The sequence below is a fragment of the Nocardiopsis sp. KDC1DS13DA1 genome (assembly GCF_055632325.1).
The window spans coordinates 56829-114109 of the sequence record NZ_JBVMUY010000030.1 but is presented as its reverse complement, the minus strand read 5'-3'; the positions used below and the strand labels follow the sequence as shown (position 1 = coordinate 114109).

General features: G+C 72.0%; 47 protein-coding genes and 3 tRNA genes (2 of these 50 cut by a window edge). 20 read left to right on the top strand and 30 right to left on the bottom strand.

Translation table 11 applies throughout. The features are described from left to right. Together kynU and ACTVAJ_RS19895 are read right to left on the bottom strand one after the other, a co-directional pair. Nucleotides 1-97: the start of a kynureninase gene (gene kynU, locus ACTVAJ_RS19900; RefSeq protein ID WP_470389703.1), read on the bottom strand. The gene continues 1142 nt to the left of window position 1, outside the view; 97 of the gene's 1239 nt are visible here — the first part of the coding sequence; it begins with the start codon at nt 95-97; the stop codon falls past the left edge of the window. A gap of 39 nt (nt 98-136) precedes the next feature. Continuing rightward, on the bottom strand, nt 137-1015 hold the full coding sequence (locus tag ACTVAJ_RS19895) for a tryptophan 2,3-dioxygenase (protein WP_470389702.1): 879 nt from the start codon (nt 1013-1015) through the stop codon (nt 137-139). A gap of 199 nt (nt 1016-1214) precedes the next feature. On the opposite strand from ACTVAJ_RS19895, the gene ACTVAJ_RS19890 reads away from it, so the two are divergent. Beyond that, entirely contained in the window at nt 1215-1682 is a 468-nt protein-coding gene (locus tag ACTVAJ_RS19890) for an Lrp/AsnC family transcriptional regulator (protein ID WP_470389701.1), read from the top strand. After that, on the top strand, nt 1679-1978 hold the full coding sequence (locus ACTVAJ_RS19885; protein ID WP_470389700.1) for a DUF4031 domain-containing protein: 300 nt from the start codon (nt 1679-1681) through the stop codon (nt 1976-1978). The genes ACTVAJ_RS19890 and ACTVAJ_RS19885 overlap by 4 nt, the downstream gene beginning before the upstream one ends. 37 nt (nt 1979-2015) lie before the next feature. On the opposite strand, the gene ACTVAJ_RS19880 is transcribed toward ACTVAJ_RS19885, so the two are convergent. The 3 genes from ACTVAJ_RS19880 to ACTVAJ_RS19870 all read right to left on the bottom strand — a co-directional run bounded on the left by ACTVAJ_RS19880 (nt 2016) and on the right by ACTVAJ_RS19870 (nt 5114). Next, nucleotides 2016-2714, bottom strand: a complete 699-nt coding sequence (locus ACTVAJ_RS19880; RefSeq protein WP_470389699.1) for an HD domain-containing protein — start codon at nt 2712-2714, stop codon at nt 2016-2018. A 52-nt stretch (nt 2715-2766) separates the two neighbouring features. Continuing rightward, nucleotides 2767-3429, bottom strand: a complete 663-nt coding sequence (locus tag ACTVAJ_RS19875; protein WP_470389698.1) for a response regulator — start codon at nt 3427-3429, stop codon at nt 2767-2769. A gap of 68 nt (nt 3430-3497) precedes the next feature. After that, a complete protein-coding gene (locus ACTVAJ_RS19870; RefSeq protein ID WP_470389697.1) occupies nt 3498-5114 on the bottom strand; it encodes a sensor histidine kinase in 1617 nt (538 codons plus the stop codon). Nucleotides 5115-5410: 296 nt separating this feature from the next. Here ACTVAJ_RS19870 and ACTVAJ_RS19865 point away from each other — a divergent pair, with 296 nt between their 5' ends. Together ACTVAJ_RS19865 and ACTVAJ_RS19860 are read left to right on the top strand one after the other, a co-directional pair. Beyond that, nucleotides 5411-6688, top strand: a complete 1278-nt coding sequence (locus ACTVAJ_RS19865) for an MFS transporter (RefSeq protein ID WP_470389696.1) — start codon at nt 5411-5413, stop codon at nt 6686-6688. 70 nt (nt 6689-6758) lie between these two features. Beyond that, a complete protein-coding gene (locus ACTVAJ_RS19860; protein ID WP_470389695.1) occupies nt 6759-7235 on the top strand; it encodes a VOC family protein in 477 nt (158 codons plus the stop codon). 23 nt (nt 7236-7258) lie between these two features. On the opposite strand, the gene ACTVAJ_RS19855 is transcribed toward ACTVAJ_RS19860, so the two are convergent. Next, a complete protein-coding gene (locus tag ACTVAJ_RS19855) occupies nt 7259-8029 on the bottom strand; it encodes a DeoR/GlpR family DNA-binding transcription regulator (RefSeq protein WP_470389694.1) in 771 nt (256 codons plus the stop codon). Between the two features lie 265 nt (nt 8030-8294). On the opposite strand from ACTVAJ_RS19855, the gene ACTVAJ_RS19850 reads away from it, so the two are divergent. Next, nucleotides 8295-9017 carry a glycerophosphodiester phosphodiesterase gene (locus tag ACTVAJ_RS19850; protein ID WP_470389693.1) on the top strand — a complete coding sequence of 241 codons (723 nt, stop codon included), beginning with the start codon at nt 8295-8297 and terminating at the stop codon, nt 9015-9017. A 650-nt stretch (nt 9018-9667) separates the two neighbouring features. After that, nucleotides 9668-10288: a TetR/AcrR family transcriptional regulator gene (locus tag ACTVAJ_RS19845; RefSeq protein ID WP_470389692.1), complete on the top strand. Its 621-nt coding sequence runs from the start codon at nt 9668-9670 to the stop codon at nt 10286-10288. 43 nt (nt 10289-10331) lie between these two features. On the opposite strand, the gene ACTVAJ_RS19840 is transcribed toward ACTVAJ_RS19845, so the two are convergent. After that, on the bottom strand, nt 10332-12266 hold the full coding sequence (locus ACTVAJ_RS19840) for a GDSL-type esterase/lipase family protein (RefSeq protein WP_470389691.1): 1935 nt from the start codon (nt 12264-12266) through the stop codon (nt 10332-10334). A gap of 695 nt (nt 12267-12961) precedes the next feature. Here ACTVAJ_RS19840 and ACTVAJ_RS19835 point away from each other — a divergent pair. Next, entirely contained in the window at nt 12962-13519 is a 558-nt protein-coding gene (locus tag ACTVAJ_RS19835) for a DUF4870 domain-containing protein (RefSeq protein ID WP_470389690.1), read from the top strand. 164 nt (nt 13520-13683) lie between these two features. Here ACTVAJ_RS19835 and ACTVAJ_RS19830 read toward each other — a convergent pair. Next, nucleotides 13684-13757: transfer RNA gene (locus tag ACTVAJ_RS19830), tRNA-Ile, on the bottom strand. A 263-nt stretch (nt 13758-14020) separates the two neighbouring features. Here ACTVAJ_RS19830 and ACTVAJ_RS19825 point away from each other — a divergent pair. Together ACTVAJ_RS19825 and ACTVAJ_RS19820 are read left to right on the top strand one after the other, a co-directional pair. Continuing rightward, nucleotides 14021-15013, top strand: a complete 993-nt coding sequence (locus tag ACTVAJ_RS19825) for a malate dehydrogenase (protein ID WP_470389689.1) — start codon at nt 14021-14023, stop codon at nt 15011-15013. Between the two features lie 144 nt (nt 15014-15157). Continuing rightward, nucleotides 15158-17650 (top strand): DEAD/DEAH box helicase, encoded by a 2493-nt coding sequence (locus ACTVAJ_RS19820; protein WP_470389792.1) that lies wholly within the window; start codon nt 15158-15160, stop codon nt 17648-17650. Between the two features lie 135 nt (nt 17651-17785). On the opposite strand, the gene ACTVAJ_RS19815 is transcribed toward ACTVAJ_RS19820, so the two are convergent. After that, nucleotides 17786-18268 carry a dCMP deaminase gene (locus tag ACTVAJ_RS19815; RefSeq protein WP_470389688.1) on the bottom strand — a complete coding sequence of 161 codons (483 nt, stop codon included), beginning with the start codon at nt 18266-18268 and terminating at the stop codon, nt 17786-17788. Further along, nucleotides 18265-18972 (bottom strand): RibD family protein, encoded by a 708-nt coding sequence (locus tag ACTVAJ_RS19810; RefSeq protein ID WP_470389687.1) that lies wholly within the window; start codon nt 18970-18972, stop codon nt 18265-18267. The genes ACTVAJ_RS19815 and ACTVAJ_RS19810 overlap by 4 nt, the downstream gene beginning before the upstream one ends. Before the next feature lie 584 nt (nt 18973-19556). On the opposite strand from ACTVAJ_RS19810, the gene ACTVAJ_RS19805 reads away from it, so the two are divergent. After that, nucleotides 19557-20444 carry an SAM-dependent methyltransferase gene (locus ACTVAJ_RS19805; RefSeq protein ID WP_470389686.1) on the top strand — a complete coding sequence of 296 codons (888 nt, stop codon included), beginning with the start codon at nt 19557-19559 and terminating at the stop codon, nt 20442-20444. Between the two features lie 122 nt (nt 20445-20566). On the opposite strand, the gene ACTVAJ_RS19800 is transcribed toward ACTVAJ_RS19805, so the two are convergent. Together ACTVAJ_RS19800 and ACTVAJ_RS19795 are read right to left on the bottom strand one after the other, a co-directional pair. Further along, nucleotides 20567-20639 (bottom strand) — tRNA-Asn (locus ACTVAJ_RS19800). Between the two features lie 475 nt (nt 20640-21114). Continuing rightward, nucleotides 21115-21187, bottom strand: a tRNA-Asn gene (locus ACTVAJ_RS19795). 168 nt (nt 21188-21355) lie between these two features. Between ACTVAJ_RS19795 and ACTVAJ_RS19790 the strand changes: the two genes are divergently transcribed. Beyond that, complete coding sequence (locus ACTVAJ_RS19790; RefSeq protein ID WP_470389685.1) at nt 21356-21694, top strand: hypothetical protein; 339 nt, start codon at nt 21356-21358, stop codon at nt 21692-21694. Then, nucleotides 21694-22212: a hypothetical protein gene (locus tag ACTVAJ_RS19785; RefSeq protein WP_470389684.1), complete on the top strand. Its 519-nt coding sequence runs from the start codon at nt 21694-21696 to the stop codon at nt 22210-22212. The genes ACTVAJ_RS19790 and ACTVAJ_RS19785 overlap by 1 nt, the downstream gene beginning before the upstream one ends. A 115-nt stretch (nt 22213-22327) precedes the next feature. Here the strand turns inward: ACTVAJ_RS19785 and ACTVAJ_RS19780 are convergent, their stop codons facing one another. The 4 genes from ACTVAJ_RS19780 to dnaG form a co-directional block, all read right to left on the bottom strand. After that, the gene (locus tag ACTVAJ_RS19780) at nt 22328-25288 is read right to left on the bottom strand and encodes an FAD-binding and (Fe-S)-binding domain-containing protein (RefSeq protein WP_470389683.1); all 2961 of its coding nucleotides are present in this window, start codon (nt 25286-25288) and stop codon (nt 22328-22330) included. Nucleotides 25289-25377: 89 nt separating this feature from the next. Beyond that, nucleotides 25378-26688: a glycoside hydrolase family 18 protein gene (locus ACTVAJ_RS19775; RefSeq protein ID WP_470389791.1), complete on the bottom strand. Its 1311-nt coding sequence runs from the start codon at nt 26686-26688 to the stop codon at nt 25378-25380. A 146-nt stretch (nt 26689-26834) separates the two neighbouring features. After that, nucleotides 26835-27920, bottom strand: coding sequence for an RNA polymerase sigma factor RpoD (rpoD, locus tag ACTVAJ_RS19770; RefSeq protein WP_470389682.1), 1086 nt, complete (start codon nt 27918-27920; stop codon nt 26835-26837). Nucleotides 27921-28024: 104 nt separating this feature from the next. Beyond that, nucleotides 28025-29911 carry a DNA primase gene (dnaG, locus tag ACTVAJ_RS19765; protein WP_470389681.1) on the bottom strand — a complete coding sequence of 629 codons (1887 nt, stop codon included), beginning with the start codon at nt 29909-29911 and terminating at the stop codon, nt 28025-28027. A gap of 234 nt (nt 29912-30145) precedes the next feature. Between dnaG and ACTVAJ_RS19760 the strand changes: the two genes are divergently transcribed. Both ACTVAJ_RS19760 and ACTVAJ_RS19755 read left to right on the top strand, forming a co-directional pair. Next, nucleotides 30146-31300 carry a hypothetical protein gene (locus ACTVAJ_RS19760; RefSeq protein ID WP_470389680.1) on the top strand — a complete coding sequence of 385 codons (1155 nt, stop codon included), beginning with the start codon at nt 30146-30148 and terminating at the stop codon, nt 31298-31300. Further along, nucleotides 31297-32880 (top strand): vWA domain-containing protein, encoded by a 1584-nt coding sequence (locus ACTVAJ_RS19755; RefSeq protein ID WP_470389679.1) that lies wholly within the window; start codon nt 31297-31299, stop codon nt 32878-32880. The genes ACTVAJ_RS19760 and ACTVAJ_RS19755 overlap by 4 nt, the downstream gene beginning before the upstream one ends. A gap of 348 nt (nt 32881-33228) precedes the next feature. On the opposite strand, the gene ACTVAJ_RS19750 is transcribed toward ACTVAJ_RS19755, so the two are convergent. The 4 genes from ACTVAJ_RS19750 to ppdK all read right to left on the bottom strand — a co-directional run bounded on the left by ACTVAJ_RS19750 (nt 33229) and on the right by ppdK (nt 40079). Next, on the bottom strand, nt 33229-34275 hold the full coding sequence (locus ACTVAJ_RS19750) for a LacI family DNA-binding transcriptional regulator (protein WP_470389678.1): 1047 nt from the start codon (nt 34273-34275) through the stop codon (nt 33229-33231). Nucleotides 34276-34439: 164 nt separating this feature from the next. Then, nucleotides 34440-35693 (bottom strand): deoxyguanosinetriphosphate triphosphohydrolase, encoded by a 1254-nt coding sequence (locus ACTVAJ_RS19745; protein WP_470389677.1) that lies wholly within the window; start codon nt 35691-35693, stop codon nt 34440-34442. Between the two features lie 52 nt (nt 35694-35745). Beyond that, nucleotides 35746-36945 carry a YdcF family protein gene (locus ACTVAJ_RS19740; protein ID WP_470389676.1) on the bottom strand — a complete coding sequence of 400 codons (1200 nt, stop codon included), beginning with the start codon at nt 36943-36945 and terminating at the stop codon, nt 35746-35748. Nucleotides 36946-37382: 437 nt separating this feature from the next. Continuing rightward, nucleotides 37383-40079: a pyruvate, phosphate dikinase gene (gene ppdK / locus ACTVAJ_RS19735; protein ID WP_470389675.1), complete on the bottom strand. Its 2697-nt coding sequence runs from the start codon at nt 40077-40079 to the stop codon at nt 37383-37385. A 467-nt stretch (nt 40080-40546) separates the two neighbouring features. Here ppdK and trhA point away from each other — a divergent pair, with 467 nt between their 5' ends. After that, a complete protein-coding gene (trhA, locus tag ACTVAJ_RS19730) occupies nt 40547-41266 on the top strand; it encodes a PAQR family membrane homeostasis protein TrhA (protein WP_470389790.1) in 720 nt (239 codons plus the stop codon). A gap of 404 nt (nt 41267-41670) precedes the next feature. On the opposite strand, the gene ACTVAJ_RS19725 is transcribed toward trhA, so the two are convergent. The 4 genes from ACTVAJ_RS19725 to ACTVAJ_RS19710 form a co-directional block, all read right to left on the bottom strand. Next, a complete protein-coding gene (locus tag ACTVAJ_RS19725) occupies nt 41671-43053 on the bottom strand; it encodes a permease prefix domain 1-containing protein (RefSeq protein WP_470389674.1) in 1383 nt (460 codons plus the stop codon). Beyond that, complete coding sequence (locus ACTVAJ_RS19720; protein WP_470389673.1) at nt 43053-43427, bottom strand: PadR family transcriptional regulator; 375 nt, start codon at nt 43425-43427, stop codon at nt 43053-43055. The genes ACTVAJ_RS19725 and ACTVAJ_RS19720 overlap by 1 nt, the downstream gene beginning before the upstream one ends. A 105-nt stretch (nt 43428-43532) precedes the next feature. After that, entirely contained in the window at nt 43533-44195 is a 663-nt protein-coding gene (locus ACTVAJ_RS19715) for a hypothetical protein (RefSeq protein WP_470389672.1), read from the bottom strand. A gap of 265 nt (nt 44196-44460) precedes the next feature. Beyond that, a complete protein-coding gene (locus ACTVAJ_RS19710; protein ID WP_470389671.1) occupies nt 44461-45021 on the bottom strand; it encodes a pyridoxamine 5'-phosphate oxidase family protein in 561 nt (186 codons plus the stop codon). Nucleotides 45022-45277: 256 nt separating this feature from the next. On the opposite strand from ACTVAJ_RS19710, the gene ACTVAJ_RS19705 reads away from it, so the two are divergent. Beyond that, the gene (locus tag ACTVAJ_RS19705; RefSeq protein ID WP_470389670.1) at nt 45278-47452 is read left to right on the top strand and encodes a serine/threonine-protein kinase; all 2175 of its coding nucleotides are present in this window, start codon (nt 45278-45280) and stop codon (nt 47450-47452) included. 90 nt (nt 47453-47542) lie between these two features. Here the strand turns inward: ACTVAJ_RS19705 and ACTVAJ_RS19700 are convergent, their stop codons facing one another. From ACTVAJ_RS19700 to ACTVAJ_RS19690, 3 genes are all read right to left on the bottom strand, one after another. Then, the gene (locus ACTVAJ_RS19700; RefSeq protein ID WP_470389669.1) at nt 47543-48931 is read right to left on the bottom strand and encodes a glycine--tRNA ligase; all 1389 of its coding nucleotides are present in this window, start codon (nt 48929-48931) and stop codon (nt 47543-47545) included. Nucleotides 48932-49115: 184 nt separating this feature from the next. Next, complete coding sequence (locus ACTVAJ_RS19695; protein WP_470389668.1) at nt 49116-49412, bottom strand: antibiotic biosynthesis monooxygenase family protein; 297 nt, start codon at nt 49410-49412, stop codon at nt 49116-49118. An 82-nt stretch (nt 49413-49494) separates the two neighbouring features. Beyond that, nucleotides 49495-53196 (bottom strand): CDP-glycerol glycerophosphotransferase family protein, encoded by a 3702-nt coding sequence (locus tag ACTVAJ_RS19690; protein WP_470389789.1) that lies wholly within the window; start codon nt 53194-53196, stop codon nt 49495-49497. Nucleotides 53197-53537: 341 nt separating this feature from the next. Here ACTVAJ_RS19690 and ACTVAJ_RS19685 point away from each other — a divergent pair, with 341 nt between their 5' ends. From ACTVAJ_RS19685 to ACTVAJ_RS19670, 4 genes are all read left to right on the top strand, one after another. Beyond that, a complete protein-coding gene (locus tag ACTVAJ_RS19685; protein ID WP_470389667.1) occupies nt 53538-53906 on the top strand; it encodes a DUF6703 family protein in 369 nt (122 codons plus the stop codon). Nucleotides 53907-54001: 95 nt separating this feature from the next. Beyond that, the gene (locus ACTVAJ_RS19680; RefSeq protein WP_470389666.1) at nt 54002-54853 is read left to right on the top strand and encodes a metal ABC transporter ATP-binding protein; all 852 of its coding nucleotides are present in this window, start codon (nt 54002-54004) and stop codon (nt 54851-54853) included. Next, nucleotides 54846-55748 (top strand): metal ABC transporter permease, encoded by a 903-nt coding sequence (locus ACTVAJ_RS19675; protein ID WP_470389665.1) that lies wholly within the window; start codon nt 54846-54848, stop codon nt 55746-55748. Before ACTVAJ_RS19680 ends, ACTVAJ_RS19675 begins: the two co-directional genes overlap by 8 nt. Further along, nucleotides 55745-56122: a Fur family transcriptional regulator gene (locus ACTVAJ_RS19670; protein ID WP_470389664.1), complete on the top strand. Its 378-nt coding sequence runs from the start codon at nt 55745-55747 to the stop codon at nt 56120-56122. The genes ACTVAJ_RS19675 and ACTVAJ_RS19670 overlap by 4 nt, the downstream gene beginning before the upstream one ends. 23 nt (nt 56123-56145) lie before the next feature. Here the strand turns inward: ACTVAJ_RS19670 and ACTVAJ_RS19665 are convergent, their stop codons facing one another. The 3 genes from ACTVAJ_RS19665 to ACTVAJ_RS19655 form a co-directional block, all read right to left on the bottom strand. Beyond that, the gene (locus tag ACTVAJ_RS19665; protein WP_470389663.1) at nt 56146-56703 is read right to left on the bottom strand and encodes a hypothetical protein; all 558 of its coding nucleotides are present in this window, start codon (nt 56701-56703) and stop codon (nt 56146-56148) included. Continuing rightward, the gene (locus ACTVAJ_RS19660) at nt 56700-57125 is read right to left on the bottom strand and encodes a hypothetical protein (protein ID WP_470389662.1); all 426 of its coding nucleotides are present in this window, start codon (nt 57123-57125) and stop codon (nt 56700-56702) included. Before ACTVAJ_RS19660 ends, ACTVAJ_RS19665 begins: the two co-directional genes overlap by 4 nt. A 77-nt stretch (nt 57126-57202) precedes the next feature. Then, nucleotides 57203-57281 carry the 3' portion of an SGNH/GDSL hydrolase family protein gene (locus ACTVAJ_RS19655; RefSeq protein ID WP_470389661.1) on the bottom strand. 749 nt of this gene lie beyond the right edge of the window, so only the last 79 of its 828 coding nucleotides appear in the window; its start codon lies off the right edge, out of view — the gene reads right to left on this strand; it ends in the stop codon at nt 57203-57205.

Below are 57281 nucleotides of genomic sequence, written 5' to 3'. Positions count from 1 at the left end.
AGATCACCCCCTCGGGGAGGACGAACTCCTCGCGGAGAGGGGCGAGGGGGTCGGCCGCGTCGAGGGCGGCGCACTCCTCACGGGTGGTGGGCGTCATCGGTTCCTGCTTCCTGGTGATGCGGGTGGTACCAGTGGTTCAGATGGTGTTCCGGAGCGACCACAGCTCCGGGAAGACGTCCTGCTCGGCGTTGCGCGCGAGCCAGTTCAGACCGTTGGAGCCGCCGCTTCCGGGCTTGGCCCCCATGGTGCGCTTGACGGCGACGAGATGGGAGTGGCGCCACCGGGTCACCCGCTCGGCGACGTCGAGCAGCGCCTCGGCCAGCAGGAACAGCTCGTTGCCGGGCCGGTCGTCGGCGTAGACCCCGGCCCAGGCGCGTTCGACCTGGGGGCTGGGCTCGTAGTCGGCGGTCCAGTCGCGCTGGGCGCGGTCCTCGGGCACCGGAAGTCCGCGGCGGCGCAGCAGGCGCAGTGCGGCGTCGTACAGGCTCGGTCCCTCCAGGAGGCGGGTCAGTTCGGCGACCACCCCGCCCATCGCCTTGTGCGGACGGATCATCGCCGCGGACTTGTTGCCGAGCAGGAACTCCAGCTTGCGGTAGCCGTAGGACTGGAAGCCGGAGGCCTCGCCGAAGGCCGGGCGGAACCGGTTGAACTCGGTCGGTGTCATGTCGGCGAGCAGCCCCCAGGAGGCGTTGAGCACGTCCTGGGCGTTGCACGCCCGGCGCAGCCACGCGATCGCCCCGGGGACGTCGTCGGCCTCCAGGGCGTCGCGGGCCGCCTCCCAGCGCTCCTGCACGAGCGTGAACAGCAGCTCCATGACCTGGGTGCTGATGATGAACGCGGACTCGGCGGGTTCGTCGGTGCGCGTGTTCTGGAGGCTGAGGAGGGTGTCCACGCCGACGTAGTCGACGTAGGGGGTGGCGCGCTCGAAGGCGAGCGTCGGGCCACCGCCCGTCTCGACTCCGTCGTCGTCGCCGCCCGGCATGTACGGACACTGTTGGGCGGTCGTGGAGAGCATGGGAACCCCTCGTCGGTGCTGCTGGTCTTCCGCGGCGCCCCGTGGTGGCCGGACGGGAGGAGGGTCCCCCGGTCCACGGTGACGCAGTCACATGATCGACCACGGAAGGCGGCTGAAGGAATGGGCGATGACCTCACAAGCAGGACATCGACCTGGTATTCATAACGGAAAAGACATCTCGACCTTGGGATCACAAAGCATGACCTCACGACCGGCAACTCCGCTGGACAGCGTTGACCAGCGGATACTGACCGAGCTCCAACAGGACGGACGGCTGTCCTTCAACGAACTGTCCCGCCGGGTCAACCTGTCGGCCCCGGCCGTGGCCGACCGCGTCCGCCGCCTCACCGACCGGGGCGTGATCACCGGCTACCACGCGCACGTGGACCCGGCCGCGGCCGGCCTCCCGGTCACGGCCCTGGTGCGGATGGAGTGCTTCGGCGCGCACTGCCTGCTGCGCGAACCCACCGCCCTGGACCTGCCGGAGATCCTCCAGGTGCACCGGGTGACCGGGGACGCCTGCTGCGTCCTGCTCATCGCGGTGCGGTCCATGGAGCACTTCGAGGAGGTCATCGACCGGTTGGCCGAACACGGTCGTCCCTCCAGCACCATGGTCCTCTCCAGCCCCGTGCCCTGGCGGGCCGTGACCGCGGAGCGCGCCTCATGAGCGTCCTCATCGACACACCCGTCTGGCCCGGACCGCGCGGCTGGCTCTTCGCCCACCTGGTCAGCGACCACTCCTACGACGAGCTGCACGCCTTCGCCCGCGAACTCGGCGTGAGCCACCGCGCCTTCGACCGCGACCACTACGACATCCCCGAGCACCTGCACACGCGAGCGGTGGAACTGGGCGCCGAGCACGTCAGCGGACGGGAACTGGTCACCCGGTTGCGCGCCTCGGGCCTGCGGCGGCGACGGACACCGCGCGGCACCGACCGGCACCGGGGCGGCGGCCGGGTCTGATGACCACCGGGAAGCCCCCTCCACCGGGGAGCGGCGGTCACAGGGGCGGCGGTTCGACCTCCTCGGCGCCCTCCAGGCGCCCGATCTCCGCGTCGATGTTGGCCCGGGCCCGCTCCTCCCAGCGGGCCCGGCCGTACGGTGTGGCGTACAGGTGCGGCGCGGCCCTCAGGGACCGCAGCACCGACAGCCGCCCCTCCCGGAAGAGCCGGTCGGGCACACGTCGGTACTCCGCGCGGACGGCCGCCGTGTAGGCCAGGTACTCGTCGGGGGGAGCCGCCAGTACCGCCAGGTCCGCGTCGCACAGCACCGCTCCGTCGGCGTCGTCCGGGCCGGTCCGGTGGTCGGCGGTCACCTCCACCAACCGCACGACCTCGCGGACCCGTTCGGGGCCCACGCCCAGTCCGGCCAGCAGACGCTCGGCCAGGCGCGCGCTCTCGCGCTCGTCCTCGCCCGGTCGGCCCTCGTACACGGCGTCGTGGAACCAGGCGGCGTACCGCACGGCGTCCGGGTCGTCGGCCTGGTCCGCGAGGACGTCGACGGCGCGCAGCGTCTCCCAGAGGTGCGTCAGCGTGTGGTACCTGCGGTGCTCCTCGCCCCACCTGGCGATCAGCTCGTCGCCCACCGCCGCGGCCTCGGCGCTGCGGCCCGCCAGCTTGCGCCAGTCCGCACGCAGCGGCTCCAGTTCCACGGCCCCGTCCGGCCCGGGTCGGTCCCCGGGGGTGCTCGTCCTCACCATGCCCCGAGTATTCCCCACATCCGGTGGCCGCACCGCACCCCCGGGGGCGGGATCAGGGGTCGACCGCGTCCGGGAGCCCGGCCTCGTGCGCCAGGATCGCCGCCTGTACGCGGTTGCGCAGCCCCAGACGGCTCAGGATCGCGCTCACGTAGCTCTTCACCGTTCCCTCCACCAGGAACAGGCGGCGGGCGATCTCGGCGTTGGACAGCCCCGCCCCGACCAGGGCGAGCACCTCCCTCTCCCGGTCGGTGAGCTCGCCGATCCGGGCCAGTGCGGCCTCCTCCCGGGCGGCGCGCCCGCCTCCGTAGTGCGCGATCACCTGCCGGGCCACCTGCGGCGACAGGTAGGCGCCGCCCTCGGCCACGGCGTGCACACCGGCGATCAGCTCGCGCGGGTCACCCGCCTTGAGCAGGAACCCGGCGGCGCCGTCGCCCAGGGCCCGTGAGACGTACCCGTCCTCCCCGAAGGTGGTGAGGATGGCGACGGCCGCGTCGGGCACCACCCTGCGCAGCTCCGCGGTGGCCGCCAGGCCGTCCATACGCGGCATGCGGATGTCCAGCAGGACGACGTCGGGCCTGTGGGAGATCGCCAGTTCCACCGCCTCGCGCCCGTCGGAGGCCTCCGCGACCACCTCGATCCCCGGGTCGCTCTGCACGATGGCGCGCACACCCGCCCGGATCATCGTCTCGTCGTCGGCGATCAGCACCCGGATCACGTTCGGTCTCCTCCTGCGGTCGGTCGGCGCGCGCGGGTCCGCGCACGCGGGTGGGCCCTCGGGGCCCCTCAGTCGGTGGTGGCGGTTCCCACGCGGACCACACGGCCGTCACGGAAGCACACCTGGTGGAGGACGGCCTCCGGGTCGAGCAGCAGCGACCCGTCGTGGTAGTACGCGCACTGGGCGTCCTCGGGTTCGCGGTACATCCGGTGTTCCCCGGTGGTCAGCGGAACCGAGTCGGCCGGGAGGTGGCGTTCGGCCTCCTCCCGGGTGTCGCCGACCGAGATCCTCTCCAGGTCCTCGGGCGGCAGGACCTGTTCCTGCGCCGTCAGCGAGATCGGGCCCACCGAGACGACCACGGCCACCACCAGGAGGGTGACGGGCAGGGCCGCCAGCGCCACGGTCCACCCGCGGAACCTGCGGCGGGCCGCCCGTTGCAGGCGGTCGATGTCGTCCGGCTGCTCACGGGCGGTGTCGTCCGTCGAGGAGACGGGGACCGTGTCCCCGAGCGGCAGGGTCGCGGCCACCTCCCAGCCGCCGTCGCGCGGTCCGGCGGTGAACGACCCCCCGGCCACCCGGACGCGCTCGCGCAGTCCGATCAGCCCCCGGCCGCCGCCCTCGGGTGTCTCCGGCAGGACGCCGACCGGCGGGGCGTTGGTGACCCGCACCTCCAGGGCCGTGTCCCCGCTGGCGAGCCACACGGTGACCGAGGCGTCCGGCGCGTACTTGGCGGCGTTGGTCAGTGCCTCCTGGACCACCCGGTGCGTGGCCCGGCCGACCATCGGCGGCAGATCGGACACGTCGCCGTCGCGTACGAGCATGACGCGCATGCCGGAGTCGCGGGCCCGCTCGACCAGCGCGGGCACGCCCTCGTCGGCGGGGGCCGTGGGCGCGGGTTCGGCGTCGGTGCGCAGGACGCCGATGATCTCGCGCAGGTGCGCGGTCGCGTTGACCGCGTCGGCCCGCAGTTCGGCGACGGCGCGGCGGTGGTCGTCGGCCAGGTCCGGGGTGACCTCCAGCGCACCCGCGCGCAGGGCGATGAGGCTGAGCTCGTGGCCGAGCGAGTCGTGCATGTCCTGGGCGATCCGCGAGCGCTCACGCAGTCGCACCTGTTCCTCCGTCAGGCGGTGCTCGCGCTGGATGTGACGGGCGTGCTCCCACCCGGCCGCGGTCAGCGCCGCGTGCTGGCGCCGGTAGACGCCGATCAGCCACGGCAGGACGAGATAGAAGACCAGGGTGACGACGGCGACCGTCCAGGCCTCGACGTCACCCGACCACACCGTGACCAGAACGGCCAGCCAGAACGTGGTACCGGTGGCGAAGACGGTGACCGCGGGCCACAGGCTCGGGGAGCGGCGGCCGAGGAGGAAGGCGGCGCAGGGCACCAGGACACCCAGGGTGATCGAGGTGAGCCCCCCGAACAGGACCACGATGACCGCGAGGACGGGGTACAGGCGGGTGAGCACGATCACCAGCAGCCCGACCGCGAACAGGGCCGTGTGGAGGAGGAGGGCCGAACCGGGGCCCGTGTCTCCCCGGTTCCATGCCGCGGTGCCCTCCAGGAGCAGGCCCACACCGACCAGGGCCGCCAGAACGGCGTCGCGCGTGAGCGCGCGCCGGTTCGGCCAGCCGGGCAGCGGCCGCAGGGCGTGGCTCAGGGCCCGGAACGGCTCGGAGAAGTCCATGCGGACGAACCTACACAGTCCCGTCTCCAGGCACGGAACCAGCGAAAGTCGGAGGTTCGCACCACCTTCGTCACCCCGGTGACGTGGGCCGGACGTGCGAACCCACGGAATCGGGGCGACAACGGCCATATCATGGGATGATTTTTGGTTCCTCCGACGATTGCCCGTCCTCGGTCACCGTGCTGCAATCCGTGGGGGGACCGCCGCGTCGCGTGCGTCCGTCGGGGGGCGTCCCGCCCCTTCCGCGAAGCGACCCGCGGGCGGTGGCGGACAACAGGACTGGAAACGGGGAGTGGATGTCACCACTGGAGACACTGCGGCGCATGGACGCGATCGCCGGTTGGCCGCTGCTGACGGCCACGTTCCTGGCCCGGCTCCCCGTCTCCATGGCCCTCATCGGCCTGCTGACCCTGGTCGCGTCCGCCACCGGCAGCGTCGCCGTGGCCGGGATCGTCAGCGGCGCCTTCGCGTTGGGCGAGACCGTGGGCGGCCCCGTCATCGCCCGGTTCGCCGACCGCCACGGGCAGCGACGGCCGGTCCTGGTCACCGCGCTCGTGGACGCCGTCCTCATCGGCCTCCTCGTGGCGGCGGTCGCGGCGGACCGTTCGCCCGCCGCACTGACCGCGCTCGCCGCCCTGGCGGGCCTGTGCATGCCCCAGATCGGCCCCATGGCACGTACCCGGTGGGTGGGCCTCATCCGGGCGGCCGACCGCCGCGAGGCCGACCGCGAGCGCTCCCTCGCCGCGGCGATGTCGGTCGAGGGCGTGTTGGACGAGGCCGCCTTCGTCCTGGGCCCGGCCCTGGTCGGCGTGCTCACCGTCACCCTCTCCCCCTCAGCCAGCGTCCTGGGCGCCGCCGTGCTCATCGGAGTGTTCGGGAGCGTGTTCGCGCTGCACCCGACCGCACCGCCGGGAACACCGCCGGTGCGGGGCGCGGACGGCCGGATCGCCACGCCCGCCCTGATGGTGATCGCCGTCCCCATGTTCTGCCAGGGCATGTTCTTCGGCGGCATGTCCACCGGCGTGACCGCGTTCGCCACCGGCTCCGGCCACGGCGACCTGTCCGGGCTGATGTACGCCCTCCAGGGGTCCAGCAGCGCGGTCGCCGGTCTCCTGATGGCCTCCCTGCCCGTCGCGTTCACCCTCCCCGCCCGGGTCCGGGTCGCCGCCGCAGGACTGCTCCTGCTCACGTTCCCGCTCTACCTGGCGGACGGGGCCGTCGCCCTCTCCGCGGCCATCCTGGCGCTCGGAGTGGCGATCGGCCCGCACCTGGTGAGCCTGTTCGGACTGATCGAGCGGGCGGCTCCGCCGAGCCGGATGTCGCAGTCGATGGCACTGATCCTGAGCTTCCTCATCCTGGGCCAGTCGGTGGGATCGGTCACAGCCGGATCACTCGCCGACGCCTACGGCCACCAGGGAGCGTTCGCCCTGGCCAGTGCTGGTGCGCTGGTCGCGGTCGCGGTCAACACGCTGGTGTTGCGGAGCCGTTGGTACGTGCGCAAGGAAGGTGCGCAGGGCGCAACCGCCGGACCTCGGGAGGACGCCTCCGCGACACCGGGGAACGGCGGTACGTGACTCTCGGAACATCATGTGTTAAGCACGCGTTAAGGCGTCGCAGGGCACCGTCGGATCGGCCCTAGGCTCGATGACCGTGCTCGATCTACTGACCACCATGAAACCCGGGTCCGGCCGACGACGAAGAGAGGTCAAGGTGCCCCAGATCTGTGGACTCGCCCGCGTCACCCTCTCCGTCCGCGACCGCGACGAGAGCGTGCGCTTCTACCGCTCGGTCCTGGGATTCAAGGAGCTGCGCAGCGAGGACGAGAACGGCACCCTGCGTACCGAGTGCCGCCACTCCTGCGGATTCCTCCTCGACCTGGTCCAGCACCGGGACAACTTCAAGGGGCGGTTCGACCACCGCCGCTGCGGTCTGGACCGCCTCGTCCTCCGGGTGAACAACCTGGGCGAGCTGGAGGCATGGGAGGAGCGGTTCACCAAGCTGGACGTCGAGCACACCCCCGCCAGCCACGACGCCGACGGCTCCACCCTCGTCTTCTTCGACCCCGACGGCACCGAGCTGGCGCTCTTCTCCCCGGCCGAGATCGACGACGACGAGGACTGAGCCGCCCGGCGCCCCGGTCCACCTCAGTCGGACTCCACCAGCTTCAGGCGCACGTCCCGCTCGGCCAGCTCGTCCACGGCCGAACGCGGCAGCCGGTCATCGGTGATGATCAGGTCGAACTGCTCCAGGCTCGCCACGCGGAACGTGCCGAACTTGCCGTACTTGGTGCTGTCGACGGTCAGCACGCTCTTGGAGGCGATCCGCAGCAGTTCCTGCTTGGCGATGACCTTCGCCTCCGAGGGGGTCGTCGACCCGCGCTCGGCGTCCCAGGAGCTGCTGGCGATGAAGGCGAGGTCGACGTTGACCTTGCGCAGGAAGTCGGCGGTGAACTGGCCCACCGACGAGTGGTCCGAGTGGGACACCACGCCGCCGGTGTGGATCAGCTCGATCCCCGGGTACTCCATCAGGTGCCCGACGACGTTGAAGTCGCTGGTGATGACGGTCAGGCCGACCTTGTCCGTGAGCAGGGGGACCATCTGGAGCGTGGTGGTCCCCGCGTCCAGGTAGATGGTGAAGTTCTCTCTCACCAGGTCGGCGGCCGCACGTGCTATCGCCCGCTTGGCAGGTACCTCCAGCTGCGCCTTGGCCAGGTAGGACGGCTCGCTCTTGAGCCGCGCCGCCAGCCGGACGCCGCCCGTCACCGACAGGACCTTGCCGTCGTTCTCCAGAGCCTGGATGTCACGCCGGACCGTCATGTGGGACACGGACAGCATCGACGTGAGCTCGTTGATGCTCAACACGTGACGCTCCTGGAGGAGCTTCAGAATGTGCTCTCGTCGCTGGTCCGGGATCATCGTTCGCCTCACACTCCAGGGCCGACAGGAACGCCGTTCGGATACGACGCCATGTAACAGAGTTTCCCAGTTCAACGGAGCGGGACGGCGGTCTGACGACGTGACACGGCTCGCAGTGGCCGCGCGCCGCGGTCACACGACCGGACGACGGACCGGGCGCGCCCTCCCCCCCACCGGGTTGCGCAGCCCATCGTGCCATTGCGTCCTGGTCGGCGTTTTTCCTGTTTGCACCACGTACGGCCGCCGACTTTGCCACCCTGTCACCATGACGTTGTCCATCGCACTGAGCGGAGACACCGCACATTCACCGGGGAACACCCTCCCCGCCCTGCGATCAGCGTGGCGCGCAGGAGCCGACCTGGTCAAGGTCGACGTCCACCTGAGTTCGGACGGATATCCCGTCCTGGTCGACGAGCGCGTCGCCGCCCTACCGGGTGCCCCGCCCCGCCCGGTCACCGATCTCACGCTGGCCGAACTCGCGGTCACCAGGGACGACGTGGAGCGGCGCGTCCCCACCCTGATGGAGGTGCTGGGGGAGTTCCGCCCCGGGGCCGCCCCGCCCCTGCTGATCGACGCCGCCGCGCCGGACGCCGCGCTGGCCGCGGACGCCCTCCTGCGTGAACGGGGGCTGGCCGACCGCGTGCTCTTCACCGGCTCCGCCGAGACGCTGGGCGCGCTGCGGTCACGGAGTTCCGAAGTGCCCCTGCTCCTGGCGTGGGACCAGCCGGGCCTGCCCCCGGAGGACGTGGCGCGGACACTGCACCCGACCTATCTCGGGGTGCGCACCACACTCCTGAACCGGGAGCGGATCGGCGAGATCCACCGTTTCGGATATCGCGTGGCCGCATGGAACGTGAACGAGTTTCCAGAAATGGCGCGGTACGTCGGAATGGGCGTCGACGCGCTCGCCACGGAACGGATCGAGGATCTGTCGTCACTGACCAAGGATGCCGAGAAGGGAGGTCGGCAGGTCGCCGAACCCGCCTGAGAGCGGACGGAAGCAGCAGGTCGCGACACAGGTCGGGGATGTCGAACCACGTGGAGGACGGGTTGCGTGCCCCCGTTCGGCCGAAAAGGGTCGCATCAACCCCAGGTGCCGCATAAACCACATCATTCCACGCCGATTTCCCGCATTCCACCCGTCGTGACAACGTTCCGGGGATATCCTCGGAACGGCTTCCGACCGGACCGGGCGCCCGGTGCACCGCCCCCGCGGCGACCTCCGACCGACGAGGCACCGCACAGGTCAGGAGATCCCGGCCCGGGGGGACCGGCCCCCAGGCCCCTGGGCCGAGGCCGCTCGCACCAGCCCCAGCCGTCGCCCCCGAGGAGGTGATCCTGACGGCCACGTCCCGCACAGGACGCAAGGACCCGCCCAGGCGTGCCTCCACGGCTTCGCCCCCGGCGACCCGGTCCGCGCTGTCGCGCCCACCGGGAGGAGGGCGGGAACCCGAACCGGGCGGGCGGCGGTGCGCTCCACCGGCAGCCGCGCCGTCAACCGCCCCCAGGGGCCGGTCAGGATTTCGTACAAGCACCCGCGGCCCCCGCGACGGTGCGACGGCTACCCCTACACCACACAGAAGGAGGCAGGGCCTTCCTCCCCGGTCCGAGAGCCGGGGTATCCGACCCAAGATCCCCATGACGGCCGAGACCTCCCCTCACGCCCTCCGCGCCACGGCGCCCGTCCTGGACTGCGCGGCGCGCCTGTTGACCGAGCACGGCTCAGGCGGTATCGCCATGTCCGACCTGACCGCGCACATCGCGACCGAGACCGGAACCGACGCCGCCCGCCTCAGGCGCGCCTTCCCGACGCGCCTCGACCTCGCCTACGCGATCGTCCTGCGTTCCACCCGTGAGCGGGTCGACGGGCAGCTGGGCGCGGACGACACCGGCACCCCAGCGCTGGACCGTGTGGCGCGTCTGGTCAGACGGCACGTCGAGATCGGATGGAAGCACCGCGCGGCGACCGCGCTGGGGCAGGAACTGCTACCGGTCCTGCGTGCCGTACACCCCTCCCGGCACCGGGACATCACCTGCCTCACCCGCGCCTACCGCGAGCACCTCCGCACGATCATCGCGGACGGCGTCATCTCGGGGGACTTCGACATCCTGGACCCGGGCAGGACCGCCGACGACGTGCTGGAGACACTCGACTCGCTCCTGCACTGGTACGACCCCGGCGGCGGCCTGAGCCTGGACGACCTCGGCGCGGTCTACGTCGACCTGGTGGTCCACCACCACCTGGGCTGCCCGCGCTGACCGCGGGCCGGGGCGGCGCCTCCTTCCGGGTTCCGACCGGCCCTCAGACACCGACCAGGGCGTACAGGTCCACGGACTCGGCGATCGCGCGCAGCCCGGCGTCTCCCGGATGCAGGTGGTCGCCGGAGTCGTAGGCCGGCAGCAGACGCGTCGGATCGGCCGGGTCCCGCAGTACCAGGTCGAAGTCCCACACCCCGTCGTACACGGAGTCCGGGTCCCGTGCCTGGGCCCGCAGATGGGCGTTGACCTCCTGCCGGGCGCGCTCGGCCCTCGGCGTGCACAGGCTCTCGCCACCGCAGGGGGCGAGAGTGGCCACGAAGACCCGCAGGCCCCGTTCCCGGGCGAGCGCGGCGACCTCGTCGAGCCCCGCGGTGACCCTCCGCGCGGGCGTCCCCCACCGCAGGTCGTTGATCCCGGCGAAGACGACGACGGTGCCCACACCGTTCTGTGCCAGCACGTCGCGCCGGAACCGGTGCCGCAGACTGACACCGGCCGCGGTGTCGGCCAGGCCCTCGCCCGGGTAGAGGTCGCCGACGACCTGGTTGCCGGCCACTCCCGTGTTCAGCACCCCGGGGTGGGGGATGCCGTCCCGGGCGGCCAGCCGCTCGCTGAGCACGTCGGGCCAGCGGGCGTGGGCGTCGCGGGTGGCACCGACGCCGTCGGTGATGGAGTCGCCGATCACGGCGACCGCGCCCGGCGCGCCGAGGACCTCCACGCCGGTGAGGAAGGGCCACTGGGTGACGAATCCGGTGAACGGCTGCCCTGTGGTGTCCAGGGTGCGGTCCCCGCTGCCGGGGGCGCTCGTGAAACCGGTGTCCACGGCCGCGTAGTGGACCGGGGCGCTCGTCACGCGCTCCGGCAGGTAGATGCTCACCAGGATCTCGGTGTTGGCGGGCAGGCCGATCGCGACCGGATCGCTGAAGAGCTGCCCCCCGCCGGGGATGACGGCTCGGGACACGCCGTCGAAGGTGAGCGGAACCGCCGCTCCCTCCGTTCCGGCACCGGTCCCGCGCAGGCCGAGGGAGGCGGCCCCGACGGTGACGGCACGGTCCGAGAACGTGTTGTCGAGACGGATGCGCGCGCCGTGGCCGCCGGTGGTGGTGCGCACCGCCAGGCGCAGGGTCTGGTCCTGCCAGGGGCCGACCTCCAGCAGGGAGGAGGTGGCCCGGGACCAGGTGCCGACCCAGTCGTCACCCACGGGGGTCCCCTCCATGGCGAAGACCTGGATGTCGCCGCCGACCGGCGCGCGGGGCAGCACCACGTGTGCGACCTGGCGCAGGGGGTCGGCCGGGACCGTCCGGACGTACAGGCGCGCCCCGCCCACCGCGCCGCGGCCGAACAGGGAGGTGGAGTTGGTGTAGGGGAGGGAGAGGGCGGCGTCGGCCGCGGGGCCCGTCGCCCAGTCGGGCACGGAGAGGGTGAACTCCTCCTGCGACCCGTCGGTGTAGACGACGCGGCCGGTGCCGGCGACGGGTGCGTCGAGGTCGTCGTCCCGGGTGGCGGTGACGAGCAGGGCGACCGACCGGACGTGTTCCTCCTCCAGTGCCACGAACTGGCCGCGGCAGACCAGGTGGTCCGGGTTTCCGCCGCCGTAGGACGGCAGGTCGACCGAGGCGCCCAGGACGGTGATCTCCCCGCCGGGGTCCCACCCGGCCTCGGCCAGGGTCCGCGCGGACAGACTGTTGCCCGCTCCGTCGAGGTCTCCGCCGACGGCGGCTCCGTCGCGGGTGATGCCCACCCGGTCGACGAGGTCGGCGAAGGGCCGCGGTGCGATCGGCCGTTGCCCGGATGAGCGGGGTTCGGGTTCACGGGGGAGGAGGTGGACGGCCAGGGCGACCACCGCGAGCACCACGACCAGGACCGCTCCGCCGCGCACGAGACGGGAGGTGGGACGTCTGCGGCGTCCGGTCCCGTCACGTCGCCGTCGCCTGCCCGCGTTCACCACTCGCCTCTCCACCGATCCACGTGTCACCGACATAGAGGACGGCGCGGGGCGCACCGGGGTTGATGAGACATGGAACACGACCGCTCCGGGTGGGCCGCCAGTCTAGACCAGCACCGGTTCCTGTGGTGATGGGCCGGTATCGGCCGAATACGGAACCGGGTTCCGGCCCGGTGGCCTCCCGAACGGTCCGGAAGGTCGGGGGACGGCGCGAGCCGACCGCGTGGGCGCACCGGGGGCGGCGGGAGGGACCGTCCGCATATGACCTTCGGCGGCCACCAGGTCGGAGAACAACTCCGGCGCGGGACGGCAGGAAGAAAACTGACATCGGACGCGGAACGCCAGGGAGAACGCACACCAATCTACGCGATTAACAACGAAGTGGACATTTCACTTATCAGCATTCGCGAAAGATTCTCATATCTCATGGATATGCGCGGGCCGCCCCTCCCCTTTGGCGGGCAATACCGGGGCCGCCCGGCCCGGAGCGGCGAACACGGCCACTGTCGACCGGACGCCGACCCGGTGACCTCGGGAGCGCGCTCTGGGATGATGGACGCGGCCCCCTCACCGGGGGCCGCGGACGGGGCCGGCGGCCCCCGGTCGGATCCGCCTCCGCCACCCGCGTTCGACAGTGCACCGCGGAATCCGGGAACCGATACCCGGTGCGCGGCCGTCTGCTGAGGTAGGACCGCGACATCCCGTCCACACATCCACCGAAGGAGACACGCATGTCCCACCCCCAGACCCCCCCACCGGATGACCCCTACGGCCAGGGACAGCAGCCCGGCCACCAGGGCGGGACCGGCGGCTACACCCCTCCGCCGGGGTACCAGACCGGCGGCTACCCGGCCCAGCCCGGTGGCCACCCGCAGCCCCCGCAGCCCGGGTACGGCCCGCCCCCGCAGGGCGCCTACGGCCAGTACGGCCAGCCCGGGTACGGGGGCCAGCCCGGATACGGCGGCCAGCCCAGCCCGGACGACAGGCAGATGGCCTTCTTCGCCCACCTGGGCGGCGGCCTCCTCGGGTGGCTCGTCCCGCTCATCATCTGGCTGGTCAAGAAGGACGAGTCCCCGTTCGTCCGCCAGCAGGCGCTCGCCGCCCTGAACTTCCAGCTCGTCATGCTGATCGTGTACGTGGTCTCCGGCCTGCTCATGATCGTGCTGATCGGCTACCTGACCTGGCTCGCGGCGTGGATCTTCGCGGTGGTCATGGGAATCCGGGCCGGACAGGCCGCCAACCAGGGGCAGTCGTTCACGTACCCGTTCAACGTGACCTGGGTGAAGTAGCGGCCGAGGAGGCTGAGCGCGGACGCCGCCCATGCCGGGCCCCGACCAGGGGTGGGCGGCAATCCCGCACGAATACGAAATGAAGGGGCGTCACCGCGATGTCCGACTGTCGTCGACCCGAGGACACGGGTCGACGACACCCGATTTCGCGTTCGGCAAGGGGGTAGGCCGGGCAGGACTCGAACCCGCGACCCAGGGATTATGAGTCCCCTGCTCTAACCAGCTGAGCTACCGGCCCTCCGTCGTCGGCAAACGTCATCCTAACAGGATGCGTCCGGCGTTTCCGCGCCGGAAATCCATGAACTGCGGGAGATTGGCACACGGTCCCATCTGGGCACGGCCGCCTTCCCCGCACCTGGGTCACACGCTCCGGACACGGTCGGTCTAGGGTGGTGAGGTGCGGCGCGCGCCTGGTCGGACCCCAGCGCCCCGGCACGGACGCCGCTTCGTACCCGTTGGTAACATCTCGGGTCGCACTTCGTCGTCAGGAGAGTTCACGTCATGGCCCAAGTACCCGTCAACGTCACCGTCACCGGCGCCGCTGGCCAGATCGGCTACGCCCTGCTGTTCCGGATCGCCTCCGGTCAGCTGCTGGGGGCCGACACCCCGGTGAAGCTGCGTCTGCTGGAGATCCCGCAGGCCGTCAAGGCTGCCGAGGGCACGGCCATGGAGCTGGACGACTGCGCGTTCCCGCTCCTGCAGGGCATCGACATCTTCGACGACGCCCGTCAGGCCTTCGAGGGCGCCAACGTGGGTCTGCTCGTCGGTGCCCGCCCCCGCGGCAAGGGCATGGAGCGCGGCGACCTGCTGGAGGCCAACGGCGGCATCTTCAAGCCGCAGGGTGAGGCGATCAACGCGGGCGCGGCCGACGACATCCGCGTGCTGGTGGTCGGCAACCCCGCCAACACCAACGCCCTCATCGCCCAGAACCACGCGCCGGACGTCCCGGCCGAGCGCTTCACCGCGATGACCCGCCTCGACCACAACCGCGCGCTCACCCAGCTCGCCAAGAAGCTGAAGGTGTCGATCAACGACATCAAGAAGCTCACGATCTGGGGCAACCACTCCGCGACGCAGTACCCCGACCTGTTCCACGCCGAGGTCAACGGGGCCAACGCCGCCGCGGCCGTCGACGACCAGGCCTGGCTGGAGAACGACTTCATCCCCACCGTCGCCAAGCGCGGCGCCGCGATCATCGAGGCGCGGGGCGCCTCCTCGGCCGCCTCCGCCGCCAACGCCGCCATCGACCACGTCCACGACTGGGTCAACGGCACCCCCGAGGGCGACTGGACCTCCGCGGCCATCCCCTCCGACGGTTCCTACGGCGTTCCCGAGGGCCTCATCTCCTCCTTCCCGGTCGTGTCCAGGAACGGCAGCTGGGAGATCGTCCAGGGCCTGGAGATCGACGACTTCTCCCGCACCCGCATCGACGCCTCCGTCCAGGAGCTCGTCGAGGAGCGCGACACCGTCCGCAAGCTCGGTCTGGTCAAGTAACCGGTCCGCAGGCAGACAGCGCGCACGGCGGGGCGCGCCTCCTTTCCGGGGGGCGCGCCCCGCCGCCGTTTCCGGGCGGTGAACGGCGACCGTCCCGAAGGGTGCGCGGGAGCGGGCAGTATAGGAAGCGTGAGTCTCATTGATGTGCTTCCGGCCGAACCCGACCCCGACTCCCTCTTCGAGGCGTTCGCTTTGTGGGCCGAGGAGCGGGGCCTCACCCTCTACCCGCACCAGGAGGAGGCCCTCATCGAGGTCGTCTCCGGGTCCAACGTCATCCTCAACACCCCCACCGGCTCCGGCAAGAGCATGGTGGCCACGGGAGCGCTGTTCGCGGCGCTGTCCCGCGACGAGTGCGCGTTCTACACCGCGCCGATCAAGGCCCTGGTCTCGGAGAAGTTCTTCGACCTGTGCAGGATCTTCGGCACCGACAACGTCGGCATGATGACCGGCGACGCCAGTGTCAACGCCGACGCCCCCATCATCTGCTGCACGGCCGAGGTCCTGGCGCAGATCGCGCTCGCCGAGGGCGGCCGCGCCGACATCGGCACCGTGGTCATGGACGAGTTCCACTTCTACGCCGAGCCCGACCGCGGCTGGGCCTGGCAGGTGCCGCTGCTGGAGCTGCCCCAGTGCCAGTTCCTCCTCATGTCGGCCACCCTGGGCGACGTCACCCGGTTCGAGGAGGACCTCAAACGGCGTACCGGCCGTTCCACCGCCGTGGTCGCCTCCGCCGAACGACCCGTTCCGCTCTACTACGACTACCGGGCCACGCCGCTGCACGAGACGCTGGAGGAGCTCCTGTCCACCGGCCAGGCCCCGGTGTACATCGTGCACTTCACCCAGGCCCAGGCGGTCGAGCGGGCGCAGTCGCTGACCAGCATCAACATGTGCACCAAGGCGGAGAAGGCGGCGATCGCCGAGGAGATCGGCAACTTCCGCTTCACCACGAGGTTCGGCCGCAACCTGTCCCGGTACGTGCGGCACGGCATCGGCGTGCACCACGCGGGCATGCTGCCCAAGTACCGGCGGCTGGTCGAACGGCTGGCCCAGGCCGGTCTGCTCAAGGTCATCTGCGGCACCGACACCCTGGGCGTGGGCGTCAACGTGCCCATCCGCACCGTGCTGTTCACCGCCCTGAGCAAGTACGACGGGGTCCGGGTCCGCCGCCTGCGCGCACGCGAGTTCCACCAGATCGCCGGGCGGGCCGGACGGGCCGGGTTCGACACCGTCGGCAACGTGGTGGCCCAGGCACCCGAGCACGTCATCGAGAACGAGAAGGCGCTGGCCAAGGCGGGCGACGACGCCAAGAAGCGGCGCAAGGTCGTGCGCAAGAAGGCGCCCGAGGGGTTCGTCTCCTGGGACAAGGCCACCTTCGACAAGCTCATCGACGCCGAACCCGAACCGCTGACCTCCCGGTTCCGGGTCAGCAACGCGATGCTGCTCAGCGTGATCGGCCGTCCCGGCAACTGCTTCACCGCCATGCGGCACCTGCTCACGGAGAACCACGACGACCGCAGAACACAGCGCCGCCACATCCGCGAGGCGATCGCCATCTACCGGTCGCTGCTCGACGGCGGCATCGTCGAGACGCTCCCCGAGCCCGACCAGCAGGGCCGCACCGCGCGGCTCACGGTCGACCTCCAGGCCGACTTCGCGCTCAACCAGCCGCTGTCCACCTTCGCCCTGGCCGCCCTGGACCTGCTCGACGCCGAGTCGCCCGGCTACCCGCTGGACGTGCTCAGCGTCGTGGAGTCCACCCTGGACGACCCCCGGCAGATCATGGGTGCCCAGCTGAACAAGGCGCGCGGCGAGGCCGTCCAGCAGATGAAGATGGACGGGATCGAGTACGAGGAGCGGATGGAGCGGCTGGAGGAGATCGACTACCCCAAGCCGTTGGAGGAGCTGCTCGACCACGCCTACGAGGTCTACCGGCGCGGGCACCCGTGGGTGGGCGATCACCCGTTGCGCCCCAAGTCCGTGGCGCGGGACATGTTCGAGAGGGCGATGACCTTCACCGAGTACGTGGGCTTCTACGAGCTCGCCCGTTCGGAGGGCCTGGTGCTGCGCTACCTGGCGAGCGCCTACAAGGCCCTGAACCAGACCGTGCCCGACGACGCCAAGACCGAGGAGCTGCGCGACCTCGTGGAGTGGCTCGGCGAACTGGTCCGCCAGGTCGACTCCAGCCTTCTGGACGAGTGGGAGCAGCTCACCAACCCGGAGGAGGAGTCGCCGGACGGGGAGGCCGCGGCCGAGGAGCGGGTGCGCCCGGTCACCGCCAACACGCGGGCCTTCCGGGTGCTGGTGCGCAACGAGATGTTCCGCCGGGTCGAGCTGGCCGCCCGCCGCCGCTACGCCGACCTGGGGAAGCTGGACTCCGACGGCGAGTGGGACGCCGAGGCGTGGGAGGACTCCCTGGAGGACTACTTCGAACAGCACGACGCGATCGGGACCGGCCCCGACGCACGGGGCCCCGCACTGCTGCTCATCGAGGAGGAGGACGGGCTCTGGCGGGTCCGCCAGATTCTCGCCGACCCGGCCGGGGACCACGACTGGGGGATCAGCGCCGAGGTCGACCTGGCCGCCTCCGACGCCGAGGGGCACGCGGTCGTCCGCGTCACCGACGTCGACCAGCTCTAGGGCTCTGCACCTGCTTCCGGGCCTCCGCCCGCCCGTCGCCCGCCGTCGCCCCCGGGGCGCTGCGCGCGGCGGGCGGGCTGGCGCCCGCCACCACCCTCGAACGGCGCCTCCGGCGCGGGTACCCCCGGGCCCACGCTAACGGCCGCCGTCCGCCAGCAGGTGGGCGTTGACCCCGCGCACGCCCTCGGCCAGGTCGGGGCGTTCCACGACGTCCCGGCCGGAGCGGCGCAGCCGTTCGGCACCGTCGCAGTCCACGAACAGCTCCGGCTCGCGCCAGGCGAAGACCACGCGCGGGATCGGGGTGCCCAGCACCAGCTCCGCGCAGGGCACGGGCCGGGAGGAGCGGGCACTGCACGGCTCCAGCGACGAGTAGAGGGTGGCTCCGTCCAGGCGGGGGTCCCCGCCGTCCAGCTCCCTGAGCGCGACCTCCTCGGCGTGGTCGTGCGGGGAGTCCCGGCGGGAGTAACCCTCGCCCAGGAGCGTGCCGTCGGCGGCGACCACGACCGCCCCGACGGAGAAGGCGGTGGCCGAGGGCGGGCAGTTCCGGGAGAGCTCCACGGCGCGGCGCAACCAGTGCGCGTCGGCGCCGCCCTCGGCGGGGGGCGGTCCGACGGTCACCGGTGGTCCTCCGTCTCCCCCAGGCGGTAGCGCAGGACGGCGACGTCGCCGATCGCGCGGGCCTCGACCAGGCGCATGGGCGCCCGTGGCCCGTGCGGGAAGGCTCCGGGCAGGACGAAGCGCGGGGCGTCCTCCTCCCCCACGAAGAACGGGGCGACCGCCAGCCGGAGTTCGTCCGCCATGCCGGAGGTGAGGAAGAGCGTGTGGATGTGCCCGCCGCCCTCCACGAGCAGGCGCTCGACACCGCGCGCGGCCAGATCGGCCAGGATCTCCTCGGCGGTGGGCGGATCCCCCGCGTCCACGACCTCGGCCGGGGGCTCCGCGCTCGGACGGGCGGCCAGGCGCTCGCGGGCCAGGGCGAGACCGTCGCCTCCGGTGTAGACGACCGCGCCGGCGTCCCCGGTCGAGAAGAGGCGGGCGGCCGGATCGACGTCCCCGCTCCGGGTGACCACGGCCTTGAGCAGGTTCTCGGTGCGGCCCCGGGCCCGACGGCGCTCACGCAGTTCCGGGGAGCGCACGAGGAGCCGCGGATCGTCCGCCCGCAGGGTGCCCGCACCGACGAGGATGGCGTCGCAGCCGGCCCGGAGTTCGTCGATCTCGGCGAAGTCCGCCTCGTTGGACAGCCGGAGCCGTTCGGGGCTGGTGTCGTCGATACGCCCGTCGACCGACACGGCGCAGCTCAGGATGGTGTGGGGACGGTCCATCCCCCCAGGCTAACCGCGTGGCACGGTCGGAACGCGCCACTCCCCCGCGCCACATGACCGCGCGAGGGGTGAAGGGTTTTCGACGGCGGCCGCGCCGCCGCACTTCCTGCGCTTTCGCGGCGGACGGCACGGATTCACGCAGGCAGCGAGTACACACGGGGAATTAGCTGACCGTTTTGGCGGCGACCTTATTCTACTCCGCTCCGTATGCGACTCGTGGCCCTTTGGCGACATACGTGGACAATCCACTTTCCAACACGTGTTCGAGGAAGCGCCTCCGACCACGCCACGCGCACACCCCCGGGAGCGCGCGATCGACTACCCCCCAGGCCCCGCGCACCCGACCGCGCGGATCCTCCCGGAGCACGCTCCGCCTCCAGATCCCCCACAAAATGGACATTGAGGGTATATGACCTGGTTGTTCCTGGATTGGAGTAACACACAGCGCGAGACGCCACAGTGGCATCCTCGGGCACGTGTTTTTTTACGACCCGTATCCTCGACTCGGTTAACAAACACCGCCCGTGAGGAATACAATCCCAGGAGTCGACCACACTTCCCCACCTCACGACAAGAGGACGGCGATGTCGCGATTCACCTCCCCCGATTTCCTGCGACAGGCGGGGGGCAAACACCTCCGGGCCAAGCCGCCGCCCGTCGTCGATCTGGGCCAGCCCAGCATCGCGCGGCTGCGCTCCTTCCACCTCAAGGGCAAGGACCACTTCGAGGGCGACCGTGAGCTCGCCACCCGCGCCGACCAGGCCGCGCCCGGCTTCCAGGAGATCGTGCTCGGTGAGCGCGCCTTCCTTCAACGGGCCGTCCGGCGCCTGGCTGAGGAGGCGGGGATCACGCAGTTCCTGCAGTTCGGGGCGGGTCTGCCCGCTCCGGGCGACCCGCACGAGATCGCCCGGTCGATCGCTCCGGACACCCGCGTCGTCTACGCCACCGACGACCCCATGGTGCTCACCCACCACCGGGCCCTGCTCCGCGACGGCCGCACCACCACCGCCGTACACGGAGGGCTCACCGAACCCGGGCAGGTCCTGCGCGACCCCGAGACCCGCCGGTTCCTCGACTTCGACCGACCGGTCGGGCTGCTGCTCACCGGCGTCGTGCCGCACGTGTCCGACGACGAGGGCCCGGCCGGGCACATCGCGACCCTGCGCGAGGCGTTCGCCCCCGGCAGCCATCTCGTCCTGAGCCACTACTGCCGCCCCGACCGGAGCCGGTACGCCAAGGACGCGGCCCGCGCCGACCGCCTGGAGGACGTCTTCGTCGAGAGCCTCGGCTCCGGCTGGTGGCGCAGCCAGCGCGAGGTGGAGGCCCTCTTCGACGGCTGGGAGACCCTCAGCCCCGGAGTCCTGGAGATCCAGCGCTGGCACACGCTGCCCGTCGCACCGCCCGTCCCCGGCTGCTACCAGATGCCGCGCCGCAACCGTCGGCTGATCATCGGCGGTGTGGGCCGGATCTGAACCCGTCGCCCTCTCTCCCCCGCGTTGGAGCCCACGGCCCGACAGCGGGTGAGGGGCGTCGTGTGCGTACCCGCCGGGAACGACGAAGGGCCCTCCCCCCGGAGGGAAGGACCCTTGACCTGCTCCCGCGACTGGACTCGAACCAGTAACCTGCCGGTTAACAGCCGGCTGCTCTGCCGATTGAGCTACGCGGGACCGCGCCCGTGCGGCCCCCTGCCGGGGCCGTGGCGACAGCCACCAGCCTAGCGCCTTCCGAGGGGTGCTCGTGACGGTTTTTCGGCACTGCTTCCCGCTCTCCGGGAGGTGGGCGATGACGGCGGTCAGGCCGGTGACGACAGTGGGGTCGAACCGGACCGGGTCGCCGCCCGGGTCCACCGCGACGCCCGCCGGACGTGCCATGGTGGTTCCGTCGGCGCAGCGGACCGTGGGCGTCCGCGCACCCGTGGAGACAGCGCCCGCGGGAAACCGCGCGTAGGCGCCGACCGCGTCGGTGCGGTCGCGGAGTCCGCTGCCGGAGCAGCCGGACCGGCCGGAGTCGGTACCGGCCCTCCCGGGATTCCCCTCCGCGCGCAGACCGGCGGTCGGGGCGTCCACGGAAGGCACCCGGGGCCGCGTGGGGGCGTCCACACGACGAAGGGCCCTCCCCCGAGGGGGAAGGACCCTTGACCTGCTCCCGCGACTGGACTCGAACCAGTAACCTGCCGGTTAACAGCCGGCTGCTCTGCCGATTGAGCTACGCGGGACCGCGCCCGTGCGGCCCCCTGCCGGGGTCCGCCGCATCGACAGGGACCAGCCTAGCGTGCTTTTCGGAGTGCTCGTGACCGGTGTCGAGCCGTGTGGCCGCGGCCACGACGCGGTAACGTCAGGGCACGAACCACCCCGAACGCCACCAAGGCCTGGAGAGGGAGCCCATGCGCTACCGGATCACCTTCGTCGCCGGACTCGCCATCGGTTACGTCCTGGGCGCCAAGGCGGGCAGGGCCCGCTACGAGCAGCTGGCCCGCACCGCCAGGAAGGTCGCCGACAGCCCTGTGGTGCAGGAGGTGGCCGGGCTCGTGGGCGCGCAGGTCAGCAACGCGGGCCGCACGGTCTACGACAAGGCCGTCGACACCCTGCCCGTCACCTCCCTGCGCGACTTCCTCGCCCGCCCCACGGAGGAGGAGAGGGAACTGGTCGAGTGGGAGCGGCACATGGCCCAAGGCGGGCCGTCGGGCGCGAACGGCGCGTCCGAGAGCCCCCGGGACCGCTAGTGGGCCTGTTCCGCCGGGGGGTCCCCGAGTCGGTCCGCGCCCGGCTGGAGCGCGGCGAGCGCGTGCTCGCCCACGTTCCGGTACGCGCGGCCGAGGGCGGGGAGCCCCTCCTGGTCGCCACCACACGGGCCCTGTACCTGCCCGACGGGCACGCGGTGCCCTGGCAGAACATCGACCAGGCGCGGTGGACCCCGGACACGCTGACCTTCGACGAGGAGGGGGCCGGCCGACACACCGTCCGGCTGCGTTCGGAGCCCGCGGAGGACGCCGTCGACTACCGCCGCATGGCCGAGACGGTGGCCGAACGCGTCACCGCCACCATCCTCGTCAACCGGTTCGTCCCCTACCCCCGGAGCGACTCGGCCACCGGTTTCCGTCTGGTGGCGCGCAGGCCGCCCGGAGGCAGTGAGGCGCACTGGCGCGTGTACCTGAGCGAGGGCCTGGACCCGCGGGACCGGACCCTGTCGGAGTCCGTCGCGCAGGTCCTGGCCGCCCTCCGGGAGCAGATGGGCGTCTGAGCTCTGTCCGTGCGCGCTCACAGGCCCGCCCACCGCCCTGGCGCCACGCCTACGGCGCGGTCCCTCCCCCTGAGGCCCGGAGCGTGGGGAACCGGGATTCCCCGTCGTCGCCCCCCTACCGCTCGCTGCCCACCGGCGGCTCGGCTCCTCCCGCGGAACCCGGCACGCCCCTCGCGGCGATCCCCCGGGCGAGGACCTCGGCCAGGTGCAGCGCCCGGCGGCCGGTGCCCTGCCCGATCTGCGTACGACAGCTGTAGCCGTCGGCCATGACCAGGGTGTCCGCGTCCGCCGCGCGCACCCGGGGCAGCAGGTCGCGCTCACCGATGGCGGTGGACACCTCGTAGTGCCCCTCGGTGAACCCGAAGTCCCCCGCGAGTCCGCAGCAACCCGAGTCCAGGACCTCTCCGTCGATCCCCGCCCTGGCGATGAGCTCGCGCTCGGCGTCGAAACCCATCACGGCGTGCTGATGGCAGTGCACCTGCGCCAGCGCCCTCGCCGAGAGCCGGGGCGGCTGCCACTCGGGCGCCTGGGCGTTGAGCAGGCCCGCCAGGGTGTACACGGACTCGGCGACGCGCTCGCTCTCGGGACCGGGCAGCAGCTCCACCAGGTCGTGCCTCAGGGCCGCCGTGCAGCTCGGCTCCAGCCCGACGACCGGCAGCCCCTCGGCCACCAGCGGTGCCAGCGCGCGGACGGCACGGCGCATCACCGTGCGCGCGACGTCCAACTGACCGGTGGACACCCAGGTCAGACCACAGCACACCTGCCCCCGGGGCAGCACGACGGTGAAGCCCGCGTCCTCCAGGACCCGCGTGGCGGCCGCGAGTACCCCCGGATTGAGGTGGTTGCCGAAGGTGTCCGGCCACAGCACGACCCGGCGTCCGCCCGTACGGGCCTCCCCGCGCGCGGCGCGGCGCCGGAACGCTCGGGTGAAGGTGGTGGCGGCGAAGGCGGGCAGGTCCCTGCGCGCGGCCACCCCGGCGACCCGCTTGGCCAGCCGTGACACCCCGGGCAGGCGACCCGCCCGGTTGGCCTCGGCCGGAGCCAGGGCCGCCAGCCGGGCCCAGACCGGCAGCCAACCCATCGAGTAGTGCGCGGCGGGGCGCACCCGGCCCCTGTAGTGCTGGTGGAGGAACTCGGCCTTGTAGGCGGCCATGTCCACGTTGACCGGGCAGTCGCTCAGGCATCCCTTGCACGACAGGCACAGGTCGAGGCTCTCGCGCACCTCCTCCGACCGCCAGCCGTCGGTGATGACCTCACCGTTGGCCATCTCGAACAACAGGTGGGCGCGCCCCCGGGTGGAGTGCCGCTCCTCCTGGGTGACCTGGTAGCTCGGGCACATGACACCGGGACCGCTCTGGCGGCGGCACTTGCCCACACCGGAGCAGCGGCGCAGGGTCCGGGCGAAGTCGCCGTCGTCGTCGGCGTAGGCCAGGGTGACCTCCGACAGGAGCGGCAGGGCCGGCCGACGGTCGGCGGCCACCCGGATGTCGGCGTCCAGGGGCAGGGGGTCGACGATGACGCCCGGGTTCATCAGGCCGTCGGGGTCCCACGCGCGTTTGAAGGCGCCGAACGCCCGGATGACCGCATCGGGGTACATGCGGCCCAGGAGTTCGGAACGGGCCTGGCCGTCGCCGTGCTCGCCGGACAGGGAGCCGCCGTGCGCGACGACGAGGTCGGCCGCCTCCTCCATGAACGCCCGGTACTCCCGGCGCCCCCGCTCGTGGGTGAGGCCGAAGTCGATGCGCACGTGCAGGCAGCCGTCACCGAAGTGCCCGTAGACCACGCCGAAACGGCCGTGCCGTTCCATGAGCGCGTCGAAGGCACGCAGGTAGCCGCCGAGGTTCTCCGGCGGCACGGCGGCGTCCTCCCAGCCGGACCAGGCGTCGTGGCCGTCGGGGGTGCGCTGGGTGAGTCCGGCTCCCTCCTCACGGATCCGCCACAGCGCCCTCTGGTGGGCGGCGTCGGTGACCACGACCGCGTCACTCGGGCGGGAGGCGCCCTTGAGCCCGGAGAGCATCCGCTCCGCCGCCTCGGCGGCCTCGGCCGGGTCCCCTCCGGCGATCTCCACCAGGAGCCAGGCCCCGCCCTCGGGCAGCGGTACGCGGGAGCGGGAGCCGCTGCGGTCCAGTGCGGCGACCATGCGGTGGTTGATGCCCTCGACCGTCAGCGGCGCGTGGCCGAGCAGGTCGGGGACGGCGTCGGCGGCCGAGGCGGCGTCAGGGTAGCCCAGGACGGCCAGGGCGCGGGCGGGCGGCGACTCGACCAGGCGCACGGTGGCGCCGAGCACGAACACGCACGTGCCCTCGGTGCCGACGAGGGCGGCGGCGACGTCGCGCCCCTTCTCCGGGAGCAGCCGGTCCAGGGCGTAGCCGGAGACGCGGCGCCGGAACTCGGGCATGGCGGTGCGCAGTTCGGCGCGGTGCTCCTGGACGAGGCGGTCGAGTTCGGTGTAGATCCGGCCCTCGCGCCCGGGCCGCCGGGTCAGCTCCTCCCACTCCTGCGCGCTGTGCCGGGAGCCGACGGTCATGCGGGTGCCGTCGCCGAGCAGGACGTCGAGGGAGACGATGTTGTCGGCGGTGGTGCCCCAGGCCACGGAGTGGGAGCCGCAGGCGTTGTTGCCGACCATGCCGCCGATCGTGCAGCGGCTGTGCGTGGAGGGGTCGGGTGCGAAGGTGAGCCCGTGCTCGGCGGTCGCCCGGCGCAGGTCGTCGAGGATGACTCCGGGCTGGACGGTGGCGGTGCGGGTGGCGGGGTCGACGTCCTCGATCGCGCGCAGGTGGCGGGAGGTGTCGATGACGACACCGGTGCCGATGGCGTTGCCCGCGATCGACGTGCCGCCGCCGCGCGGCACGACCGGGACTCCGTGCTCGGCGCAGGTGCGTACGGCGGCCACGCAGTCGTCGACGGTCTCGGGGATGACGACGCCGAGCGGGACGCGGCGGTAGTTGGAGGCGTCGGAGGTGTACAGGGCGAGCGTTCCCGGGTCGAAGGCGACCGTGCCCCGGACCCGTTGTTCCAGGTCGCGGCGGAGGTCGGCGGGGGCTGTGCGGGAGGAGGTGTGCTGCGCGTCGGCCATGTCCTCAGCGTGGCCGCCCGGGTCCGGCCCTGGCAACCGCGGCGCGCCCCGGATCGCCACCGGTTCCGGAGAACCGCGCCCGTCCCCGGTCAGTCCAGGGACTCGTCCATGGCCCGGACCAGGGTGCCGTCCGGGTCCATGTCCAGGTTCCACATCATCAGCCCGCCCAGTCCGCGGTCCCGCACGTACTCGCCCTTGAGCGCGATCACGTCGGTGTTGTCGTAGGTCCACCACGTGTGGCCGTCGTAGATCCAGTACGCGCCCGCCTCCTCGTCGAGGAAACGTCGGCCCGCGCGCTCCTCCAGGTCCGCGAAGGCCATGGTGGGACCGTCGTAGGCGTCCTCGGCGGGCGACTCGGGGACCTGGCCGCGGCCCGCGTCCGCCGCTCCCACGCCCTGCCAGCCGCGGCCGAAGGCGGGCACGCCCACGACCAGCCGGGAGGGGTGCGCGCCCAGGTCCAGGTAGCGCTGGACGGCGCGGTCGACGCTGTTGGCGTCGGAATCGCCCTCGGGGGCGTACAGGTTGGAGTGGTGCGCGGTCCGCTCGCTCCAGGGTCCCGCGAAGTCGTAGCCCTGGACGGTGGCGAAGTCGACGAGGTCGAACAGCTCCGCGTCGTAGGCGGCGCTCTGCTCGGCGCCGCCCGGCAGCGACACCGAGAGCGTGTACTCCCTGCCGGTCTCCTCGGACAGCGCGTCGAGCTGTCGGCGGAACTCCGCCACCAGCGGGGTGAGGTGGGCGGCGTCGTCGGGGTGGACCGTGTTGCCCGGGGCGCCGCCTCCGCCGGGCCACTCCCAGTCGAGGTCGACGCCGTCGAAGACCCCGGCCGCGGCCCCGTCGCCGCCCTGCGGTCCGCCGTCGCGCACCGGCAGGTCACCGCGGATCCACAGGTCCAGGCAGGAGGTGACGAAGGCCGCGCGCGACTCGGGGGTGCGGGCCGCCACGGAGAAGTGGGTCGACCAGCTCCATCCGCCCAGCGACAGGCTCGCCCCCAGGTCGGGGTACTCCTCCCGCAGCAGCCGCAGCTGGTGCAGCCCCCCGGCGAGGTCCTGGCCGGGGTCGTCGGCCCGGCCGTCGACGCTCTCCTGTGCGGTGTACGGCCGCTGGTAGAGCTCCCAGGGCTGGTCGTCGCGGTCGGCGGGGATGTGGCACAGGCCGTCCTCGCTGATGTCCCCGAAGGCCCACATGAGGCGGGTCAGGTGCTCCGGGGCGCCGCTGGCCGCCACGTCCGCGACGGTGAAGTCGCGGGCGGCCGTGTTCCAGCCCGCGAAGTAGGCGACGCGTTCGGGTGCGCGGCCGCCGAGCAGGACGAGGGCGGTGGCGACGAGGGCGCCGACCGCCAGCGCGGCGGCCAGGAGGGCCACGGGACGGCGGTGGAGGGGTCTGGCCGGGGAGGTTCGGATGGCCTGCACCCTTCGAGCCTAGGCACGGAGCGGCGCGAACGCAGGGCCCACGGTCGGGACGGCCACATCAGGCCACATCGGCCGTCAGTCCCCGAACGGGGAACCCGGGGCGCCGCTGACACGTTCCCCGTGCCGCCGCCCGGTGGTCAGCCGCTCGTGAGGTAGTCGCGCAGGGTGCCCGCCCGGGAGGGGTGGCGCAGCTTGGCCAGCGTCTTGGCCTCGATCTGGCGGATCCGCTCGCGGGTGACACCGAACTCGCGGCCGACCTCCTCCAGTGTGCGCGGGTGGCCGTCGGCCATGCCGAAGCGGAGCCGGATGATCCGCCGCTCCCGTTCGGACAGGTCGCCCAGCAGGGAGCGCAGCTGCTCCTGGAGGAGGGTGAAGGAGGCCGCCTCCACCGGGACGACGGCGTCGGAGTCCTCGATGAAGTCGCCGAAGTCGGACTCCTCCTCACCGATGGGGGACTGGAGTGAGACCGGTTCACGGGCGATCCGCTGGATCTCCAGGACCCGTTCGCCGTTGAACCCCACGGCGCGGGAGATCTCGGCGGTGCTCGGCTCGCGGCCCAGCTGCTGGTGGAGCCGGTGCTGCACGCGCAGGAGCTTGTTGATCGTCTCCACCATGTGCACGGGGATCCGGATCGTGCGCGCCTGGTCGGCGATGGCGCGGGTGATGGCCTGGCGGATCCACCACGTGGCGTAGGTGGAGAACTTGAACCCCTTGGCGTAGTCGAACTTCTCCACCGCGCGGATCAGTCCCAGGTTGCCCTCCTGGATGAGGTCGAGGAAGAGCAGTCCCCGCCCCATGTAGCGCTTGGCGATCGACACGACGAGCCGGAGGTTGGACTCGATCAGCCGCCGTTTGGCCCGCAGACCCTCCTCGACCAGCGCGTCGAGCTCCTCGGCCGTGCACACCGCCGCGTCCGGCCCGCGGCGCTGGGCGTACAGGCCCGCCTCGATCGCCTTGGCCAGGTCGACCTCCTCCTCGGCGGTGAGCAGCGGCACCCGGCCGATCTCCCCCAGGTAGAGGCGGACCAGGTCCGAACCCGAGCGTCTGCCGCCGTCGGCCTGGGGGCCGGTCTCCTCGGCGTCGGCGACCTCGACCCCGACACGGGACAGGTGCCGCACCGCCTCGTCCAGGGATCCGGGGGGCGCGGCCAACTGTTCCAGGGCCGAGGCGACCTCACCGCGACTGACCGTTCCCCGGCCCGCGTCCGGCAGCATCCGGATCACTTGTCGAACCGACGGTATTTCGTGCGTCACAACTGTGGGAGCCACCAGTACATTGTGCCGCTCCGGGTGCCGTTAAGGGGAGGCCTACTATTGTCACCCCACTGCTACATCGCCCCCTGGCCACCCTCCTGGAGGGCGCGTTTCTCCTGTTGAAGCTTCATGAGCTCGGCGAATACCCGCTGTTGTTCATCCACGTGGGACGTACCTTCGAGCCGGGCCAGTTCGGATTTGAGGTTTGCCACCCGGCGATTGATGGAATGAGTCTTGATTGTGCCCAGCATTTGAGTGGCGTAATGCTCGTCGAGTTCTCCATAGAACTCCACGGGTTCGACCACCAATCGGGTGAGGAAATCGCGCTGGGCGTCATTCGGCGCGGCCTCGCGCAGATCGTTCACCCAGCCCTGCGGGTCGTGCGCGGCGGCCACCCCGCCGCCCCGGGCGATGAGGGCGAGCACCGCCCTGTGCTGCGGGACGGTGAAGTCCTCGTCGGTGAACTCGTCGAACCCCCGGGCCAGACCCGGGAACTGCACGGCGATCTTGAGGGCCTGCCGCTCCCGCTGGACCGAGGGGTCGCGCAGGTCGTAGGGGGCCTCCCCCGCGTCCGGGGTCGGAACCGGGCGGGCGTCGGCGCGCGGCCCCCGGTCACCTCCGCGTGCGGCGCCCCCGCGCATGTGCTGGGCCACCCGGCGCTGGACGAGGGCCTCGTCCATGATCCCGGTCCAGCGGTCCAGGCTCGCGCCGTAGTTGCGGCGCACGCCCTCGTCGCGGATGCTCGCCACGATGGGCGCGGCCGCGTCCAGGGCGGCCATCCGGCCCTCGGGGGAGGAGAGGTCGTAGCCCTCCATGACGTTGCGGATCATGAACTCGTACAGCCGCACGGCTCCGTCGACGAGGTCGGCCACCGCCTGCGGTCCGTGCTGGAAGCGCAGGTCGCAGGGGTCCAGACCGTCGGCCTGCACGGCGACGTAGGTCTCGGAGGTGAACCCGTGCTCCTCGGCGAAGGCGCGCACGGCCGCCTTCTGCCCGGCCTTGTCCCCGTCGAAGGTGAAGACCACCCGGCCGCCCTGGTTGGTCCGGCCCAGGAGCATGCGGCGCAGGATCTTGACGTGGTCCTCGCCGAAGGACGTGCCGCAGGTGGCCACGGCGGTGGTCACCCCGGCGTCGTGGCAGGCCATGACGTCGGTGTAGCCCTCGACGATGACCGCCTCGCCCTTCTGTGAGATGTCGCGCTTGGCCAGGTCGAGCCCGTACAGCAGCCGCCCTTTGTGGAAGATGGGGCTCTCCGGCGAGTTGAGGTACTTGGGGCCGTCCTCGGAGGGGTCGAGCTTGCGGGCGCCGAAGCCGACGACCTCGCCGGTGACCTCGCGCACCGGCCACAGAAGCCGGTTGCGGAAGCGGTCGTAGGCTCCGCGCCGCCCCTGGCTGGCCAGGCCGCCGCTGATCAGCTCCTGGTCGGTGAAGCCCTTGCGGCGCAGGTGCGCGGTCAGGTTCTCCCATCCGGCGGGGGCGAAGCCGAGGCCGAAGCGCTCGGCGTGGGTGCGGTTGAAGCCGCGTTCGGTGAGGAAACGGCGTGCGGTCGCCGCCTCGGGGGACAGCAGCCGTTCGGCGTAGAACTCGGCCGCGGCGCGGTGGGCGTCGAGCAGGCGCTGGCGCTTGCCCTCGTCGCGCCTGGTGCTGCGGCCGCCCTCCTCGTAGCGCAGGGTGATGCCCGACTGGCGGGCGAGGGACTCGACCGCCTCGGTGAAGCTCAGGCTGTCGATCCGCTGGAGGAAGGAGATGACGTCCCCTCCCTCGTTGCAGCCGAAGCAGTACCAGAGGTTCTTGGCGGGGGTGACGTTGAAGGAGGGGGACTTCTCGTCGTGGAACGGGCACAGTCCCTTGAGCGAGCCGCCTCCGGCGTTGCGCAGCTGGAGGTACTCGCCGATCACGTCCGCGATGGGGGTGCGTTCGCGCACCAGGGCGATGTCTTCGTCTTTGATCCGTCCTGCCACGACTGCCAGCGTAGTTCGCCCCGCGGGCCCTCCGTCCCCGTCCACAGGTTCGTCCGTCGCCCGCCACCGCCCGGGGCAGCCTCGTGGACGGGTGGGCGCCCGCCCGCCGCCCGCCACCGAGCGGTGGCTCCGGCGCGGCACCACGCCCGTTCCCCTTCCGTCCACCTCGGCGCCACCGGGGCGTCGGCCGCGCCTGGCAGCGTCGGGAACCCCAGCCGAGGAGGATCGACAACGGTGCCCGGTCTCCCCCCGCCGTTCGACCGTCGCTCGACCTGGATCGCGGTCGGCGCCGCCGCGGTGGCCGCGGTCCTGGTCACGGTCGGGTTCGCCGTGTTCACGCGCCAGACGACGCCGGTCGACGGCGTGGTCGGCTCGGAGAAGGTCGAGTTCTTCGAGGACGAGCGCGTCCAGGAGCGCTTCGGGTCCCTGGGGTACACGGTCACCGTGCGCCCCCGGGGCTCCCGGTTGCTGGGCGAGCGGACCGACGGCGCCGACTTCGTCTCCCCCGGCTCACGCCACCTGGCCGAACGCGCCCGGGAGCTCAACAGCGTCTCGACCGGGTACGTGCCGTTCAGTACCCCGATGGTCCTGCTCGGCCACGCACCGATGGTGCGCGCGCTGGAGGGCGCCGGGGTCGCCTCCCTGGAGGAGGACCGCACCTGGTCCTTCGACATGTCCGCCTACCTGGAGCTGACCGAGGAGCGGACCCGCTGGCGCGACCTGCCCGGGGACTCGGTGAGTTCCGGCAACCGCAACGAGGTGCTGGTCCGCACCACCGACCCGCGCACGTCCAACTCCGCCGCCATGCACGCCGTGGTGCTGTCCTACCTGCTCAACGGCGAGGAGGTGCTGGCGCCCGGCCCCGTCGACCAGGAGATCTCCGACACCATCTCCCGGCTCTTCCTCGCCCAGGGCCAGCCGCCGGAGTCCTCGCAACAGCCCTTCGAGCAGTTCCGCGACCTCGGCGCCGGGCACACGCCGCTGGTGTGGGTGTACGAGTCCCAGTACGTGCAGGCGATGGTGAACGGACCGGCGCTGCCCGAGGGCGTGGTCGTGCTCTACCCGGGACCGACCGTGTTCTCCGAGCACGCCGTGGTCCCCCTCACCAGGGCGGGCGACGAGGTCGGCCGCCTGCTCACCGAGGATCCCGAGCTCCAGGAGCTGGCCGCGGAACACGGCTTCCGCACCGACGGAACCGCCCGGTTCGACGCCCTGGTGGAGGAGTACGGCCTCCCGGTCCGCACCCAGGTCGCCGACGTGGTCCACCCCCCGACCTACGAGGCACTGGAGGCACTGCTGACCAGCATCGAGGACACCTACGAGGCCAGTGGGGCGATGCCGCCGGTACCCCAGGAGGCCGGCGGCCGGGGCGGGGGTGGCCGCGGATGAGGCGCGCACTGCCCGCGGCCGCCCTCGCGGTCGCGCTGGCGGCCTCCTCCTGCTCCCTCGTCGGGGGTCCGGGCCGGGACGCCCTGCGTGTCCTGGCCGGCAGCGAGGTCGCCGACCTGGAGCCGCTCCTGGAGGAGGTCGCCGAGCGCACCGGGGTGGAGGTGGAGCTCGACTACGGCGGCACGCTCGACGGGCTGGCGCGGGTGGCCGCCGGCGACACCGGGGACTACGACGCGGTGTGGTTCGCCTCCAACCGCTACCTGCACCTGCACGAGGGCGGTCGGACCGCCGTGCACACCGAGACGCCGATCATGGTCTCCCCCGTGGTCCTGGGCGTGGCCGAGGCCCGGGCCGAGGCCCTGGGGTGGACCGACGGCGCCGAGGTGACCTGGGCGGACGTGGCCGGGGCGGTCGCGGACCAGGAGCTGACCTACGGGATGACCAACCCGGGCGCCTCCAACTCGGGTTTCTCCGCGCTGATCGGGATCGCCTCGGCCCTGGCCGACACGGGCTCCGCCCTGCGCGGTGAGGACGTGGAGCGCGTCCGCCCGGAGCTGGCGGAGTTCTTCGGGGGCCAGGAGGTGACCGCGGGCTCCTCCGGATGGCTGGCCGAGGACTTCGAGCGGCGTGCCCGGGAGGGGCGGCCGGTCGACGGGATGATCAACTACGAGTCGGTGCTGCTGTCGGTCAACGACTCGGGGGTGCTGGAGGAGCCGCTCACCCTGGTGCACCCGGCCGACGGAACCGTGACGGCGGACTACCCGCTGACACTGCTGGCCGACCCGTCGGAGGAGACCCTGTCCGCCTACGAGCGGCTGGTCGGGGACCTGCTGTCGGAGGAGACGCAGCAGCGCGTGGCCGACGACACGTGGCGGCGCCCGGTCACCCGGGGGGCCTCGCTCACGGCGGACGTGCCACCGCTGGTCGAACTGCCCTTCCCCGCCCAGTTGGGGGTGGTCGACGCACTGGTCGCGGACTACGTCGGCGCCCTGCGGCGGCCGGCGCGCACGGTGTACGTGCTGGACGTGTCCGCGTCGATGGAGGGTGACCGGATCGAGGACCTGAGGTCGTCGCTGGAGGCGCTGACCGGAGCGGACGGCGGATCCCTCGCCCATCGGACCCAGGCCTTCCAGGAGCGGGAGGAGGTGACGCTGCTGCCGTTCTCCACGGAACCGGGTGAGCCGAGCACGTTCGTGCTGGAACCGGGCACGGCGGAGTCGGCCGCGGCGGACCTGGCCGCGGAGGCGCGTTCGCTGGAGGCCGACGGGGACACGGCGGCCTACGACGCCCTCCGGGAGGCGTACGAACTGCTGGCCGCCGCGCCCCGGGACGAGCATCTGACCTCGGTGGTGTTCATGACCGACGGAGAGGTGAACCGGGGCTCGACCCTGGACGGACTGCGCGCCGCGTTGGACGGGATGCCGCGCGAGGTGGCCGCCGCCCCGGTGTTCACGGTGCTGTTCGGGGAGTCCAACGCGGTGGAGATGGAGGAACTGGCCCAGATGACGGGCGGCCGGGTCTTCGACGCCCGGGAACAGGACCTGGAGCAGGTCTTCCGGGAGATCCGCGGCTACCAGTGAGGCGGACCGGTCCCGCGCCTCCTCGTGGTGGGAGGGCGGGGCGCAGGAGTCGGCGAACCAGCCGAAGACGTCGCCGACACCGCTCTGCCCGGCCTCGTACCCGCACATGCCGGGCAGGGTGTCGGTGATGACGCCGTGCCCGTAGGGGTGCACGGCCGTGCCGAGTTCGGCGCCGTCGGCGGCCCGTACGACGACGGCGCGGCCGGAGAGCGTCCCGAAGTCCACACCGACCACGACCGCGCCGGGAGGCGGGCCACCAGCATTGTGAGCGTTAACATTTCGTGCGCGCGGACTTCCGTTCACGGGGGACCTCTGGACCCGGGGAGCGTACGGGGGGTGGTCGGCGGGTCAGGGCGGCCCCGGCGGCCGGGGAGCGGTGCTGTGTCTGACGCGCAGCACGGCCGGGACGACGACGCGCGCGTGAGCGAAGGGCTGGTCGCCCCGGCCGGACAGTTCGGCGAGGAGGACGTCGATGCTCGCGCGGCCGACCTGGGCGAAGTCCTGCCAGACGGTGGTCAGCGCGGGCGTGAGGTACTCGGCCTCGGGGATGTCGTCGAACCCGACGACGCTGATGTCGCCGGGGACCTCGATCCCGTGCTCGCGAAAGGCCCGAAGCGCCCCGATCGACATCTGGTCGTTGGCCACGAAGACCGCTGTGACCTCGGCGCCCCGGGCGCGTTCCCCGGCCAGCCGCAGCCCCAGTTCGTACCCGGACCGGGGGCTCCGGTCGCCGTGGGACGGCTCGGGCACGGGCGCCCCCGCCTCGGCCAGTGCGCGGCGCCACCCCTCGACCCGCGCCTCGCCCTCCAACCAGCCGGGCCGGCCCGCGATGTGGTGGACGGTCCGGTGGCCCAGGTCGAGCAGGTGGCGTGTGGCGGTGTACGCCCCGCCCTCCTGGTCGACGCAGACCACCGGCAGCCCCGACCCCTCACCGCCCTCGACCGCGACGAGCGGCCGGAGACCGGACCGTTCGGCGAGCGCCTCGACCACCGCCCGCTGCGGGGCGATGGCGACGCACCCCTCCACCGACTGCTCGGCGAGGTGCGTGGTGGCCTCGACGACCGCCTCGCGGGTGATGCCGTCCAGGTTCACGATGCTCACGAAGTACCCGGCCTCGCGGGCGGCGTTCTCGATGGCGGCCAGGGTTCGGGCGGGGCCGAAGAGCGTGCTGTCGAAGGCGAGGACACCGAGGAGGTTGGTCCTGCGGGTCACCAGGGCGCGGGCCGAGGGGTTGCGACGGTAGCCCAGTTCCTCGATGGCCGTCCGGACCCGGGTCACCGTCTCCGTCCGCACGTTGGGGTGCCCGTTGAGCACCCGGGAGACGGTCTGGTGGGAGACCCCGGCCAGCCGCGCGACGTCGGCCATGACGGGGGTGCGTCCGTCCCGTTCGGACATGGGGGGCGTCCTCCTCACCGGATCCTCCGGTAGTGACGTGGGCAACATTGTTAGCGCTCACATCTGAGGTGTCAAGGAGGTTGCGGGACGGTTTCCCGGGTTCCTCGCCCTCCGTCCGCCCGTCTGGGCCGACCCGGCGGACCTCCGGCGCGGACCGTCCGGCCTCAACCGACCAGGCGGGCGTGCAGGGCGGTGGCGGAGGTGTCGGTGAGCGAGGCGACCTGGTCGACCACGACGCGCAGCGCGGCGGCGTCGTCGGGGGCGGCCTCGAACGCGGCGCGGAACTGCGGCTCCAGCTCGCCGGGCGACCCTTCGCGCAGCGCGGCGACCAGCTCCGTGATCGTCCGCCGCTCCTCGGCCTGGTAGGCCAGCGCCTCCGCACGGGACATGACGAAGTGGGCGGCGACCGCCTTGAGCAGCGCGCACTCCAGGAGGACCCGGCGGGGCAGGACGAGGTCGGCGCGGTAGCGGGTGAGTCGGCCGGGACCGTGGGCGTCCCGGGTGGCGCGCTCGGCGGCGAGGCAGAAGCGACCGATGAGTTCGCTGGTGAGGTTCTTGAGCGCGGCGAGGGAGGCGAGGTCGCCGGTGAACTCGCCGGGCCACATCGGTTCGGCGAGCAGCTCGGTGAGGACGTGGTCGAGTTCGGCGGTGTCGGCGTCGCAGTAGCGCTCGGCGGCGATCCGGCACACCTGCGCGCGCTCGGCCGGGCTCCGCAGGGCGGCCATGCTCACCAGTCCCGCGTGCAGGGCGTCCTCGACGTCGTGCACGGAGTAGGCGACGTCGTCGGACCAGTCCATGACCTGCGCCTCGAAGCAGGTGTGGCCCGCGGGGGCGCCCTCGCGCAGCCAGGAGAAGACCTCGGTGTCGTCGGGGTAGCAGTTGAACTTGTGGGTGTCGCCGCCCTCGCCCCGGCGCCACGGGTACTTGACGGTGGCGTCGAGGGTGGCGCGGGTGAGGTTGAGTCCGTTGCTGCGGCCGTCCGGGGCGATCACCTTGCCCTCCAGGCGGACGAGCAGCCGCAGGCTCTGGGCGTTGCCCTCGAAACCTCCGCACGCGGCCGCGGCCTCGTCCAGCGCGCGTTCGCCGTTGTGCCCGAAGGGCGGGTGTCCCAGGTCGTGGGACAGGCAGGCGGCCTCGACCAGGTCGGGGTCGCAGCCCAGCGCCTGCCCCAGCTCACGGCCGATCTGGGCGCACTCCAGGGAGTGCGTCAGCCGGGTGCGCGGGAAGTCGCTCACCCCGGGCTGGACGACCTGGGTCTTGGCGGCCAGACGGCGCAGCGCGGAGCTGTGCAGTACTCGGGCCCGGTCACGTTCGAAGGGGCCCCTGGCGCGGTTCTTGCGGGACTCGCCCGCCATCCGCGCGGTGTCCTGCGGCGTGTAGCCGGGGACACCGCCCTCTGATCCCGCTCGGTTCGTCATCGTCTTCACGACTCTACTCAGCGCAGGGGACGAAACGTGACATCGACCCTGCTCAGGCCGCGTTGACGCGGATGTCGCTGCTGTCGTCGAAGATCCAGTAGTACCAGAGCGACGCGGTCTCCCTGGTGATGTACCAGAGCTGGGTGCGGCGCTCGATGACCGCCGGCCCCGACCGCGCCGGGGAGGTGCCCGCCTCGATGCCGTGGTCGTGCGCCATGCGCTGGGAGCGCAGGCTGTGCCAGGGGTCGGAGACGAGGGTGGCCGTCTCCCAGCCGTTCTCCTCGAAGACCTCGGAGACGGCCCTGATGCTCTGGAGGGTGTCCCTGCCCTCCTCCACCGCGATGACCTGCTCCGCGGGGACGCCGACCTCGACCAGCCAGTTCCGGCCCGAGGCGGCCTCGGTGTAGTTGTCGGCAGGCTGCTTGCCCCCGACCGTGACGATGACGGGGGCGACGCCGCTCTGGTAGAGGCTCTGAGCGTGTCGCAGCCGGGCCTCGAAGATCTCCGAGGGCACGCCGTTGTACTGGCTGGCGCCCAGGACGACGATGGCGTCGGTGGCCGCGCGGTCGTCCTGCCGGGCGGTGTACCACACCCACGCCCAGGTTCCGGGCGGCAGCGCCAGGAGCGTGAGCAGTACGAGCGCGACCAGCCAGCGGAGGCGGAAGCGGCGGCGTCTGCGGCGGCGGGGCTGGCCCGGCCGTGAGCGCCTCGGGCGGGAACCGCGGGAACCACGGCCGTCGCGACCGTCCTCCGGGCCGTCATGGCGCGGATGGGCGGGGTCGGTGGCAGGAGCGCCGTGTCCGGGGTCCCCGTCCGCCGGGGGCCGGGGGGCGTCCGGCTCGACGGGCGCGTGGCCGCCCGTGGCGGGCGCCCCGCGCGAACCCGGGCGTTCGCGAACGAAACGGCGGGTGAAGCCGGTCCCGGAACCGCGGTCGGCCGGGGCCGTGGAACCGGCCGGGTCGACCGGGGCGTCCCCCGTGGCGCTCCCGGGCCGGGTGAAGGCGCGGGTGGCCGCGGCGCCCGAGACGTCGGCGGTGTCCCGCTGGTCACGGCTGAAGGTCCGCGTGGCCGCCTGGTCCGGGGCGCCCTCCCCCGCGTCCCCGGGTTCGCGGACGAAGGCCCGGGTGGTCTCGACCGCGGGTTCCTGGAGCTGCTCGCGCGTGAAGACACGCGTGCTCTCGTCGTCGACATGGGAGGCGGAGACCGGGTTCCGCCCCGGTTCGTCGCCGTGCCCGCCGTTCGCCGTTCGCACCGACTCACCTCCGCACATCACTGCCTGGGGGACCATGCACCCCCTGGGACGTCCACCGACCGCCGCTGGTTCGTACCTCTTCGAACCCGCGGAGCGGATTCGGGCAACCGAAACGGAAGTCGTCACACCCGAAGGCGTGTGCGGGAGAGGATAGCGGGGAACAGCGGACGCACCAATGGTCAAGAAGATATCACGATAGGGTTACAGCTCATCTTCTTGGCCGCGGGGGTCCGGGACGAGTCTAAGGCGTACGCGTCGGACGGCGCCCGTCACACGGCCCACCCGTCGCCCGCCACCGCCCGGGGCCGCTCCACGAAGGGGCGGGCACCCCCACCAGCCTCGAACGACGCCTCCGGCGCGGTTCCTCGCGCGTACGGATGCCTCCGGCGCGGTTCCTCCCGGGGCGCGGCGGAGAGGAACCGCGCCCCCACGACGGCTCAGTTCGCGGTGCGTCCGGCGGCCCGGCCCGCCTCCAGGCGGGCGACGGGTACGCGGAACGGCGAGCAGGACACGTAGTCCAGCCCCGCGTCGTGGAAGAAGTGCACCGAGGCCGGATCGCCGCCGTGCTCGCCGCACACGCCCAGCTTGATGCCGGGACGCGCGGCGCGCCCCTCCTCCACCGCGATGCGGATCAGGCGTCCGACGCCGTCCACGTCCAGCGACTCGAACGGCGACACCCCGAACACGCCCTTCTCCAGGTAGGCGGAGAAGAAGGACGCCTCCACGTCGTCGCGGGAGAAGCCCCACACCGTCTGGGTGAGGTCGTTGGTACCGAAGGAGAAGAACTCGGCGTTCTCCGCGATCTGACCGGCGGTCAGCGCGGCGCGCGGGAGCTCGATCATGGTGCCGACCGGGAAGTCCAGCTCCACGCCGTTCTCCTCGCCCACCTCGCGCAGCACGCGCTGGGCGTCCTCCTTGATGATCTCCAGCTCCTGCACCGTGCCCACCAGCGGGATCATGATCTCCGGACGGGGGCGGCCGCCCTCGCGGATCCGGTCCACCGCGGCCTGGGCGATGGCGCGCACCTGCATGGTGAACAGGCCCGGGACGACCAGCCCCAGCCGCACGCCGCGCAGGCCCAGCATCGGGTTCTGCTCGTGCAGCTTGTGGACGGCCTGGAGGAGCCGCAGGTCGTTCTCGTGGCTCTCGCCGCGCGCCTCGGCCACGGCCACCCGCACCGAAAGCTCGGTGATGTCGGGCAGGAACTCGTGCAGCGGCGGGTCGAGCAGGCGCACGGTCACCGGCAGGCCGTCCATGGCGCCGAGGATGCCGTCGAAGTCCTGGCGCTGGAGCGGAAGCAGGGTGTCGAGGGCCTCCTGCTGCTCCTCGGCCGTGTCGGCGAGGATGAGCCGCTCCACCAGCTGGCGGCGGTCGCCGAGGAACATGTGCTCGGTACGGCACAGCCCGATGCCCTGCGCGCCCATGCGGCGGGCGCGGGCGGCGTCCTGGGGCGTGTCCGCGTTGGCCCGCACGTACATGCGGCGGGCGGCGTCGACGTAGTGCATGAGGCGGTCGACGGCGCGGACGAGGTCGTCGGCCTGGTCGGAGGCGGGGTCGATCTCGCCCTCGAAGTAGCGCACGACGGGCGAGTCCACGACGGGGACCTCGCCGAGGTAGACCCGGCCGCTGGTGCCGTCGATGGAGATGACGTCGCCCTCCTCGACCACCTCGCCGCCGGGCGCGGTCAGGCGCCGGTTCTTGGTGTCGATGTCGAGCTCCTCGGCGCCGCACACGCACGTCTTGCCCATGCCCCGGGCGACGACGGCGGCGTGCGAGGTCTTGCCGCCGCGGCTGGTGAGGATGCCCTCGGCGGCGATCATGCCCTCGAGGTCGTCGGGGTTGGTCTCGCGGCGGCACAGGATGACCCTCTCACCGCTGCGCGACCACTTGACGGCCGTGTAGGAGTCGAAGACGGCCTTGCCGACCGCCGCGCCGGGCGAGGCGTTCATGCCGCGGCCGATGCGGTGGGCGTCGTCGGAGACCGCGGCCCTCTCGTCGAAGCGCGGGAACATCAGCTGGGCGAGCTGGTCGCCGGTGACGCGTTGGACGGCCTCGTCGAGGCTGATCATGCCCTGGTCGACGAGCTGGTCGGCGATGCGGAACGCGGCGGCGGCGGTGCGCTTGCCGACGCGGGTCTGGAGCATCCAGAGCTTGCCGCGCTCGATGGTGAACTCGATGTCGCACAGGTCCCTGTAGTGGTTCTCCAGGGTCTCCATGATGCCCATCAGCTCCTGGTAGCTGCGGGTGTCGATCCGCTCCAGGTCGGCGAGGGGCACGGTGTTGCGGATACCGGCCACGACGTCCTCGCCCTGGGCGTTCTGGAGGTAGTCGCCGTAGACGCCGGACTGGCCGGTGGCGGGGTCGCGGGTGAAGGCGACGCCGGTTCCGGAGTCCATACCGAGGTTGCCGAAGACCATGGAGCAGATGTTGACGGCGGTCCCCAGGTCGGCGGGGATGCGCTCCTGGCGGCGGTAGAGGACGGCGCGGGGCGCGTTCCAGGAGTCGAAGACCGCCTTGACGGCCTGGGTCATCTGCTCGCGCGGATCGGTGGGGAAGGGGCTGCCGGTCTGCTCCAGGACGATGGCCTTGAACCGCTCGACGAGCGCCCGGAAGTCGTCGGCGTCCAGGTCGAGGTCGTCGGTGGTGCCCTTGGCGGCCTTGGCCTCGTCGATGGCGTCCTCGAACAGCTCGCCGTCGATGTCCTGGACGGTCTTGCCGAACATCTGGACCAGGCGGCGGTAGGAGTCCCAGGCGAAGCGCTCGTCTCCGCCCTGGTTGGCCAGGCCCACGACCGACTCGTCGTTGAGGCCGATGTTGAGGACGGTCTCCATCATGCCGGGCATGGAGAATCTGGCGCCCGACCGTACGCTCACGAGGAGCGGATCGTCGGGCTGGCCGAGCCTGCGGCCCATGGCCTTCTCCAGCTCCTTGAGGTTGGCCTCGATCTCCGCGTCCAGGCCGACGGGCACGTCGCCGTTGTCGAGGTAGTGGCGGCACGCCTCGGTGGTGATGGTGAAGCCCGGGGGCACCGGCAGCCCGAGGTTGGTCATCTCGGCGAGGTTGGCCCCCTTACCGCCGAGGAGATCCTTCAGGTCCTTGTTGCCCTCGGTGAACTTGTAGACGTACTTGGCCACGGGGGTGCTCCCTCGTCATGTCGACGGCTCCGTCGCGAGCCGACCCTTGCTGCGTGGGCGCGACTCTTCCACACTCTGCGACCTTCCCCCTCCATGAACCACCGTTTTTCGGAGTTTTACCAGGTCAAGAGCATTAGAGAGGTCTATACCAATGGTTCAGTCGGGACACACGGGTCCCTGCCCTCAGGATACGGGGGAAGGGGGCTGGAGTCCCGCGACACCGCTGGTCACAGCAGGCACAGGCATAGACAGGATCCACCGAACCGGCACCAAGGGCCGCCGGAAGGGCGCCCGACCAATTCCTCCCGCGACCACGCCCCCGGGGCACTGTGCGACTCGACACATCACTACTGGCAAGTAACCTACGCGTCCGTAGGTTAGGCTTCGACCGTCGCTCTCCACCGGGCGAAACGCGAGAGGGAAGGTGTACGACGGTGTCGGACAAGCAGGCGCGGGAGACCGGAACCGTGGCGGAGGGAAACGACGACGCCTCCCCCGGGGAGGCGTCCGTCCCCGAACGGGCGGCCACCGCCGCCGGTGAGCTGCTGGAGGCGGTCAAACCCCGACTGCGCGGCTGGCTGCACCTGGGTACCGCGCCCCTGGCCCTGGCGGCCGGGATCGTGCTGGTCTGCCTCGCCCCCACCTGGCCCGCCAGAGCGGCCAGCGCCGTCTACGCGCTCAGCTCGGTGATGCTGTTCAGCACCTCGGCCGTCTACCACGTGGGCCGCTGGTCGCCGCGCGCCCAGCAGGTCCTGCGCCGGATGGACCACTCGAACATCTACCTGATCATCGCGGGCACCTACACACCGTTCGTGGTCCTGGTCCTGGAGGGCGGCCTGCGAGCGGCGATGCTGGCGCTGATCTGGGGCGGCGCGATCGCCGGGGTCGGGTTCAAGCTGCTCTGGCTGGGCGCCCCTCGCTGGCTGTCCACGGCGCTGTACCTGGCGATCGGCTGGGTGGCGGTGCTGTTCATCCCCGAACTGATCAGCGGAACGCACCCGGCGACGTGGATCCTCATCCTCGTGGGCGGGGTGCTCTACAGCGTCGGCGCGGTGGTCTACGGCCTCAAACGGCCCGACCCGGCGCCCCGCTGGTTCGGCTTCCACGAGATCTTCCACTCGCTGACCATCGCGGCCTTCGTCTGCCAGTACATCGCGGTGTCCTTCGTCGTCTACACGACCGGCTGAATCCCCCGGGGATGACACCGCGACGGTGTGTCGTTCGGGACCGGGCCCACGAGGCGACGCACCGCGTGTGGCTCCCTCGCGCACCACGGGTGGGATGGGCAGCCGCCCGGCGGCGGGGCGGTGTCCAGGCGACACCGCCTCCTGCGGCGCGAAGCCGTCCACGAGGTCGGCGTTCATCGTCGCGCCGCAGCTGTTCTGGTGGACGAAGTCCGTGTTCAGCGCCGGGCCCCGACCGACCGGGACCACGCCGTGGGGCTGGCGTGGCAGGGGGTCGCCCGAGGCCGCGCCACCTCGGGCGACCGTGAAGAGTCGACCACCCCAGAACACGGATCGCGCCCCCGCGCGACTCAGGTCCCCTGGTCCCAGGGGAGAACCGACGCGCGGGGGCGCGAGCGTCACCCGGATCAGACGAAGCCGAACACCGGCGGGAACACCAGCACGACCAGCCCCGCCCAGAGCGCGTAGACCGGCAGGTAGGTGGTCTGCCACCGCTCGACCGCGGCGAACGGGCGCCCGCCCCGCACGAAGCCGAGCATCAGCCACGCAGACCATGCCAGGTGCACCAGCAGCACGAGGTTCAGCCCCAGCGCGGCGGTCTTGTTCGCGGTGAACCCGAACTCCGCGATCCGGGTCAGCATCGCGGTCAGCGCGACGGCGTCCACCGCGAGCGCCGCCCCCACCAGCGCGAGCTGGAGCCAGTCGAAGACGTTCGGCGGGGCCAGCGGGTCACGGGCGGAGATCGAGTACAGCAGCAGGAACAGGACCAGCACCAGGACGGCGTCCATGAGGATGAGCAGTTCGCGGTCCACCGTGGTCAGCGGGCCGTTCACCACCAGCGCCACCAGGTCGGCGACCAGCATCAGCACCGCCAGCGGGGTGAAGACCCGGGTCAGGACGGGCGCGATGTTCTCCACCACGCTCTTCTTGGCCTCCACCAGCCACGCGGCCACCAGGAGCGCACCGGGCACGCCGAACGGCAGCAGCCAGTCCTCGAAGAACGGCTCCAGGTCGACGTCCACCAGGGCCAGCACCCCGAAGGTGAGGCCGACCAGGACCATCGACCCCAGCGCGATCAGCGCCAGGTACATCGCCAGCTCGCCCACGAACCGCACGAAGTCCATCCGCCGGTCGTGGGACCGCCAGTTCCCGCCCGTGTGCAGGACGCCCACGAGCAGCCCCAGGATGACCGGAGCGTGCGTGAACGCGAGTAGGTCGGTCATCCCGGGGGCCGGGTACGGGCCGGGGGCCGACTCGAACGGGTAGAGGTTCACCGCCAGCGCCGGTACCGCCGCGACGGCGGCCACCGCCGCGCACACGCGCCACGTCACGCCCCGCTTCCAGGCGAACCACCCCGCCAGGAACGGGAGCACCGCGAAGAAGAAGTTGCGGACCTGCGCGCCATCGTCGTCCACGGCCGTGAACAGGAGCTTGACCGCCAGACCCGCGCCGGCCGCGAAGGCGAGCAGCACGCCGAGCTCGCGCCAGCGCGTCAGTCCGCCCGCGCCGTCGTCGGCCTCGGGGACCAGGACCAGCTGTTTCCAGAGCCGGTGGGAGTGTTCACGCGCGAACTCCCGCGACACCGCGTCCAGGTTCCCCATGCGCTTGACCGCGACGAGGAACGCCTCCTCGTCGTCGAGTCCGTTCGCCCCCAGGTCGGTGATCTGTTCGCGCAGGTGGTCCTCCATCTCCTCGACGTCCGACGGGGAGATGACCCGGCGGCGGCGCACGAAGCCGCGCCACTGGTCGATCTGTTCCTCCAGGACGTCACCGCGTGCGACCTCGCTCATCAGGCGATCCCCCCTGCCGTGGCGGGCCCCGGAAACGGGGGGTGCGAGGCGGCCTGCCACACCTGCCTGAGCGCGTCGGCGACGACGCTCCACTGTTCCTGCCGCTCGGCCAGCGTCGCCAGCCCGGCCTCCGTGATCGCGTAGTGCTTGCGGCGGCGGCCCGCGTCGGACGTGCCCCAGGACGCCCGGACGTAGCCGTTGCGCTCGAGGCGGTGCAGCAGGGGGTAGAGCATCCCGTCCGTCCACTGCATCCGCCCGCCGGAGAGCTCGTTGACGCGTTTGACGATGGCGTAGCCGTAGGACTCGCCCTCGGCCAGGATGCCCAGGACGAGCGGTGTGGCCGACGCCGCGACCAGGTCCTTGTCGATGTGCACGTGTACTTCCCATACCTAGTTCCGCTAGGGGTTGCCACCCTAGCAGACCTAGGCATAGAGGAACGAGGTATGAAGATGGACCCCACCGGGGTCCGTGCGAGGGAGTCACCCCCTGCGGACGTCGTCCCAGACGTCCCCGCCGTCGGCCCAGGTCCACAGCCACGAGCGCAGGGAACCCGTCACGTGGACGACGCCGTCCTCGGGGCGCTCTCCGCGGCGGGGGTCTGCGCTGTCGATGTCGTGGAGCAGTACGGGGTTGCCGGGTCCGGTCAGCCACACGTACCAGGACAGGGTGCACCCCGCGGGTGTGAGCTCCAGCCAGGACGGCGGCAGGCCCCTGGACTGGTCCCGCTCGTGGAGGTCCGCCAGGGACGGGCTCCCGCCGTTGATGCGCGCGAACCCCCGGGCGTCGGGGCCGAACCCGCCGTCGGCGACCTCGGTGTACACGCGCCGGAGCGGCTCGGGCAGGCGGTGTCCGATCCCGCGCTCCGCCTCCGCGAGCTCCGCGAACGTGGCCGGAGGGAACGGCGGGCGCCGCGGGGCGCCGCGGTGGTGGTCCACCGCCTCACGCGAACCCGCCGGGAAGAGGACCATCCCGTCGCCGGAGAACGTGTGACCGCTCTCCAGAGCCTCCTCCACCCGCTCCGGGCCGTGGTGCCGCTCGATCCAGGCGACGGGTACGGGCGCCTCGTCGAAGCGCCGGGCCGGGTCGTGGGCTCGGGCGCGCAGTCGCTCGACGAGCAGGTCGTCGTCTGGGTGTCCGTTCACGCACCGCATGATCACACGGAACGCGAGAACAGGTACCAGGCACACACGTCGTCGGCGATCTCGGATCCGGTCGTCACGATTCGCTTACACGGTAGGACAACGCGCACCAAACGACCGCGTACCGCGCACCCCCTACCGCTAGGTTAAGAACAGGATCCCGCGGTCGTGTGCGGCCCGGGAACCGAAGAGACGGCCGGAAACCAATCCCCCCGGGTCCGGCCGTCTCGCCGTGTCCGGCACCCTGTTCCTCCCCCGGGTCCGCCCCTCAGGGAGCCGTGGGCAGGCCCGGAAGGTCGTCGATGCTGGTGGAGTTGCGGGTGAGCCAGTAGTCGTCGAAGTAGCCGGGCTCACGGCGTTCGTGGTAGCGGTCCAGCAGGTCCCGGTCACCGCGCACGTCCATCAGGGGCACGGAGAACCCGCAGGAGTCGGAGATGCGCTGGACGTCCACCACGATGATCGCGCGCTGCCCGAGGGTGCGCTCCTTGGCGAAGTGGGCGCGCAGCTCCTCGAACCCGGGGTCGGAGGGCATGACGGCCCGGCCGGTGCCGTGCAGGCGGACGATGTTCGGCGGCCCGTCGAAGGCGCAGAACATCAGCACGATCCGGCCGTTCTCCCGCAGGTGGGCGATGGTCTCGACGCCGGATCCGGTGTAGTCGAGGTAGGCCACCCGGTGCTCACCGAGCACGGCGAACGTCCCCTCCATCCCCTTGGGCGAGACGTTGACGTGGCCGTCTGAGGCGAGCGGCGCGGTGCCGACGAAGAACACCGGCTGGTCGAGGAGGAACCGCGCGAGTCGGTCCCCGATGGCGTCGTGGATCTTTCCCATGACGGTGAGTCTCCCACCAGAGCCGAACCCGACTCCCTCCCGGGGTGTCTCCTAGGCCGGGGCGGTGGGGCGGACCGGCTCGTAGCAGTCGTCGTCGCGCTGGGCAGCGACCCCTCCCCGCCCCGGAAGTCGGGGAACACGGAGTCGCACTCCCCCGGGCCTCATGAGCCCCATGCGTGCGCGATCCCCTTCACCGCAGGCATGCGAGGCGGTATACACGTCGGGAACGTCACGGACGGAACAGGCACGGTGATGCATGAGCGCGCAGGACACCGAGGTCGGCGGATACCGGCTGATCCGGGAGATCGGCCGGGGCGGCTTCGGATCCGTCCACCTCGCCGAGGCGCCCGGCGGCGGCCTGGCGGCCGTGAAGCTGCTCCACGCGGCCTCTGACACCGACCCGCGCTTCGCCCGGATGCTGGCCGACGAGGTGGCCGCCGCGCGCCGGATCAGTCCCTTCTGCGTGGCCCGGGTCCTGGACGCCGACCCGCACGCCGACCGGCCCTGGATAGCCAGCGAGTACGTCGAGGGCCGTACGCTCGCGGAGGAGATCCGGGCCGACGGACCGCGCGCCGGGGCCGACCTGCAACGTCTGGCCGTCTCCACCGCGACCGCGCTGACCGCGATCCACCGCGCCGGGATCGTGCACCGGGACCTCAAACCGGAGAACATCATGATGGCCGCCGACGGGCCGAGGGTGATCGACTTCGGGATCGCGCGGGCCCTGGGGGAGACCGCCCGGTTCACCGCCACGGCGAGGATCGGGACCCTGCACTACATGGCGCCCGAGCGGCTCGACGACACCACGCACCTGACACCGGCCGTGGACGTCTTCGCCTGGGGCGCGGTCATCGTCTACGCGGCCAGCGGGCGGCACGCGTTCTCCGGCGACCGCCAGACCGCCGTCATCAAAAGGATCCTGGTGGACGAGCCCGACTGCTCGGGGGTGCCCGACGAGCTGCACGACCTGGTGAAACGGTGCCTGGCCAAGGACCCCGAGGACCGCCCGAGCGCACACCGGGTCCTCAACTCCCTCCTGGGGTTCCCGGAGGACGGCACCGACGTCGACACCGCGTTGGTCCGGGGGAACACCGCGGCCACACGGGTCGTGACCACGGACGCGGACCCGCTTCCCCCGACGCGGTGGGAGACCGGGAGGGTGGACCGGGAGGATCAGGCGCCGCCGTCCGCCCCCAACGCGAGCCCCGGAGCCGAGGAGGCAGGCGAGGCGGGGCCGGACCGGATCGTGGCACCCTCCGATCCGGCGACCCCTCCCTATCGGTTCGCCGGTCGCCTCCACCACGGGGTGGGTGAGCTCGCCGAAGCCATGACAGCCGACATAGACGCCGCGAGCGAGGTGTTCGACAACGCCGACGAGCGGGCGGCCCTGGCCGCGTGGATCATCGAGGACCTGGGCGACACCCGGATCGACCGGAGCCTGCTCCGGAAGCCCCCCAAGGACCCCGACCTCACCGTCTTCATCTTCGTCTCCCAGGCGCGCCCCGACCTGCCACCGGTCTTCGAGGGCGAAGATATGAGCCTGTCCAGGTTTCGGGAGGAGTACGAGAACGAGGCCTCGGACCCCTTGGACGACCCCGTCGATCCGGATGCCGACCCGATCGAGTTCATGAAGGTCCTGGCCGCATACGGGTGCCGGGACCCCCGGCACGACTGCGCTCCAAGAAGCGGCTGCGCCGAATACCGGAGGTTCATCGACGACGTTCGCGGAGCGACGCGCGTCTTCGAGGACATCCACCACCCGTACCGTGCATGGGCGCGGAGAAGCGAACGCGGCAAGGAGAAGGCGTTCGAACTCCAGGTCGCGGAAGCGATGTTCGCCCGCGCGCTCATCGCCCCCGAGCGATGGCGACAGCTCGTGGACGAGGATCGCGCATCCCTGGAGGCGGAGTGGCGGGCCGCTCTCCCGCCTGAACCCCCACACGACGCCGCCCTCCCAGAACGAGTGGCCTACGAACTGGTGGTGCGCCTCCTCTGCCGTGTGCTCCGGGATATGGCCTGCAGGCACGCGGAGCTCGACGCGAGGAGGACACGGTTGGAGGAGTTCGTGGCCGCGTGGAGGAAGGTGGAGAAGGTACGTGTGAACGACGGGTGGGGACCGGGGGTCGTCCTCGCCGCGATCGTCTTCGGACTGGTCGGCTGGGTGAACCTCGGCCCCTGGGACGAACCCCGTGTCGGGTTGGCTGTGATGGCGGCCTTCACCACCTTGGTCGTGTCCGGCCTTGTGGGGGCAATCGAACCGAGATCCCAGGTCAGAGAGCTACTCAAGGACATCGAGGTCCCCCACTCCGACGTGAGGGACCCGAAGGAGAGACTGCGACGGGCCGACAGGGACCTCGGATTGACGATCAGGGAGATCCGCGAGCTGGACCGTGCCCGTGAGGAACTGTCGCGCCTCTCCCGGGACACGTGAGTCCCGCCAGGAGGGCCCCTCCCCCACGACGCGCACGGCCGCCCGCCCCACTCGGGGACGGGCGGCCGTCGTTCGTTCAGCCCACCGGGGCTAGCAGCCGGGCAGGCGCTCGAACAGGTAGGTCTCCACCCGGTCCAGCGACACGCGCTCCTGCGACATGGTGTCGCGCTCGCGCACGGTCACCGCGTTGTCGTCCAGGGTGTCGAAGTCCACCGTGACGCAGAACGGCGTACCGATCTCGTCCTGGCGGCGGTAGCGGCGGCCGATCGCGCCCGCGTCGTCGAACTCCACGTTCCAGCGCTTGCGCAGGGCGGCGGCCAGGTCGCGCGCCTTGGGCGACAGGTCGGCGTTGCGCGACAGCGGCAGCACCGCGGCCTTGACCGGGGCCAGGCGCGGGTCGAGGCGCATCACGGCGCGCTTCTCCAGCTTGCCCTTGGCGTTGGGCGCCTCGTCGACATTGTAGGCGTCCAGCATGAAGGTCAGCACCGCCCGGTCGACACCGGCCGCGGGCTCGATGACGTAGGGGATGTACCGCTCGTTGTTCTCCTGGTCGAAGTACGACAGGTCCACGCCCGACGCCTCGGTGTGCGTCTTCAGGTCGTAGTCGGTGCGGTTGGCGATGCCCTCCAGCTCGCCCCACTCGCTGCCCTGGAAGTTGAAGCGGTACTCCACGTCCACGGTGCGCTTGGAGTAGTGGGACAGCTTCTCCTGCGGGTGCTCGTACAGCCGCAGGTTGTCCTTGGCGATGCCCAGGTCGACGTACCACTGGTAGCGGGTGTCGATCCAGTACTGGTGCCACTCCTCGTCACTGCCCGGCTTGACGAAGAACTCCATCTCCATCTGCTCGAACTCGCGGGTCCGGAAGATGAAGTTGCCCGGGGTGATCTCGTTGCGGAACGACTTGCCGATCTGGCCGATGCCGAACGGGACCTTGCGCCGGGCGCTCTGCTCGACGTTCTTGTAGTTGACGAAGATGCCCTGCGCGGTCTCCGGGCGCAGGTAGGCCAGGCCCTTGTCGTCCTGGACCGGGCCCAGGTGGGTGCGCAGCAGGCCGTTGAACATGCGCGGCTCGGTGAAGGAGGCCTTCGCGCCGCAGTTCGGGCAGGCGAGCGAGGCCAGGCCCTCCTCGGGCTCGCGGCCGTGCTTCTCCTCGTAGGCCTCGATGAGGTGGTCGGCGCGGAAGCGCTTGTGGCAGGACTGGCACTCGGTGAGCGGGTCGACGAAGGCCTTCACGTGGCCGGAGGCCTCCCAGACCTCACGGGCCAGGATGACGCTGGAGTCCAGGCCGACGATGTCGTCCCGCTCCTGCACCATCGAACGCCACCACTGGCGCTTGACGTTGGCCTTCAGCTCCACACCCAGGGGGCCGTAGTCCCAGGCGGCGCGCAGACCTCCGTAGATCTCGCTGGAGGGGTAGACCAGACCTCGGCGCTTGGCGAGGTTGACCAGTGCGTCCATTGCCTCTGACTTGGCGGCCATGGGTGACTCTCCATCCGGCTGGCGGTCGGTGGATCGCGGTGCGCGATACATCGGTACTGATCGGGAAACGGAGAGCGCGCGACGTACCAGGGAGTGGCACACCGTGCGCCCGCCCTCCCAGGCTAGAGCACGTGACCACCCCGCGCGCACGAATACACCGCCGACGCACGGGGTGTCAGGGGGCTCAGTCCCCGGCGCCGCGGCCCGCCAGGATCTCGAAGGCGGTCGGCTCGTCGATGGCGCGGGAGAGCAGGGGCACGGCGTTGACCTTCACGTCGAAGTCCGACAGCGCCCGCCGGTAGTAGCCCGCCCCGTCCCATTCGGTGACCACGGTCCACAGCGACGGGTCGTCGGCGGCGCGGCCGATCCGGTGCCCCCGGAACCCGGGGCGGCGCGAGAGCGCGTCCACGGCGGTGGCGGCGTCGGTCTGGAAGGCCTCGGTGTCGGCCTCGGGCACGGAGTATCGGGTGATGACGATCACGCCGCCATTCAACCGCACCCCGGACGCGCCCGCGGCGCCCCGGGTCCTCCCGGAGCGCCGCGGCGGGCACGGCAGAGGGCGGTCAGCCCTCGCCGAACACCCGGTCCACCACGCGCCTGGCGGCGTTGCCGTCGTCCAGCGGGCAGAACTGGTCGACGAAGGAGCGGTAGGACCCGCTGTGCCGCTCGGCGACCTCGTCGATGTCCAGCAGCGCCCCGATGACGTCGTCGGACTCGGTCAGCAGCGGCCCGGGCGCGGTCTCCTCGAAGTCGAAGTAGAACCCGCGCAGGTTGTCCCGGTAGCTCTCCAGGTCGTAGGTGAAGAAGAGCATCGGGCGGCCGGTGTTGGCGAAGTCGAACATCATCGACGAGTAGTCGGTGACGAGCACGTCGGTGATCAGGAACAGCTCCATGATCTCCGGGTACAGCGACACGTCGTACACGAAGTCCTCGCCCACGATCGGCACGCTGTCCACCACGCGCGGGTGGCGGCGCACCAGGAGCACGTGGTCGTCGCCGAGCTTCTCGTACATCCGGCGCAGGTCCAGGTGCAGGTCGAGCTTGTGCTTGCCCCGGGTGTAGTACTTGTCGTCCCGCCAGGTGGGCGCGTACAGCACGACCTTCTTGCCCTCGGGCAGGCCCAGGCGGCGGCGGGTGCGCTCGGCGATCCGCTCCCGGTCGGCCGAGAAGAAGATGTCGTTGCGCGGGTAGCCCGTCTCCAGGACCTCGCCCTCGAACCGGAACGCGCTGCGCAGGATCGGCGTCGCCCACGGGCTGGGCGAGACCAGGTAGTCCCACTGCCGCGTCTCCCACGCGAGCTTGTCGAAGTAGTCGCGCGACTTGCCGCGGATGTTCTCCACGTCGAAGCCGATGCGCTTGAGCATCGACCCGTGCCAGGTCTGCACCACGACCTGGTCGGGGTGGCGGTGGAACCAGGCGGGCTCACGCGAGTTGGTGACCAGGTACCGGCTGCGCGCGAGCGCCTGGTAGTACTCGCGTCCCCTGAGCCGGACCGGGTTCAGGTCCTCGGGCAGGCTCACCTGGCCGTCGGCGACCAGCCAGGACATCGGGTATTCCGCCCACCGGTCGCGTCCGCGCAGTTCGGCGTAGATGCTCTGCGGACTGTCGGAGTACTGGCGCCCGGTGTAGGTGTCGAACAGGATGCCCTCGGTGATCGGCTCGCGCCGCTGGGCGGGGTAGAAGGTCTCACGCAGCTCGCGCTGGGCGAAGGTGCCGCGCTCGGCCGGGCGCAGGTCGCCGTCGACCCGCAGGACGGGGATCCCCCGCCCCTGGTAGCTCAGCGTGTAGGAGCGCTCGCCCGTCTCCAGCGGTGCCGGGAGGTCGGCGATGAGGGTGTCGGTGAACTCCACCCCCACGTCCGTGGAGCCCCGCTCGGCGTCCGCGCGGCCGCCGTCGGTGACCCGGCCCCACAGCTGGTAGGAACCGGCGGGCAGGGACAGGGTGCCCGACAGCGTGACGATGTCGGCCGGGGAGAGCAGCGCCCGGAAACGGGATCCGGTCCGTTCCGTCCGCAGCTCGTGCTCCTCGTCCCGGCCGCGCGCCTTGGCCACGAGGCTCAGGTCGGCGTCGGCGGTGAACTCGCCCTCCAGGACGAGGAGGCGCTCCTCCCAGCGGGCCGCGGTGACCATCGGGCGGGCGTGCCCCGCGCGGAGCTTGAGGAAACCGGTCTCCGTCCGCTGCACGGCCAGCTCCTGGTGCGTGCCCTCGGAGGCGTAGGCGGCGGTGGCCACCTGGTCGGGCAGGACGATGGGGACGGTCTCCTCGCCCGGTGTGACCAGGTGCGCCTCCCACTCCTCCTGGCGGATGACGCCTCCGCACTCGCTGACACTGCGGTCGAACAGCTCGTCGGCGCCGATGCGGGCGGTGAAGTGACCGCCGTGGATGGTGACGGGGTAGGTGAGCACGGCCGTCCCGGGGCGGCGGACCAGGCGCAGGCGGTCGGCCTCCGCGGCGGGGGCGGAGACCAGCTCGCCGTCCAGTTCCAGCTCGCCGCGGTGGGCGTCGAAGCAGTGGCCGCTGATCCGCACGCGCGCCGGTTCGACGGCGACCACCAGTTGGCGGTCGGGGTTCCACTGCGGGCGGACCCACACGTCCGCGTCGACCTGGTGGTAGCCGGGGCGCTCGGGCGGACCGGGCACGGGTCCGGAGACGATCCGGCGGCGGGTGAGCCCCCGGTTCAGCACGACCAGTTCGACCTTCCAGGTCCCGGGCTCCCACCGGCCGGCGGTGCGCAGCTTGCGGGGGTCGAGGACCACGGTGAAGCCGCCGTAGTCGTGGCGGGCGGCGTCGGCGACGTCGGGCAGGCGGTACTCGGCGGCCAGGCGCGTGCGCACGGGCAGGCGGACGCGGCGGCGGGTGTCCGTGTTGACCGCGAAGGCGACGACGTGCTGCTGCCACCGCTTGCGGGCGCGCAGGTGGCGGATGCCGACCCGGCCGCTGATGTGCAGGCGGCCGTCCTCCCAGTGGATGTCCTCGGTCTTCTGGCGGACCTTGAGCTCGTCGTCGAGGCGGTACACCTCGCGGGGCACGGCCCTGGCCGGGTCCTCGGACTCGAAGAAGGGGTAGCGGATGTAGTAGCCCAGCCCGCGCCGGACGACGTCGGCCTTCTTGAGCTCGACGCTGCGCGCGAAGGTGACCACCTCGATGACGTCGTCCACGCGGCCCTCGCGGACCAGGTGGTACAGCAGGCGGTGGAGGGCGCGCAGGTTCTTCAGGACGCCGGGTGAGACGTGGTGCAGGTAGCCGTTGAGCAGGTCGACGATGGCCGCGCGCACCCGGGGTTCGGCGTCGTCCAGGCGCATGACCAGGGAGTACATCTCCCCCTGGAGCAGGGTGCGGTCCCACAGGTCGCGGTCGGCGGTGGCCAGGCTCTCGGCGAGCTCGCGCATCGCGGTGAGACGGCGGGTGAGGACGTCGGCGTCCAGGGCGATCGGGGCGTGCTCGCGTTCGCGGACGAGCAGGACGGGCGCGGGCACGGCGTCCACCGTCCGGGCGGCGAGGGCGGCGCGGCGCAGGCCGAGGTCGGCGTCCTCGGGGGCCAGCCCCCGGTCTGGCAGGGAGTCCCAGAACTCCCTGCGCCAGAGCTTGTTGCCCAGGGAGCTGTCGGAGGCCAGGCCGGGGACGGCGCGGGGGTCCTCGGCCAGGCGGGAGCGCGTCGCGTACCTGCGGTGGGCCCTGGACTGGGCGGCGCCAAGCTCGTTGAACTGGTAGGCGTTGCCGACGACCAGGTCGGAGTGGGTGTCGGCGGCGGTGCGCAGAAGGTAGGCCAGGGCGTAGCCGGTCAGGGCGTCGGCACCGTCGAGGAAGAGCAGGTGCGTGCCGGTGGCCGCGGCCGCGCCCCGGGCGCGGGCGGTGGGGTGGTCGGGGGCGGGTTCCCCGTCCGGGAGCGTCACCGTGAGCCCGGGCGGCGGGGAGGCGGCGAAGTCCGCGGCGGTGGCGAGGGCGTCCTCGCGCGCGGACTCGACGGACTCGTCGCTGTCGTCGCCGTCCTCGTCCTGGCGGGCGGCGCCGTCGGCCTCGGTGTCGGGGTCCGTGTCCTCGGCACCGTCGTCGTCGGCGTCCGGTCGCTCGACGCGCGCGCCGCCGGGGTCGGCGTCGTTCCCGCCGCGTACCGGGACGAGGACGACCTGGAGGTCCGTGTCCGGGCGGGACTCGGCCACCTCCCCGGTACGGTCCCCGTCGCGTTGGCGCGCCAGGGAGTCGAGGCAGTGCTGTAGGTGTGGCTCGGTGACGTCGAACGTCACGATGACGGTGGGTTCGGGCACGGAAGTAGACACACTCCGGAGGGTTCGCTGCGGTGGGCAACGGGCGGGCACCGACTGACGCGGGCCGCACTGTCAGACGACTACCAACCGAATGTAGATGATCACGGACCCCGGGAGTGCCAGGTCCGGGCCCTCCGGTCGGCAGGGCCGGACGGTGGGAGGGCGCGCAGCGGCCGGGAAGCGCACCCGTTCCCGGCATCTCGCCGGGGACCTGCACTAGGGTCGGAAAGAAGAAGTATCACAGGCGCCGGGGCACCGTGCCCCGAGGAGCGGCGGGCGTGTTGGAGCACCGGCCGCCGTCCCGGCCCGCAGGCCCCCACGGGAACGAGGAACACACGGCGATGGTCCCCCCGGAACACGGTGAAGAACGGCGCCGCGACACCGGCCGCCCCCTCCCCGACGGTGACTCCCTCCGGACCCCCGGCGCCGGTCGGCTGCGCCGGACCGTCGAGGGGCGCAGCGCGGTGCCCCTGGTGTGGCTCTACCAGGGTCCGCGCTGGTTGACGCCGGTGGCTCTGGGCGTGCTGTTCGTCTCCGGGCTCACGGCCCCGTGGTGGTTGGGTGCCCCGTGCCTGCTGCTGGTGCTGGTGTTCCTGCTGTGGCTGGCCTACCTGGCGTGGCCGTCCCTGAACGCCCGGCAGCGGGCTCCGCGTGTGCTCATGGCCGTGGTCGTGGCGGTTCTGGCGGTGGCCCGCCTGCTCGGGTTCTGAGACGGAGTCCGCCCTCCCCTCATCCGCCGCTTCCGTCGCCTCCAGCCCACCCCCCCTTTTTTGACAATCATTTTCATTTTCTCCATACTGAAACCGTGTCAGACCAGATCACACAGGGCGGAGCCACGACTCCACCCGCCTTCCAGATCGTCGACGCCCGCGTCGCCTACGACGGGAACCCCGTCCTCGACGGCCTGAGCCTCGACGTGGCCGCGGGCCGGACCACGGCCGTGCTGGGCCCCAACGGGTCGGGCAAGTCGACGCTGATGCGCGCGATGCTCGGCATCGTGCCGCTCTCCTCGGGCGAGATCCGGCTGCACGGCGCACCGCTGCGCCGCTTCCGTGACTGGCACCGGATCGGGTACGTACCGCAACGGCTCACCGCCGGCGGCGCCGTCCCCGCCACGGTGCGCGAGATCGTCTCCTCCGGCCAGGTCGCCGCGCGCGGCCGACTCTCCTTCTTCCCGAGCCGCTCCGACCGCGCCGCCGTGCACGAGGCCCTGGAGGCCGTCGGTCTGGCCGACCGCGCGCGCGACGCCGTGCGCGAACTCTCCGGCGGACAGCAGCAGCGGGTGCTCATCGCCCGCGCCCTGGCCGGCCGTCCCGACACCTTCGTCATGGACGAGCCCATGGCGGGCGTGGACGCGGAGAACCAGCGCGCCCTCGCCAGGACCATCACCCACCTGCGCGACCAGGGCTCCACCGTGGTCCTGGTGCTGCACGAGCTGGGTCCGCTGGAGGACGTCATCGAACGCTCCGTCGTCCTCGGCGGAGGGCGTGTCGTCCACGACGGGGACGCCCCCGCGGCGACCGGTGCCTGCGCGCGGCCCGGCCACGAGCACCAGCACCCCCACCCCGACCCCAACGACCCCGACCCGCGCGCGGCGGCGGCCACGGACGGCGCGCCCGCGGACCTGATCCGACTCGAGGTGCCCGGACGTGACTGAGCTGCTCCAGTACGAGTTCATGCGGCGCGCGCTGATCGCCGCCGTGCTCGTGGGACTGGTCACACCGGTCATCGGCACGTTCCTCGTCCAGCGCCGCCTGGCACTGCTCGGCGACGGTATCGGCCACGTGGCGCTCACCGGCGTCGCCCTCGGGCTGCTCACCAGCACCTCCCCCGTACTGACGGCGGCGGTCGTGGCGACCCTGGGCGCCATCCTCATGGAGCTGGTGCGGGTGCGGACCCGGGCCAGCGGCGAGGTGGCCCTCGCGCTGCTGTTCTACGGCGGGATCGCCGGCGGCGTGCTGCTGATCAACCTCGCCCCCGGTGCGAGCAACGCCACCCTCACCTCCTACCTCTTCGGCTCGGTGAGCACGGTCGAGGAGCAGGACCTGTGGTTCGTCGGTGCCCTGGCCGTCGGCGTGGTCGCCGTGGTGGCGCTCTTCGGCCGCGAACTGTTCGTGCTGTGCCAGGACGAGGAGGTGGCCAGGGCCCACGGCCTTCCGGTGCGCTTCCTGAGCGTCCTGCTCGCGGTCACGGCGGCGCTGACGGTGGTCATCGCCATGCGCGTGGTCGGCGTGCTCATGGTGAGCGCGCTGCTCATCGTCCCGGTCGCCGCCGCCCAGCAGCTCACCCGCAGCTTCCGGGTGACCATGGGGCTGGCGGTGGTCATCGGGCTGTTCTCCTCCCTGGGCGGCCTGACCACCGCGTTCTACGGGGACCTGGCGCCCGGCGCCACGATCGTCATACTGGCGTTGGCGGTGTTCTGCGTCGCGGTGGCCGTCAGCGGCCTCCTCAACCGCCGGTCGCGCAGGGGCACGTCCAACACCCGTGAACCCGTGGGGGCCGACGCGGCCGGTACGATGCCCCAGACCGATCGGGGGAGGGTGAAGCAATGAGTACACGTCGCGAGACGGTCCGCCAGGCGCTGACCGGGTGCACCGGTTTCCGCAGTGCCCAGGACCTGTACGCGGACCTGCGCGCCGAGGGTTCCAAGATCGGCCTGACCACCGTCTACCGGGCGCTCCAGGCGCTGAGCGACTCCGGTGAGGTGGACGTGCTGCGCACCGACGACGGCGAGGCCGTCTACCGGGCGTGCGACAGCGAACAGCACCACCACCACCTGGTGTGCCGGACGTGCTCCACGGCGGTGGAGATCGAGGGGCCGGCCGTGGAGAAGTGGGCGGCCGAGGTGGGCGCCAAGCACGGGTTCACCGGGGTGACGCACACCGTCGAGGTGTTCGGTACCTGCGGCGACTGTTCGAGGGCGTAGGGCCCGGCCCCGGGCGCCGGGATTCAGGCGCATGCCGCCCGGACCCGGCGGCGGCCGGTCTCGCCACGCGTCCAGGCGTGGAGGCGGCGGACCCGCGGACCCTCGCGGGCGTCATCGAGCGCCACGCGGACAGCGACGTCCTCGCCCAGGAACCAGCGGTTGCCGGGCCCCGACGCCTCCGCGGCCTCGGGGAGCCCTTCGAGCCGGGCCAGCAGGCGATCGGCGGCGGCGCCCCGGCCGGGACCGGGGACCCAGGGTTCCGGCGGTCCGGGCCAGGGCTCCCAGTGGGACAGGTGGTCCGGCAGGGCGTGGTGTTCGATCAGGTGGTAGGTCGACGACGCGATCTCCTGGAAGCGGGCGCCGTGTCCGAAGCCCACACCGACGCGGCGGTCGGTACGCAGGGCGTAGGCCACGGGGGACGAGACGTGTTCCCCGACGATGTCGAAGCACCACTCCCGGCCGTCGGGCCACATCCGGTCGCCGAGGGTGAGGTCGCACCGGCGCGCGGTCCCGTGGACGTCGCCGTCCAGTACGAGCCCGTCGTGGAACGTGCCCCCGCGAAGGCTGACGCGACCGCTCACCGGCCGTCCGCGTCGCCGGGGACGCGGGGATCGCGGTGGTGCTCCACCCTCTTCCCGGTCACCGGCCCGTGGAAGGTGCCGCCGGAGAAGTCGACGTGATCCCCCGTGTGGTGGATGGTGTTACCGACACCGCCCTCGACCCGCTCGGCCTGCACCACCACACCGCCGGACACGTCCCCGTTCGGCGTTGTGGCCCCACCCCCTCCCGTGGGGGCGGTCCGGTCGTCGGCCGTGCGCTGTCGGCGCACCGTCCACACCGCCACCACCAGTGCCGCCACCCCGGCGGCCAGGGAACCGATCCCGGACAGCTGGGACAGCTCGTTCAACCCCAGTCCCAGGTCGGGGAGGAGCCGGGGCAGCGCCCAGGCTCCCGCCAGAACGGCCGTCGCCGAACCGAGAATCCACGTCCACAGCCATCGCATGACCGCATTGTGCCGTGTCCGGATGCACGGGGGTGGGCCGTTCGCCGGAACCGGCCACGACGCCACAGGGCGGCGGGCTACTCCGCGCCGTCGCTGCGGTGGCAGGACTCCAGGGTGGGCCGCTTGGGACGCATACCGTCACCGGAGGAACGGCCG

Excerpts from the sequence above, each read along its gene's own strand:
- ACTVAJ_RS19895 (WP_470389702.1), bottom strand. The coding sequence starts at position 1,015 with ATGCTCTCCACGACCGCCCAACAGTGTCCGTACATGCCGGGCGGCGAC.
- ACTVAJ_RS19890 (WP_470389701.1), top strand. The coding sequence starts at position 1,215 with ATGACCTCACGACCGGCAACTCCGCTGGACAGCGTTGACCAGCGGATA.
- ACTVAJ_RS19885 (WP_470389700.1), top strand. The coding sequence starts at position 1,679 with ATGAGCGTCCTCATCGACACACCCGTCTGGCCCGGACCGCGCGGCTGG.
- ACTVAJ_RS19880 (WP_470389699.1), bottom strand. The coding sequence starts at position 2,714 with ATGGTGAGGACGAGCACCCCCGGGGACCGACCCGGGCCGGACGGGGCC.
- ACTVAJ_RS19870 (WP_470389697.1), bottom strand. The coding sequence starts at position 5,114 with ATGGACTTCTCCGAGCCGTTCCGGGCCCTGAGCCACGCCCTGCGGCCG.
- ACTVAJ_RS19865 (WP_470389696.1), top strand. The coding sequence starts at position 5,411 with ATGTCACCACTGGAGACACTGCGGCGCATGGACGCGATCGCCGGTTGG.
- ACTVAJ_RS19860 (WP_470389695.1), top strand. The coding sequence starts at position 6,759 with ATGACCGTGCTCGATCTACTGACCACCATGAAACCCGGGTCCGGCCGA.
- ACTVAJ_RS19855 (WP_470389694.1), bottom strand. The coding sequence starts at position 8,029 with ATGATCCCGGACCAGCGACGAGAGCACATTCTGAAGCTCCTCCAGGAG.
- ACTVAJ_RS19850 (WP_470389693.1), top strand. The coding sequence starts at position 8,295 with ATGACGTTGTCCATCGCACTGAGCGGAGACACCGCACATTCACCGGGG.
- ACTVAJ_RS19845 (WP_470389692.1), top strand. The coding sequence starts at position 9,668 with ATGACGGCCGAGACCTCCCCTCACGCCCTCCGCGCCACGGCGCCCGTC.
- ACTVAJ_RS19840 (WP_470389691.1), bottom strand. The coding sequence starts at position 12,266 with ATGTCGGTGACACGTGGATCGGTGGAGAGGCGAGTGGTGAACGCGGGC.
- ACTVAJ_RS19835 (WP_470389690.1), top strand. The coding sequence starts at position 12,962 with ATGTCCCACCCCCAGACCCCCCCACCGGATGACCCCTACGGCCAGGGA.
- ACTVAJ_RS19825 (WP_470389689.1), top strand. The coding sequence starts at position 14,021 with ATGGCCCAAGTACCCGTCAACGTCACCGTCACCGGCGCCGCTGGCCAG.
- ACTVAJ_RS19810 (WP_470389687.1), bottom strand. The coding sequence starts at position 18,972 with ATGGACCGTCCCCACACCATCCTGAGCTGCGCCGTGTCGGTCGACGGG.
- ACTVAJ_RS19805 (WP_470389686.1), top strand. The coding sequence starts at position 19,557 with ATGTCGCGATTCACCTCCCCCGATTTCCTGCGACAGGCGGGGGGCAAA.
- ACTVAJ_RS19790 (WP_470389685.1), top strand. The coding sequence starts at position 21,356 with ATGCGCTACCGGATCACCTTCGTCGCCGGACTCGCCATCGGTTACGTC.
- ACTVAJ_RS19780 (WP_470389683.1), bottom strand. The coding sequence starts at position 25,288 with ATGGCCGACGCGCAGCACACCTCCTCCCGCACAGCCCCCGCCGACCTC.
- ACTVAJ_RS19755 (WP_470389679.1), top strand. The coding sequence starts at position 31,297 with ATGAGGCGCGCACTGCCCGCGGCCGCCCTCGCGGTCGCGCTGGCGGCC.
- ACTVAJ_RS19750 (WP_470389678.1), bottom strand. The coding sequence starts at position 34,275 with ATGTCCGAACGGGACGGACGCACCCCCGTCATGGCCGACGTCGCGCGG.
- ACTVAJ_RS19745 (WP_470389677.1), bottom strand. The coding sequence starts at position 35,693 with ATGACGAACCGAGCGGGATCAGAGGGCGGTGTCCCCGGCTACACGCCG.
- ACTVAJ_RS19725 (WP_470389674.1), bottom strand. The coding sequence starts at position 43,053 with ATGAGCGAGGTCGCACGCGGTGACGTCCTGGAGGAACAGATCGACCAG.
- ACTVAJ_RS19710 (WP_470389671.1), bottom strand. The coding sequence starts at position 45,021 with ATGGGAAAGATCCACGACGCCATCGGGGACCGACTCGCGCGGTTCCTC.
- ACTVAJ_RS19705 (WP_470389670.1), top strand. The coding sequence starts at position 45,278 with ATGAGCGCGCAGGACACCGAGGTCGGCGGATACCGGCTGATCCGGGAG.
- ACTVAJ_RS19700 (WP_470389669.1), bottom strand. The coding sequence starts at position 48,931 with ATGGCCGCCAAGTCAGAGGCAATGGACGCACTGGTCAACCTCGCCAAG.
- ACTVAJ_RS19685 (WP_470389667.1), top strand. The coding sequence starts at position 53,538 with ATGGTCCCCCCGGAACACGGTGAAGAACGGCGCCGCGACACCGGCCGC.
- ACTVAJ_RS19670 (WP_470389664.1), top strand. The coding sequence starts at position 55,745 with ATGAGTACACGTCGCGAGACGGTCCGCCAGGCGCTGACCGGGTGCACC.
- ACTVAJ_RS19660 (WP_470389662.1), bottom strand. The coding sequence starts at position 57,125 with ATGCGATGGCTGTGGACGTGGATTCTCGGTTCGGCGACGGCCGTTCTG.